The sequence below is a fragment of the Sphingosinicella soli genome (assembly GCF_014199685.1).
Lineage (GTDB): Bacteria > Pseudomonadota > Alphaproteobacteria > Sphingomonadales > Sphingomonadaceae > Sphingosinicella > Sphingosinicella soli.
The window spans coordinates 1-57,671 of sequence record NZ_JACHNZ010000015.1 but is presented as its reverse complement, the minus strand read 5'-3'; the positions used below and the strand labels follow the sequence as shown (position 1 = coordinate 57,671).

Here is a 57,671-nt window from a genome sequence, read left to right as displayed (position 1 = left end):
CCAAGCAGCAGCGGTCGGCGATCGGGAATCATGAATCGTGATCTCCCAACGGTGGCCGCCTGCCGGAGCATCTAGTCATCGAACCTGATGATGCTGTCGCCGAACGGCTCGTCGCGGATCCGCAAAGCCTCCTTGAGCCCCAGTGACTTCACATTACCGAAAAACTCCGAGAAGGCGGGCGACTGATGTGCACGCGCATCGTTTTCGGCAGCGAGGCGCTGGAGCGTCCCACGCCCCATCAACTCGACGCCCAGATTGACAATACGCTTGTGCGTCGCCTGCAGCCCCGGCTCGACCAGCGCGAGCCGGGCCGCCAAGGCATCGACTTCCTCATCGAGCTTGTCGCGCGGAACCGACTTGAGAACCAGTCCGAGGCGCTCGGCATCCTTGCCAAGCAGCATGTCGCCCGTCATCAACATGCGCTTCGTCCATTGTGGGCCGAGATGATAAAGCCACATATGGTTGGCTGGCGACCCGAGACCGCGCGTCGCCGGGAAGCCGATGCGGGCGTCGTCCGCGGCGATCAGGAAGTCGCAGTTGAGCGCAATATCGGTCCCCACCGCCAGGCAATGGCCGTGGATCTTGGCGATGACCGGCTTGTGAATCTCTTGGATGATCAGCCGCAGGGTCGAGCTACGCTCGGTGCCCCAGGCGTCGTCGTCGAAATTATCGCGGCCACGGTAATCGACCGGATCGAAAGTCCGACCCTCGCCCGAATCCATGCCCTGTTCGAGGTCGCCGCCTGCGCAAAAATCCTTGCCCGCACCCTGCAGGACGATGACGCGCACCTCCTTGAGATCGTCGGCTTCGAGCATCGCGCCGTGCAGATCCATCAATGCACGCATGTTCTGGGCATTGCGTCGCTCAGGACGGTTCAAAGTGATATAAGCTACTGAATTGCGGACCTCGAACGCAATCGTCATCGGAACGTCATCTATCCACTTTCCCACCTATCACCTCCTAATGCTATGATGTTGTAATCGAAGGTCGTCAGTCCAGCGCGCCGGACAATATGACGTTCCGGAGCGAAGGCTTGTTGATTTTGTTACTGTCGGTACGCGGCACGTCCGCGTCCTTCACGACCCAGATTTTTTTCGGAACCTTGTAAGACGAAAGCTGCTTGCGCAGGCCGTCCAGAAGTTCTTGTTCGGTCGAATTCTGGTTGGCCCGCAACACTGCAACCGCAACGACGATCTCGCCAAGATCCTTATGGGGCAAGCCAAGCACGGCGGCCTCGCCTACCATCGGATTTTGCATAAGCGCCAATTCGACCTCGCGCGGCGCGACATTCGCGCCACCCGTTTTGACAAGCTCGGTACTGCGCCCATCGAAGAACAGGTGGCCATCCGGGCAAATCCGGCATAAGTCGCCGCTATGATAGAAGCCATCGGCGTCGAACACCTCGTCGCGCTCGCGCTTGTAGAAGCCGTTCATCAGGCCCGGCCCGCGTACCAGCAACTCCCCCGGTTCTCCGTTCGCTAGCGTCTCGCCGGTCTCAGGATCGATGATCTTGCGTTCGACGCCAGGCACCGCACGACCAAATGATCCCACCTTGTCCGGCGGCAGAAAGCAATCGAGATGCTCCTTGCTGTGCGGGCCGAAGGTTTCCGTCATGCCGAGAGAGTTCGGCGTCTGCTCGGGCGTGGCAAGCCCGACCATCGCATATTGCTGCATGGCAAAAGGCTTGAGGTTAGTCAGATATTCTTCGCGGAATTCTGGCAGCGAACGGAGATTGGCAATCTGCGCCGGCCATAGCGCCAAATGCGTCACCCCGTCGCGTTGCAGCGAGACCATCATAGACGCCGGGGACGGCATATCCGGACAGACGACGGCCGCCCCGCTGTGATTGGCCGCCAGCAATGACGTCGATAGCCCGCCAACCCAGAAAAAGGGTTGCGTGGTGAGCAGCCGGTCACCCCGGACGAACGTCATATAGGTGCTGAGTACATAGGATTGGCGGACGACCGAGCCATGGGTGTGCACCACGCCCTTGGGCCGAGAAGTACTGCCGGACGTATAGATGATCAACGCAAGATCCGCCGGCGTGATTTCCTGCTCGACTTCGTTCAGCAGCGCGTCGGTGAATCCCTCACTATCGCCAAGCCTGGCAAGTTCCGTCCTGCCGCCTCGCGCAAAAGACGGGGCCTGATCCGCCCAGAACCAGATCGACCGCAGCATCGGCGCATTGGGCAAACGGAGCTGGCGTCCGCCATCGGTGGTACCCAAAGACGGCAGCGCCTCGGCCAGGCGTTCGACGTAATCATATTGCAGGAACTTGTCGGCGGTTATCAGCGTATCGATATCGGAGTGCCGGATCACATAGGCCAGCTCCGCGCCCCGTGCGAAGGTGCTGATCAGCACCGCGACCGCGCCGATCCGCGTGATCGCAAAGAATATTACGGCCCAATCGGGTTCGTTAGGCATCAGCAGCCCGACGCGCGTGCCTTTTCCTACCCCTGCAGCGAGCAGCCCACGAGCGACTTCGGCGGACCGCCGCTCGACGTCGTCGAAGGTCAGTATGTTCGCGCCCTGGATTACCTGCGCTGTCGTGCCAAAATATTTCGTTCCCCGACGCAACATGGCGACCGTTGTCGGAGCGGCGTCTGGAAATATCTCAGTCATTAGCCCTCGGCTCTCATCCAGCCCTGGTCGAATGACGGGCGTGACGGTCCCGCTATGGGTTGCGGGCTGTCGTTGATTTCCTGTGCAGCGGCCACCCTCCGAGGTCAAGTATGAATCGCTTCAAAAATGATTACGCGTCAAGATTCGTACGGTGCTGCCTGTTGGCAACGTCGGTCGAGTCATATATGCCGAATGCGGTAGGTTAGGAGATACGGAGTGGGTGCGAGCGACAACTCGGAAGAGGCGCCAAGCAAATCGAAAGTAGTAACGCGTTCGCGTCGTCCGCGCCTGGTCGACGTAGCCCGGCTCGCCGGCGTATCCTTGGGCAGCGCATCGCGCGCCCTCAGCGCGCCCGAGCTGGTCAAGCCGAAAACGCGCGAAGCCGTACGACTCGCGGCAGCGCATCTCTCCTATGTCGTCGATGGCGCGGCTCGGTCGCTAGCGCTCCGTCGCAGTCTGTCGGTCGGCGTGATATTGCCGACGATCAACAATCCCATTTTCGCCGATTTCGTCCATGCGCTGCAACAGCGGCTGAGCGAAGACAACTACTCGCTATTTGTGTCGGCGCACGAATATAGCCGCGACGCCGAAACGCTGATTGTCGAGCGATTGCTACAGCGTAGTGTCGACGGCCTGGTCCTGCTCGGAACCGATCAGGATCGCAAGGCGATGGGCCAGATAGCGCGCGCCGAAGTGCCGCATATCTTCGCGTGGTCGTCCGAAGAAAACAGCCGGATATCCGTCGGTTTTTCGAACCGCCGCGCGATGCAACAGGTTACCCAGCACTTAATCCAACTGGGCCACAGGCGCATCACGCTGCTGTCGGGGCACACCGAATATAACGAGCGCGCCCGGGCGCGGCTTGATGGCGTGCTGGACACTACATCGCTTGCCGGGCTGGACGCGCCAACCACAATATTCAGCGAGTTTTCCGTCGAGGCTGGACGACACGGGCTACGCGAGGCAATGGCCAAGACGCCTCGGCCCACAGCGCTCATTTGTTCGACCGACCTGATGGCGGCAGGCGCACTTTCCGAAGCCGCGATCATGGGCATCAAGGTGCCCGAAGAACTGTCGATAACTGGGTTCGACAACATCGAATTTTCTGCGCTGCTCACGCCACAGCTGACCACCGTCGACGTACCTACGGTCGAGATCGGCACCGCCGCCGGCGATGCGATCCTCGCGGCGATGGCGGGCAAGAGCATCGAACGGGCACCCTTCCCCACCCGCCTTGTTGTCCGCGGCAGCACCGGCCCTGCGCCAAAATAGCACGACGGCGCTGCGGCAACGCTACTATGAAACGCTACTATGACGCGAACTCGAAAGTTAATCGAAGCGCTTCAATTCTAGATGTGTCGGGTTGTAGCCGGCGAATTCGAGCTGTGGAGAGACTATGACGTCGCAGGGTATCATCAAAACGGAGCGCCACGGCGGCGTTGCCATCGTGACCCTATCCAATCCCGAAAAGCGCAATGCCTTTACTCCCGACATGCGCCGATCCCTGACGGGTACTTTAACCGAGCTGAACCGGACTGTGGAGGTAAGGGCCGTGGTGCTGACTGGCGAGGAGAAACATTTTTGCGCGGGGGCCGATGTCTCTGCGATGGGCGCGGGAGCTGCCCCGCGCACAACCGTCCAAATCCGCGAAAACACCAAGGAGGTGAACCACCTTCTCCAGGCGATCGTGACCGCGCCCAAGCCCTATGTCGCGTCGGTCGACGGCGATGCCTTCGGTGCCGGCATGTCGCTTGCCATCGCCTGCGACTTCCTCGTGGCCGGGCCCGGCGCACGTTTTGGAACCGCCTTCGCCAAGATCGGCCTGTTGCCCGACCTGGGCATGCTGCATTATCTGCCGCTGCGGGTGGGCATGACGGCGGCCAAGCGGATGATGATGCTATGCGAGCCGGTATTGGCCGAACGTGCCTTTGCCCTCGGCCTAGCAGACGAACTCAATAGCGAAAGCGCTATGGTTGGCGCCCGAGCGTTGGCGGAAAAGCTCGCCGACGGGTCGCCGCTGGCTATCGGCTATATCAAGTCGGTGCTCGCCGACGGCATCTCGACCTGGCAGGACGCGATGCGCGCCGAACTGGATATTGGCTCGGCGCTGGCCGGCACCGAAGATTTCAAAGAAGGCATCGCAGCGTTGCGCGAAAAGCGCCCGCCGGTCTATCAGGGGCGCTGATAGGGCACCTGCCGCGCCGAACAAGTATAACCATCCCCGCCAATATCCGCAGGACAATTCGCAATGCCATCCTTGGCCGTGCGCTCCGGTCCCCAGTTAGGTGCCTGGCTCCAGCCATTTGGAAGTAGCCCGATAAGGTCGAACGGCCGCCGCATTAGACGAAGGCCGAGGTAACCCGGACAGCAAACTATTGGAGACGCCGCTTGGACATCTCAGACAGTCACACTTCGTCTTAATGCTCAGGCGGCGTCGACGTACGGCATCAGCCAGCGGCCGTTATCGACGAAGAAGTCCTGCGCATAATCTTCGGGCAGGCTCGCCAAGCGCTGGCGGAACTTGCGGATTGGATCCTTACTCCCTTCCAGATGCGGGAAGTCGGTGTTGTAGCAATAGAGCTCTTTCATGCCGTAATGATTGATCATATCGGCGAGAGGTTCGTGGAAAAACGGCCCGACGCGGACATTCTTGCGCAGATATTCGCTTGGCTTCATGTCGAAGTGCCGGCCGACAACGCGAACCTGGAAATCCGCCCACTGGTCCATGCGGCGCGCGCACTCGCCGAGCCAGGTCGTGCCGAATTCGAGCACGCCGAAACGCAGGTTGGGGAAGCGCTCGAACACGCGGCCCATCACCATCGTCTGCAGATAAAGTTCGGCCGGCATATGCGCGACCAGAAGGAAATAGGGGCTGATCGCCTCTTCGCCGCCGCCGCGTTCAGCGGGCGCACCTTTCAGCGATTCCGCATTGCCCCACGCCCGCTCGGGGAACATCGGGTCCGGATCGGGCTGCGAGATGAGTCCGCCACCACCTAGGTGGATCAGCGCCGGCACATTGGCTTCCTCGAGCCGGGCCCAGAAGGGATCCCACTGCGAATGGGCCGGCGAGGTGCCGCCGGGAGGAGCTGCGCATGGCATGTTGATGCCGCCGACGTTGCCGATCTTGAGGACGCGATCGAGTTCTTCTATCGCCCAGTCGACTTCAGTCATATTGAGGTTGATCGCCGGCCACACACGGCCGCTGGCCCCCTTCGCCCACTGTAGATAATAGTCATTGATGCCACGGTTGGTGGCACGCGCTACATGCGAATTGACGCGCATCTCGTTACCGATCGCCTGCGAGAAGGCGAGCTGAGCCTTGACTCCCATAAGGTCGAGCGCCTCGAGTCGGCCCTCGACATCGGTAGCGCCGAGCGCCGCCATGCCCTTGACACCGAAGATATCCGTCTTGTTGCGGGCGAGGCCGTCCTTATACTCGTCCGACTGCAAATGCCGTTTGTAGAAATCGAGAGAGGGATTTGGACCCATTCCTTTGGTGAGGTCTTCATAGACCTCGACCGGAAGGTAGATGTGGCCGTCGATGTCGAGCATCTTGCCGAAGAGAGGGTCGGCCCGCGATGCTTCCTGGGCACTCAATTCCGCGACCTGCGTGGCCATGACGATTTCTCCTGAATATCTTCCGGGTCCATGCGCATTCGCAGCGGCCCACTACAGGAACACATAGCCGAAAACACCGATTTTGCAACCTACTGAATCTCATGAAGCGCTTCATTTTTTGGCAAAGAGCATGCTGTGCCAAGAGTAAGTACAGGCAAGCAGAATTTTCCGACACATACGTGACGGGCGCCTACCTGACCCGGAATGGCTGGGGTTTGTTCATGATCGCCCCGCGATCGACCTGGCTCATTGCGCCCGCATTGCCGATTTGCGTGTAGCTGAGCGCATTTTGGAGCGCTATCGATCTCGGCATGTCGAGCGACTCCCAAATCGCCCTGACCGATCCCTGGATCGCCGCCGGCGGCTTGGCTGCGATCAGGGCTGCCAGACTCCTGCCGTGCGCCCAAAGCTGCTCCTCGGCCACGATTTCCGTAACGAGACCGAGGCGCAGCGCGGTCTCCGCCGAGATGCGTTCGTCGTTCCCGAGCAAGGTCATCCGCAGCACGTCTCCGAGAGGCATCCGGTATACCGCCCCCACCGGCTCCACCGCCGCGGTCATGCCATAAGTGACGTGCGGATCGAAGAAGGTCGCCTCGGGCGAACAGATGATGATGTCGCTCTCGTTCAGCCAGTAAAAGGCGCCACCGGCCGCCATGCCGTGAACCGCGGTGACAACTGGCTTCCAGCAGCGGTTATATTTGGGTCCAAGGCTCTCGCCAGGGTCGGCGGCATGCCAAGCATCGTTCGAGCCGGTGATGTCACCCGGCTCCTTTACATCGACGCCGGTACAGAATGCCCGGCCTGCCGCCGCCCGCAGGAACACCGCGTTAACCTTGGGATCGTGCGCGAGATCGGCCCAAAGATCCCGAAACTCATCCATCATCAGCTTGTTGAAGCTATTCAACGCCTTCGGCCGATTGATGGTTACGGTAGCAACGAGATCCTCGGCCTTTTCCACCAGGATTGTCTCATATTCATAGGTTGGTGCCATGCCCCGCTCCCGATGCTGATGACTGGTTATGTGCTTACCGTAGCTGATCGGGCGACGCCAGCAGACGGCGATACCCGCTGCCGAGCACCCTGTCCCGTCGCGAGGCCGCCGCTATTCGGCGACTGCCGGAGCCGAGTGCGGATGAACTAAAGTCCATTCGCGGCTCGGGCTGCGCGACCATCCCGATGCCGCAAATGTACCGCCATCCACGCTGAGCGTGACGCCCGTTATGTAGCTCGCCATCTTGGAACATAGAAAAATCGCCGCCGAGGCAAACTCTTCCGGCGTACCAACGCGCTTCAACGGAATGTAGCGCTCAAAGGCTTCGTTGGTTGTGAACCCTTGCTGGCCCTCGGAAAAGAAATTGATGCCGGGCGTGTCTATGATGTCCGGCGCTAGGCAATTTACGCGGATATCGTGATCCGATAGTTCGATCGCGAGCGTCCGAGTCAGGCTGACCATGCCGGCCTTGCAGGCGGCATAGGCCGCGAACAGCGGTGCTGCACGAAGCCCTTCGATGCTGGTGATGTTCAGGATGTTACCGCCCCGCCCCGCCCTGACCATTTCGCGCGAAATAACTTCGGTGGGCGTGAAGAGGGCGCCGAAATTCGTCTCGATCTGACGACGCCACTTGTCCGTGTCGAGTTTGATGAACGGCGTCTGCCGTACGCCCGCCGCGTTGTTTACTAGGATGTCGACCTGACCAAAGCGATCCAATGTCGCCTGGAGCGCCTGCTCAACCTGCGGCGTATCGCGAACGTCGGTTTCGAGGCCCAGCGCTTCATAACCTTCGTCTTCAAGCGACTTGGCAACCGCCGCCGCCTTCCCCTGCTTGCGATCGAGCAGCACGACTTTCGCTCCGAAACGCGCGAAGGCGCGCCCCATGGCTTCGCCGAGGCCCTGCCCACCGCCGGTGATCATAGCGACATGGCCGGTAAGCAGGATATCGTTCGGATGCGGCATGTCTTCGCTCCCTATTAGAAATTAGTGCCTCCATCGACGTTGATGTCCGCGCCGGTCATATAACCGTTGGCGCGCGACGCCACGAACAACAGCACGGCGACATATTCCTCAATCTTGCCGTGGCGGCCGAGGCGCGAAGGCTCGTTGCCGAACAACGACTCCATCACCTGGGTCGCGTGATAGGGGTTCGCGCTGTCGAGCCCGGCGTCTTCGAAGCCCTTGTTGATCAACGGCCCCCAATTGCCGCCTGAGACCATGATTCCACCGGGCGACAACGTGTTCACCAATATGCCTTCGGGCGCGAGATCGAGCGCAAGATGCTTGCTGAGCGCAGTCACGGCGGATTTCGTGACATTATAGACCCCGACCTTGGACATGAAGAGCCGGGTCGATGCTGTCGCCAGGTTGACCACGCGCGCCCAATCGGCCTTGCGCATCCACGGCAGACCGGCACGGATCGTGCGCGCATACCCAATGGTGATACGGTTGAAGGCCTCCTGCCAGACCTCGTCGGTAATGGTCTCAAACTGTCCCTGGGTGCCGAAGGAATTGGCGGCGTTGTTAATGATGACGTTGATATGACCCCATCTCTCACCGATCTCGCGAAATGCGGCATCGATGCCTTCATTTTCCGACATGTCAACGACCAGGCTGAAGGCATCGACTCCTTCGGCGCGGCACGCCTCGACCGTCTTGTCGAGCCCATTGGCGTTTCGCCCAAACACAACGACATCGCTGCCCTCGCGTGCCAATGCGATTGCGATCGCGCGCCCCAGGCCGCGCGATCCACCGACGACGACCGATTTGGCACCCGCATATCCTAAGTCCATTTCAACTCTCCAACTGTCTTCCCGCGCCGGGCATCCTGCCGCGCCGATTCGGCTCACTTATGGGCAGAAGACTGCAGTTCGCCGAGCGGGGCGAGTGCCGATGCGACGCCCTGCACGCCGACTGCCCCATCATATCCGCGCGCCGCGTCCTCCAAAATCATGTCTGCGCCCTTTTCACCGATCATCACGATGGCGGCATGGGTGTTGCCCGATACGACGTGCGGCATGATCGAGCCGTCGACCACTCTCAGCCGGTCTATGCCGCGAACGCGCAGCCGCGAGTCGACCACCGAATTCACGTCGGCACCCATTCGCATCGTGCCGCATGAATGGTACAGCGACCCGCCCGTGGCGCGAATATACTCGGCTATGCTGGCATCATCGGACACGCTCCGCCCCGGCGACACCTCGTCCACGATGAAGTTGCTCAATGGCCGGGCGCCGGTGATCTGGCGAATGAGCTTGAAGCCCCTTACCATCACCTGCATGTCTTCGTCTGCCGCCAGGAAATTCGGGTCGATCGCCGGTGCCGCAAAAGGATCGGCGCTCGTCGCCTTTACCGAACCGCGGCTCTCGGGCCGCAACTGGGAAGCGCTGATCGTGAAACCGGAGAAGTCGTGCAAGCTGTTGCCCATCCGATCCGTGCTGAAGTTGATGCACAAAAGCTGGATGTCGGGCGTTGGGAGCGAGGGAAGGCTCTTCAGAAATGCGCCAGCATATCCCGCGCTGACGGTCAGCGGCCCTTTCGACAACAGCAGATAGCGAAGACTGATCCCCGCCATTCTGACGATATTGCTCATGTCGTCGTTTAGGGTGAACCGCTTCGAGGACTTGAGTACATTGCGGACCTGGAAGTGATCCTGAAGATTTTCCCCGATTTCCTTCCGGTCGGCTAGTACCGGGATTCCGAGCGATTTGAGCAGTTCGAGTGGCCCAAATCCCGACAGCTGCATGATCTGTGGGGTATTGATCGCGCCGGCCGACAGAATGATCTCGCCATTGGCCGTGGCCGAATAATCCCGGCCGCCCTTGTGCCATTCGACCGCGACCGCGCGGCCAGCTTCGGCCACGACTCTGGTGACATGCGCCTTGACGATGACTTGCAGGTTTCGCCGACCTCTTGCCGGACGCAGATATCCGGCGGCGGCGCTGACCCTCCGGCCTCGCTCTGCCGTCATCTGATAATAGCCGACGCCTTCCTGGCTGGGACCATTGAAATCCTCATTCTCGGGATAACCCAGGCTCGTCGTCGCCCCGATAAAAGCATCGCACAGCTCGTGTGGCTCCGTTGCGTCTGAAACCGGGATGGGGCCGTCCGCGCCATGCAGCGCATCGGCGCCACGCACCTGCCGTTCGCTCTTACGGAAATAGGGAAGGACATCGTCCCATCCCCATCCCTCTCCACCCAAATCCCGCCAGGAATCGTAATCTTCGCGCTGGCCGCGTACGTAGACCAGGCCGTTAATCGAGCTCGAGCCGCCAAGCACCTTGCCCCGCGGCTGGGGCACCTTGCGGTCGGCCAGGAAGGATTGTGGTGTCGTCTGGTAACGCCAGTTCAGCGTCGCATGATCGAACAATTTTCCGTAGCCGAGAGGAATGCGGATCCAGGGCGATGAGTCTTCCCCGCCGGCCTCGAGCAGCAGAACTGAATATTTACCGGAAGCCGACAACCTATTTGCGAGCACGCAGCCTGCCGACCCTGCCCCCACGATAATGAAGTCAAATGCCCCGGCGGCGATACGCGCCGGTCCAACCAGCTTATGGGTCATTCAGCATCCTCATTTTCGCAGACCTCTCGACGCCAAGCCATCGCGGTCGAGCAACCCACCACGCGTGCCGTATTATATAAAGCGCTTCATTAATATGCTGCAATGCCGTTTGCAACGATTCTGAAAGTCGCGAAAAACACTAATTCCCCCCTAACGGCAACTACATTCCGGTTCAAAGCACCATCCGACCGATCAGGACGTACAGGAATTGCTCCAGTTTGCGTTGGAACAGCACGCTGCACACCGGTAATCCGGCCATAATGAGCTCAATAACTCGGGATTCTGCCGAGCGCCCACCGCAGAATGCAGAGTGAAAATTAGGCCGCATACGCCAGAAAAAACAGGGCCGAATGGCCAAATTTTGTTCGTCTCACGTAATTTTTGGCTTGCCTCTCACTGAGGTTGGTTTAACTGTACCTCAGATTTGAAGCGATAACAAAAAAGCGCAAATATTGTTCGCCGTGAGCTTGGTGGGTGAGTCACCGGCCGCATTCATACTGGGGGAGGGGAATCCATATGTCCTACAACAATAATACCAACGTCGGCCGTATCGTTCTGATGGCTGGTGCGAGCCTACTAAGCTCCGCCGCGTGGGCGCAGCAGGAGGCACCCGTAGCCCTGCCGCAGGCCGAAGAGGCGCTTGGGTTGGACGAAATTTTAGTGACCGCGCGCCGTAGAACGGAATCGCTTCAAAGCGTTCCGGTATCCGTGACCGCGCTGAGCAACGAAAGTCTGCGCGCGCAGAGCATCCAGCGCGTCACCGATCTGACGACCACGACGCCCAATCTCACCGTCAGCAACCCGAACGGCAGCGCCACCTCGACGATCATCGCGATCCGCGGCCAGGTCCAGACCGACATCATCTCGACGCTCGATCCCTCGGTAGGCACCTATGTCGATGGTATCTATCTGGCACGGCCTTATGGCGCCAATATCGATCTGGTCGACGTCGAGCGGGTGGAAGTACTCAAGGGACCGCAGGGCACCTTGTTCGGCCGCAACACGACCGGCGGCGCGCTCAACATCATCACCGCGGACCCCAAGATGGGCGAGTTCTCCGGACTGGTTCGCGCAACCTATGGCAATTACGAGCAGACCAATGGCGAAGTCGTGCTCAACGTCCCGCTCAGCGATAAGATCTCGTTCCGCGGCGCGGGGCAATATGCCCATAATAAGGGTTTCGCCAAGAACCTCTTCGACGGCAAGCGCCTCGGCTCGGACAATAGCTTCAGCGTACGCGGCAAGCTGCGCGCACAGCCGGCCGACGCCCTCGACATGGTGCTTTCGGTCAGCCATTTCCGCGTCAACCAGGCAACCAACCCGCAGCGCCTCATCGAGTTCGAGCCCGGCGGCATCGCCGAAATCTATGTCGGCCTGGTAAGCGGCGGCACCGATGACATCGCCAACTACGTCAACCTGCCTTTCTATCAGACCAGCCTGGGTTTTCCGCATAAGTCCTATGCGCGGGCGACCAACGCCCAGTTGACGTCGACGCTCGATACCGGCATCGGCACGTTCAAGAGCATCGTCGGCTATCGTGCTACCGATGCCCATTCGAGCATCGATCTCGACGCCACGCCCTATCAGATCCTAGATACGAGGACTCGCATCAAGGGTTTCGAGCAATATTCTGGTGAGCTGAATCTGACGTCCGCGGCGTTTAACGACAAGCTGGTCTTCACCACTGGCCTCTTCGCCTTCTACGAAAGCGGCAATGACGGTTCATCAACCATCGCCCTGCCGTTGTTCTCGCCAGGTACCAGCGACACCTACGTCGATGTCACCGCGACCTCCTATGCAGCTTACTTCCAGGGCACGTTCAGCTTCACCGACCAATTCTCCTTCACGGGCGGCATCCGCTATTCGACCGATCACAAGACGATGTCCCCCACCGTCAGGAACAATGTCGGCACCCCGCTTGAAGCCTGCGTCCTGCCGATCGGCTTTCAGGGCGATAATTGCCGCACCACCTTCAAGCGCAGGGACAATGGCGTCTCTTACACCGCCGGTCTCGAATATAAGCCCGTCGCCGGCATCCTCATCTACGGCAAGACCAGCCGGGGTTTCCGCTCGGGCGGCTTCAACCAGCGTGGTTCGACTTTCATCGAAACCTTCGCCGGGTTCGAGCCCGAGGAGGTCACCGACTATGAACTCGGCTTCAAGTCCGACCTGTTCGATCGCCGCGTCCGCCTGAACCTCGCAGCCTTCTACTCGGACTATAAGAACATCCAGCGTTCGACCCCGGTGGCGCTCGCCGGCGGCGCGATCGGCACGATCGTCGGCAACGCCGCCAGCGGCCATGTCAGTGGCGGCGAAGCGGAACTCACCGTGCTGGTCGCCGACGAACTGCGCCTTTCCGGCCGCGCCGGATACACCAACGCCAAATATGACGAATATCCCTACAACCAGATCGACCCGTTGGGTGTCATCACCGTCCTCGATCGCTCCAACGAGCCCTTCCAGAACATTCCCAAATGGACGCTCGGTGGCAGCATCAACTATAACCGCACAATCGGTTCCGGAACCTTCAACGCCTTCATCGACTATTCCTACATCTCGAAACGCTACGGACTGTTCGGCGTCCGCGCCGATGATCCCGATGCAACGGCGATCTCCGCCAGCAAGGTAGTCATGGCAGGCTATGGCCTGATCTCGACCCGGGTGTCCTATGCGATGGACAGTGGCCTGGAGCTCGCAGTGTTCGCCCGCAACCTCGCCAACAAGAAATATGACGATTATAAGGAAGATCTGGTCCCGTTCGGGTTGGGCTTGGTCAACCAGCAGTCCGCACCGCCACGCCGCTACGGCATCGAGGCAACATATCGTTTTTGATCAACCAAAGGAGTGGGACGAGCGTGGCCACAGTCAACGAGCCTAGAGCAGGAACGGGCGGAGCGCGCCCAACCGACGAAATTCTTCTCAAAATTTACAAGAAGGTCACGCTGATCCGCCAAAATGACAACCGCTCGGTCGCTGTGCTCAAGGCAGGTCGGCTGTCGATGCCCTATTATAGCCCGCGCGGGCAGGAAGTGATTCCCTCCTCGGTATCAACCGCGCTGCGGGATGACGACTATATCTGCACCATTTATCGCGGCATCCACGACATGCTCGCGAAGGGCATGCCGCTTCGCGATCTGTGGGCGGAAATTGCGGGTCGCGTCACCGGCATCTGCAAAGGCAAGGGCGGCCCGATGCACCTAACCTATCCGGACAAGGGCATCATGGTCACCACCGGCATCGTAGGCAGCTCGATGCCTATCGCCAATGGCCTCGCCTGGGCATCGCAGATGGACGGTAACGACAAGGTGACGGTCGCCTATTTCGGCGATGGCGCCTCAAACATCGGCGCGTTTCACGAGGCGCTCAACCTCGCAGGTCTTTGGAAGCTTCCGGTGGTGTTCGTATGCCAAAACAACCGTTTCGCCGAGCATACCGCCTATAACAAGAGCACCGCCGCCGACCGGATCGCGGATCGCGCGATCGGCTACAACATGCCCGGCGTGCGGGTCGACGGCAATTCGCCGGTCGAGATGTACCAGGCCGCGAAGGAAGCGATCGACCGTGCCCGCGCCGGCGGAGGCCCGACGCTGATCGAAGCGATGACCTTCCGCTTCTCCGGCCATGTCTATGGCGATGACGACGCCTATATGGACCCTGTCGTGAAAGCCGAATATGTCGCCGCCGATCCGGTGCCGCGTTTCCGGTCCTGGCTGATTTCAGAAGGAATTGCCACGGACGAGCATCTCGGCGCGATCGAGAGGGCGATCGAGGCCGATCTGGACGACGCCGTATCATTTGCCGAGACATCGGCCTTCCCCGGACTCGAGGAACTGGAGCGAGATGTCTTCGCTGGGGAGATCGCAGCATGAGCGCCGCTGAAAAAATCAATATTCTGCAGGCGGTTAACTTAGCCCTTGCCGACGCCATGGCCGACGACGTCAAGGTCGTCGTGCTTGGCGAAGATGTCGGGGATCCCGAAGGCGGCGGCGTTATCGGAATTACCCGGGGCCTGTCGACGCGGTTCGGCGAGGCGCGCTGCCGCTCGACGCCGATCGCGGAACAGGCAATCATCGGTGCGGCGATCGGCGCCTCGCTCGTGGGCTACAAGCCCGTTGCCGAGATCATGCTGATGAACTTTACGGCCGTGGCGATGGACATGATCGTTAATCATGCCGCCAAGCTTCGTTACATGTCGGGTGGACAGACGAGCGTCCCGATCGTCATCCGCACGATGACCGGCGCGGGCTTCTCCAGCGGCGGACAGCACAGCGACTATGTTGAAGGCTGGTTCGCGCACACCGCCGGCATGAAGGTGGTCGCGCCGTCGACCGCCGCCGATGCTTATGGCCTGATGCGTTCGTGCATCGACGATCCCGATCCCTGCCTGTTCATCGAGAACATCCCGACCTACTGGCTGCCTGATACGCCACCCGAGTCCGGTAGCCGCACACTGCTAGGCCAAGCGAAGGTGACACGCGAAGGGACCGATGTCACGATCGTTTCCTATTCACGCGTCGCCAGGGAAGCGCTGGCTGCGGCCGAGGCCCTCTCCGGGGAGGGAATCTCGGCGGAAGTCATCGATCTGCGGACCATCTCGCCCTGGGACAAGAAGACCGTGCTGGCTTCGGTCGCGAAGACCAAGCGGGCCATCGTAGCGCACGAAGCGCTGCGTTATTTCGGTCCCGGCGGCGAAATCGCCTCGACGATCAACGAGGAACTGTTTTCGAGCCTCAAGGCCCCGGTGAGCCGGCTTGGCGCCCCTACCACTCCCGTTCCCTTTTCCAAGCCTCTCGAAGACGCGTTTATGGTGGGAAGCAAGGAAATCGTCGCGGCGGCAAAGGCCCTTGTCGCTTATAAATGAATTAGGACGGTGGCGCGTCACGGCACCCGTCCTCCCCGTGACGTATGCGGAACAACGGGCGCCAGTGCCAGGCAGACGACTGAGAGGAGCATCATGAACCCCCCGGCCAATTTCGACCTCGGCTATGATGCTATCGCTCCGCGGATTACCGATGCGGCAGACCAGGAACGGTGGGATGAAGCCTGCGATGTCCTAGTCGTCGGCATGGGCATCGCCGGCGTCTCTGCCGCTCTCGCGACCTCCGAAACCGGCGGCGGAAGGTCGGTTCTGGTGATCGACAGGTTCAATGGCGGCGGGTCGAGTAGCCTGAGTGGTGGCGTAGTTTATGCCGGCGGTGGCACCAAGGTGCAGCGCGAAGCCGGCGTCGACGATCCGACCGAGGCGATGCTGGCTTATCTGGTCGAGGAAACCGGCGGTGCTGTCAGCACGGAGACACTGCGCCGCTTCTGCACCACTTCGCCCGAAATGATCGAATGGCTCGAAGGCCATGGCGTGCGCTTTTCCTCAAAGGTCGCGCCGCGCAAGGCATCCTATCCGACGCGCGACGGCTATCTTTACCTGTCGGGCAATGAAACTGTGCAAGTTTATGCCGATCATATCCCCGCTGCCCCCCGCGGCCATCGCGTCGTTGCTGCCCCCAATCTGTCAGAGCGCTTCCTGTACCGGGGCGGCGCCAGCCTGATGATGACGCTCATCCGCGCTTTGCGCGCAGCGCCGGGCGTCCGCGAGATACTCCATTGCCGGGTCGACCGCCTGGTCGTTGACAAGGCCGGGCGTGTCGTCGGCGTCGATGTCTATCAGATCCCGGTCGGCTTCAACGCCTGGCGCCATGGCAAGCTGCAACGTATCAGTTCGCATATCGCGCTGGGCGACAGCAAGCTCGCGAAATGGGCGTGGCGCAAAGCGGCTTCGATAGAGAAGCGTCACGCGCGCCGCCGTACGATCACTGTCAGAGAGCGCACGATCCTGGCCGCCGGCGGCTTCATGCGCAACCGCGCAATGGTGCAGCACCATGCCGCAACTTATCTCGACGCAACGCCGCTCGGCGCACAAGGCGATGTAGGATCGGGCATCAGGCTTGGTCAGGGCGTCGGTGGTGTTACCGCCTATATGGATAGCGTGTCGGCATGGCGCTTCATCAATCCACCCTATGTCTGGATGCGCGGAATTATGATTTCTCGCCGTGGCGAGCGGCTGACCAATGAAGAGCAATATGGCGCTCGGCTCGGCGCCGCATTGTTCGAAAAGGCCGAAGGTCGCGGCTGGCTGATTCTCGACAGCAAGATCGTCGAAGACGGCGAGCGTGAACTAAAGCTACCCGAGACTTGGATATTCCAGCGAATGATCGCCCGCGCGATGCTGAAAAACGGAAAGAAGGCCGTGACTGTGGCCGATCTCGAGAAGCAGCTCGAGATCACCGATGGTGGGCTGCAGAAGGCTGTCGAGCGCTACAATCAGGATATCGCCGCGTCTGCGCCCGACGAATTCGGAAAATCGCGGGACCTATGTGCTCCATTGTTGACCGGGCCATTTTATGCCGTCGATGTTTCATCAGATGTCGCCGGCTCGCCGATCCTGGCGATCAGCCTCGGCGGACTGGCAATCGACGAAAACACCGGTGCCGTGCTCGGGACCGACAACAAGCCCATTGCCGGCCTTTTTGCTGCCGGGAGGTCGGCCGTCGGATTATGCTCGAAGAGCTACATCAGCGGGCTGTCGCTCGCCGATGGGATTTTCTCCGGCCGGCGCGCCGGCTCTTTTATTTGCCAATAATGCTCTTGAAGCGATTCAAGTTTCGCGCAAACTTGGTTTCCAAGGACTGGAAGGCACTTTGCTCCCAAAGAGCACGACGCTTGCCGCTACGACCCACTTGTGGAAGATATGAGGATATAGAGATGGCCACTCTCCGTCAGGATCACATCACGCCGCTGCCTAGCGAATCCTTCCTGCCCAAGGAAGCCTATCTCAGCCGCGAATTCGCAAAGCGCGAGCGCAAGCATATGTGGGGCAAGGTCTGGCAGATCGTCGGCCGCGAGGAAGAGCTTAGCCGCGTTGGCGACTATCTGACCTACAATATCGCCGATGAGTCCATCATCGTCGTCCGCAGCGCCGAAGACAATATCAAGGCCTATTACAATGTCTGTCTGCATCGTGGACGGCGCCTGACCAACGGTTGCGGCCGGACCAAAAAGTTTTTCTGCCGCTATCATGGCTGGCAATGGAATCTCGACGGAACCAACGATGAAGTGGTCGATCGCGCGGATTGGGGCACCATCCTCAACGACGAAAATCTGCGCCTCGGCGAGGTGCAGATCGACAGTTGGGGCGGTTGGCTTTTCATCAATATGGATCCGGACGCAAAGCCGCTTCTCGAATGGCTCGGCCCACTGCCCGATGTTTTCCGCAAGCATGATCTCGAGAATTTTCGCTATGGATGGTATCGGACGGTATCGCTTCCCTGCAATTGGAAGGTCGCCCTCGAAGCCTTCATCGAAGGCTATCACGCCACGACCACGCACCGGCAGACGCTCAACTATTCGGGCGACGATCGATTCTTGTGCGAATCCTTCGGCCCCCATTCGCTATTCCGCTTCCGCTCTGCGGATCGCCTGCCGGGTCACCCGTCGCCGCGGCTGAAGATGGCAGCGCCGACCGACATGCGTGAAGCGCTTCTAGGCAATCTCGAGCAGCTCAATGTCGAGCTGGACGCACTAGTCACCAAGCGCGCGGTGGAGGCGGCCCGGAGGATGAAGGAAAAGCTCACCGAGTCGGCGACAATCATGGAGGCGATGGTCACCTATATCGAGATCCATCGCGAGCTGGCCGAAGCCGATGGCGTCGCATGGCCCGATCTGAACTTCGACGACATCAATATGATCGGGGCAGCCTGGCACATTTTCCCGAACATCTCCCTGCTCGCTACCCATGACGGCCTATTGATGTATCGCGCACGCCCCGACAGCGACGATCCGGATACCTGCGTCCTTGATATCTGGTCGATCGAGTCTTTCGCCCCAGGCAAGGAGCCCAAGGCGAAGCAGGAGATTTACGAAAAGTGGCAGGACGGCCCGTGGCCGCGTATCTACACACAGGACTTCATCAACCTGCCCGACGTGCAGAAGGGCATGAAGTCCGACTATTTCAAGGGTGGCCGTCCCAACCCGCTCGCGGAAGCGACGCTGACCAACTTTCACAGTCACCTTTACGACATGCTAAAGGCGTGAGGGCATGATGCCGGATATCGCTGCGCCGCTTTTCCAGCCCTATCGACTGGGCACTTGCGAACTGCCTAACCGTATCGTCATGTCGGCCATGACACGGATGTTCGCCAAGGACGGGGTCCTCGAAGACCGCGTCGTCGATTATTATCGGCGACGCGTCGAAGGCGGCGTCGGGTTGATCATCTCCGAAGGCGCGGCGATCAACGGAATCGGTGCCTATTCCGCTGCGGTGCCGCATTTTTATGGCGATGCCGCGCTTTCCAAGTGGAAGACGATCATCGACGCGGTCCATGCGGCCGGAGGCCGGATGATGCCACAGCTATGGCATGCGGGCCTAGCGAGAATTCGCAATCAGAGCGCCGATCAGGACCTGCCGTCCGTTGGTCCGTCGATGGTTCATCCTACCGTCGGAGATGTCTCCGGACAGCCTGCCCCGCCCTTTCGCGCGCTGAGCGAAGCGGAAATCGGCGAAACGATCGACCAATATGTCGCTGCGGCTCTTTCCGCCCAACGCCTCGGCTTCGATGGCGTGGAGCTCCACGGCGGTCACGGCTATCTGATCGATCAGTTCCTGTGGAACGAAACGAACAAACGCACCGACGGATTCGGTGGTCAAAATCTCGCCGAGCGTGCGCGCTTCGGTATCGACCTGATCAAGGCCATCCGCGACAACGTCGGCCCGGACTTCCCGATCGGGCTGCGCTTTTCGCAATGGAAATCACCCGATTTCTATGACACCCGCCTCGCCGAGACGCCTGCCGAGTTGGAAACCCTGCTTACGCCGCTCTCGGATGCAGGGCTGAGCTTCTTCGACTGTTCCACCAGGCGTTTCTGGGAGGCAGAGTTTCCCCAATCGGGTTCCGATATGAATCTGGCGGGATGGACGAAGAAGATCACCGGCAAAACGGCGATCACCGTCGGTTCGGTCGGTTTGAGCGATGCGTTGGACGTCACATCGCATCATGCATATGGCCAGGACGGCGCGGCCCGCACCGGATCATCCGCCTCGGCGGAGCAGTTCGCGAAGTTGATGCACATGTTCAATCGCGGCGATTTCGACCTGATTGCCGTCGGGCGGGCGCTCATTGCCAATCCCGATTTCGCGAACAAGGTGCGCGATGGCCAGTTAGCCGAGCTCAAACCCTATCGCATGGAAACTTTAACCGAACTCATCTGATCTGGCTCGCAGTGCGAACTGCACCTCGTCTGCGGTAGCCCGACGCGCCGAGCGCCTTCGCCAATCTCATCTTGTCGCCAAGGGACCGCATCATGGTCGTTACATGGTTGTCACCGATCGACACCATATAGGCAGTTCGATACCGAAGCGGCATTGGGATCCAGTGTGGATTGTATTGGAGGCGGTCGTGGTTCGCCGATAGGCTGCTGGCAACAGCGTCGCGAGCGCAGCAGATCAAGCGGGCATCGACAACGCTCCGGCTACGCATAACGCATGCGGCCGCTCGTCGGAACTCTGTGTCGACACATAGTGGCGGCTGGCAAAAAATGGATGACAGGAGATCAGCATGTCGACAGTAGCGGAAACCCTCGCGCGGCTAGCCCCGTTACCTCCCAGCGAATTTTCAGAGTTCGGCGATGTCGAGGTCGTGCCGTTGACGCGCTATCAGCAGCTCTCCGGGGCTTTTCTCGGCAGGAACTGGGTGACCATCCCGCACGTCACTCACCATGACGATATCGACATCGATGGGATCGGTGCACGCAAGGTCGCGTGGGAGCAAGCTCATCCGGGAGCGAAGCTCACGCCGGTCGTCGTGCTGATCAAGGCGCTGGCCGAAGCTTTACGAGGCTATCCGCATTTCAACGCGTCGCTCGGTGACGACGGCAAAACGCTGATCCTCAAACGGTATTTCAACATCGGTGTCGCGGTCGATACGCCCAAGGGTCTGTTGGTGCCGGTGATACGCGGCTGCGACGCCAAGTCGCTTGGGGAGATTGCAACCGAACTGACCGCCTTGTCGGACAAGGCACGCACGAAGGGTCTGTCCATGTCGGACATGTCCGGCAGTTCGATCGCGCTCTCGTCGCTCGGCCATATCGGTGGCACCGCGTTCACGCCGATCATCAACGCGCCCGACGTCGCCATATTGGGTGTATCGCGCAACCGGAGCACGCCGTTTCCGGGAGACGGCGGCGCGATCGCATGGCAGACGATGCTGCCGCTCTCGCTGAGCTATGATCACCGCGTCATCAACGGGGCCGATGCCGCCCGGTTCGTCCGGCTGCTGGGCGAACTGGTGAACGACGACACGCTCTATCAATGAACATGCGATCATTGGCGCTCTCGATGGCTGACGCCGGTCACTTCAGCGGAGAAGCGATATGAAGCTATTCGGCGGTGAACTGGCGTCGCTTGAAGCGGTGGAGCTCGCCGAGACGACGGCGGCGATTCCTCTTGCAGAGTTGCTGAGCGTCAGCGAAGCAATGACCATCGAGGCGCATGGCCCGCTGGTGACCTATTCGCGGAAGATATTCGTACCGCTAACCCAGCTATGCCGGAACGTCTGCCACTATTGCACCTTCGCAACCACGCCGCGCCGCAACGCAAAGAGCTTTCTGACGCGGGAAGAAGTTCTGGCGATCGCGCGGGCGGGCCAGGCGGCCGGCTGCCGCGAGGCGCTGTTCACTCTCGGCGACCGGCCGGAGGACCGCTACGCGGCAGCGCGGGCGGCACTGGACGCGCTGGGACATCTGAGCACGCTGTCCTATCTTCGCGAGATCGCCGGCGAGGTGCTCGCCGAGACCGGGTTGCTACCGCACCTCAACGCCGGGTTGATCGGCGATGCCGATTATGCGGCGCTGCGTCCGGTATCGGCATCGATGGGACTGATGCTGGAAACGGCTTCCGACCGATTGTCGCACCCTGGCGGCCCGCATTTCGGATCTCCCGATAAAGAACCCGCGCGGCGGATGGAGGCCATTGCTGCAGCCGGACGAGCCGCAGTTCCGTTCACCACCGGGCTGCTGATCGGGATCGGCGAAACCCGGCTCGAGCGGATCGAGGCGCTGATCGCGATCCGCGATCTCCATGCGCGCTACGGGCACATTCAGGAAGTCATTGTCCAGAACTTCCGTGCCAAGAGCGGTACGCGGATGGCGCAGCATCCCGAACCGTCCCTCGCCGAGCATCTCTGGACGATCGCGATGGCGCGGTTGGTGCTGGGCCCGGAAATGACGATACAGGCGCCGCCCAATCTTCGCGCGCCCGATGAACTGGCAGCCATATTGCGCGCCGGGGTGAACGACTGGGGCGGCGTCTCCCCGGTAACGCCGGATCATGTCAATCCCGAGGCCCCCTGGCCGAACCTAGAGACGCTCGACCGCGCCACATTGGCGGCGGGACGCGTCCTCCGCGAGCGGCTGGCGATTGGTCCGCGTCATGCTGTTGAGCCCGATCGGTGGCTCGACCCCTCATTGCGATCGGTCGTCCGGCGAACCATCGATGGGCGGGGCCTGCCGGTAACCGATGTATGGCACCCGGGGAACGCAGTGCCGATGGCGGTGCCGTTACCTTCGGGCCGGACGATCGCGACGAAGCTGCTCAAGGATATCGTCGCGGCGGCACGCGCCGGCGAGCGGCTGACGGTCCCAGCGATCGTCAGGCTGTTCGAAGCCGAGGGCGCCGATGTCTCGCTAATCGCGGGGGCGGCAGACGAGTTGCGCCGATCGGTGGTCGGCGACGACGTGACCTTCGTCGTCAACCGGAACATCAACTATACCAATATCTGCGTATACAAGTGCGGCTTCTGCGGCTTTTCGAAGGGAAGCACGCGCAGCCAGCGCGGCACTGCCTATCGGCTCGATCTCGATGAAGTGGCGCGGCGCGTCACAGAAGCGGTGGAAAAAGGTGCGACCGAAATCTGCCTTCAGGGCGGGATCCATCCGAGCTATGACGGCAACACCTATATCGACGTACTGCGCGCCGTCCGAGGTGTGGCGCCCGACATACATATCCATGCCTTTTCGCCGCTGGAGATAAGCCACGGCGCGAGGACGCTCGGCATACCCCTGGAAGACTTTCTCAACCGCGCGAAACAGGCAGGGCTTTCGACCCTACCGGGTACGGCAGCCGAAATCCTCGACGATGATGTCCGAGCCATCGTCTGTCCGGACAAGCTGAGCGTCGCGGAATGGCTCGAGGTGATGCGAACCGCGCATTGTATAGGCCTGCGTTCGACTGCCACAATTATGTTTGGCCATGTCGACAGCTATGCGCATTGGGCCCGCCATCTGCTCGCCATCCGCGATCTCCAGCAGGAAACCGGCGGTTTCACCGAATTCGTGCCGTTGCCCTTCGTGCACATGAACACTCCGATATGGCAAAAGGGTCTGGCCCGATCTGGGCCCAGCGCACGCGAAACGTTACTGATGCATGCCGTCGCGCGACTCGTGTTGCATCCGCTCATACCGAACATCCAGGTCAGCTGGGTTAAGCTCGGCCGCGAGGGCGTTATCGCGGGATTGCAAGCTGGTGCCAACGACATGGGCGGCACTTTGATGAACGAGTCGATCACTCGCGCTGCGGGCGGCGTGAACGGTCAGGAGTGCGATCCCACCTGGATGACTGAGGTCGCGCTATTGGCCGGACGGATAGCCCACCAGCGAACGACATCATATGGTCGCGTCAATCGAGGCGCAGCCTCGCCGACCTTCGCCATGCACAGTTCACGATAGGAAAAGTTCATTGGAAAAGCGCGAAATCATCGCCATCGTGGGCGGCACTGGAAAGCTCGGCGCAGCGATCGCCGGACGCCTTGCAAAAGCTGGGCGTGAGGTCATCATTGGCTCAAGGTCGGCGGAAGCCGCCGAGCAGATGGCTTCGAAGCTAGGCCTCGGGCTAGCGGGCCGCACTAATCGCGATGCCGCCGCCGCCGCGGAGATCGTGATTGTAGCAGTACCTTTCGCGGCGCAGAAGGATACGCTCGCCGAGATCGCGGCGGATGTCGTCGGCAAGATCGTCGTCGACACGACAGTGCCGTTGATGCCGCCCAAAGTGATGCGCGTTCAGTTACCGCCCGAAGGCAGCGCCGCGGTGCGGGCGCAGACATTGCTCGGTGATCAGGTAACGGTCGTATCAGCGTTTCACAATGTCGCGGCCCACAAGCTCATCACCAACGCCGAGATCCAATGCGACGTATTGGTGTTTGGGGACGACAAGGAAGCACGGGAGAAGGTCGTGGCGCTCGCCACCGAGATGGGCCTTCGCGGGCTGCACGGCGGCGCCTTGGTCAATTCGGCCGCAGCCGAGGCGATGACGTCGGTTCTAATCTTCCTCAACAAAACCTATCAGATCGATGGAGGCGGGATCCAAATTACCGGCATCTGAGACGGTCGCTCAATCGAGGCCCGCATAGCCGTTGTCAATCACGATCCGGGCTCAGAAAAGGCAGCGGTAGCTCCCCTTGTTCGGTCCTAGCCGCCATATCGATGTGCTGATTCGCTCGCTCGGCAATACTGACGCCGAAAACCGCGCGTCAAGGCGACGCAGCCTGTTACCGTCCGTCGCAGAGAGCATCGACGATGGCCGCACCCGCTGTCCCATATGTGCACAGGCCGTGATCCAACGGCTCGTGGCGATCTTGCGCGTCACACGCGCAAAGTTCCCTTAGGATCGTCGGGTGCGAGAACGGACCAGGCATCGTCCACCGCGGCGAGCAGCCGCGCAGTCGCTTCGCCGCACCGGCTCCCCTCAGAGGTTAGCTCCATCGAGCGCGATGAGCGGTCGAATAGGCGGCGGCCGAGCACTCCCTCGAGCCGAGAAATAGCCTTGCTGACGGTGGAGGGCTTTAACGACAATGCCCGCGCAGCGGACGAAAAATCTCCTTCAGCTACGACCTGAGTTCAGCTACGACCTGAGCAAAGATGGCAACATCCCTCCATGGCGGCGCCATTTGTGACCGATCATCATAGCAGCTTCGCGTGGTGCGGGGTGGTCACCGCGCACCGTAGCTGCAACACCCGGCTCATGGCACAAGACATCAGCAAAGTGGCATATCAGCTGCCACAACCGGGCGGTATGATCGCCGATATCTTCACGTCCGGCGGGTTGGACCTGGAGCCGGGACTGGGTTCCACAGTCGGACGACGTTTCGTTCAAACCGCTGATCCTGAACCTCAGTCAGAGCTATTATCTCAGCATTCTGCGCGCGCGCCGCTCGGGCGTACCTTCCCATCACCGGTAGAGCGGCCCAGTCCATGCTTTCACGTTGCGCGGTGGCTGGCGCTATCTTGAGCATGATTGGGTCGCGTCGGCCGGCGACTATACGTTCGAACCCGCAGGCGAGACTCACACGCTGATCGTCCCCGAGGATATCGCGAAAATGGCAACCCTGTTCCACGTCACGGGCGGCTATACCTATATCGACCCCTGGGGAAACGCATTGGGCGGGGCGCCGACTACGCCCACCGCTTCGTGCGTTAGCGGCACAGTCCAGAAACGGGCTCCGCGACGATCATCTGGCAGGCCGGGCGGCTGTCCTCCTGTCCGCGTCTACGGTGTTGCAAAAAATGTAGGACATTTTATAACATTCGACAATGGCGAAGATTCGAAAGAGCGATCACGGATGATGACTTCGGATCCGGCCGACGCGCCTCTGTCGCCCGCTGCTGAGGCCTGGTTGGAACGGCATGTCGACGGATATAGCGGCCCGGGCGTCCTAACCAAATTCGGCTTCGGCCAGTCCAATCCGACGTTCCGGCTATCGACGGCCTCGGGTGACTATGTGCTTCGCCGCAAGCCCTTGGGCAGGTTACTGGCCAAGGCCCATGCGATCGAGCGTGAATTTCGCGTATTGAGAGCGCTCGACGGCGGAACCGTCCCGGTACCGCGGGCACATGCACTGTGCGAAGATCCCTCGCTACTCGGCGCCCCCTTCTTCGTGATGGATTTTGCAGAGGGGCGGATCTTCTACGATCAGCGACTGCCGGGCGTCGCACCCGACGAACGCGTAGCGATTTTTGACGGTATGAATGCGGCGGTTGCCGGTCTCCACAGCATCGATCCCTTTGCGATCGGACTGGAAGGCTATGGTCGGCCCGACAATTTCGTCGAGCGTCAGGTGTCGATCTGGACGCGCCAATATCGGGCAAGCGAGGGGGAGGCCATCCCCGCGATGGAGAGGCTCATCGACTGGCTGCCCCGCCATCTGCCCCGCGAGCAGCCCGTCCGCATCTTCCACGGCGATTTGCGCCTCGACAATATGATCTTCCACCCGACCGAACCGCGGGTAGTAGCATTGCTAGATTGGGAACTATCGACGCTCGGCGATCCGGTCGCCGACTTCGCCTATCACATGATGGTCTGGCGGATCGGCGCAGATCTGTTTCGCGGCTTTGCTGATCTCGATCGAGCATCGCTCGGCATTCCCGAAGAGGCGGATTATTTAAGGCGCTACTGCGAACGTACCAGCCGTTCTGAACTCCCGCACTGGAAATTCTACTTGGCGTTCAGCCTGTTCCGGGTCGCGGCCATTTTGCAGGGGGTATCGCGTCGGGCGCAGAACGGCAATGCAAGCTCAGACGACGCAGCTGAAGTGGGCGGGAAGGCGGCGCCGCTGGCCGCGATCGGTTGGGAAATCGCCGGGAGTTAAGCATAGTTATGAGCTTTGTGTCGCCGGATCGGTCACGATCCTTTTAGATGGCTGCCCGCAGTGCAGCGATCGCCCGCGCGATATGGGCCTTGGCGGCATTTTCTGCAGCGGCCGGTTTGCCTGCCATCACCCCCTTGGTGATCCGACGATAATCATCATGACGATGGCGGTGCGTCACCGCCATCTCAGCGCGGAACTGCGTACGGATCAGGTGGATCTGCACCGTCGGAAGAATTCGCTTGAGTTCAGCATTGCCAGACACATCGGTCAGCGTTGCATAGAAATGGTCGCGCGCCAGCGCATGTTCGGGGGCGTTGCTGGCCGGATCGAAATGCACCAGCCGATTGAGCGCGGCGTTAAGTCGCTCCGAATCCTCCACGCCCGCGCGCTCGGCAGCGAACCGTGCCGCTATCCCGACCAGCGACTGAACGATCACCAATATTCCGATCGCCTCGTCCCGGGACAATCGGCGGACCTGGGCACCGCGTTGAAGCGTCAGCGAGACGATACCGCTTGCGGCGAGGCGATTGAGCGCCTCACGCACGGGGCCCCGGCTCACGTGCATACTCTTGGTCAGGTCGATTTCTTTCAATCGTTGTCCTGGTGTGTAGCGCCCGTCGTACAGCCCGCAGATGATACTGCGGACGACCTGCTCGCGCGGGCTGCGACTGTCATCATCCACCCGGTGCGGTGCGCCAGCCTGGCTTTCCCTTGCCACCGGCAAAGCCGGCGCGGACTCGTTACTTGAGAAGCGCGGGGGGACGGAATCGCTCGCCATAAGCTTCCTGCATGATCTCTTGCGCCTGAACGCACAAGCTCAAGGTGACCGCGTCCATCAGCGCGAACGGGCCCATCGGATGGCCCAGCCCCAATCGGCATGCGGTATCGATATCCTCTGGAGTCGCGACGCCTTCCTCCACCAAACGGACCGCCTCAATGATAAACATGTGCAGCATACGATTGACAGCAAAGCCCGCAACATCCTTGACGCGGATCGGCGTCTTGCCCACGGCTGCCATCAACCGCATCGCAATGCTTATCGTTGCCGGCGCGGTCTCGAAGCCCGGAATCACTTCGACCAGCTTCATGCGAGATACCGGCGAAAAATAATGGGTGCCGACGAAATAGGGCCGCCGCGCTTGCGGCAAGAGGCCGGCGAGTGTCGATATCGGAATCGTCGACGTGTTGCTCGCGATGAGGCAATCGGGGCGGCACACGCAATCGAGCTCGGCGAGTATGGCGGCCTTGACGTCCTGTGCCTCGAACACCGCCTCGGTCACCATGTCGACCCCGGCATAGTCGTCGAGCCTGGTGGTGGTGCGGATACGCTGCAGCGCCCGCGCGATTGTGTCGGCGGTATAGAACCCCCGCTCCACGCCTTTTTGCAGCAGTATCGCCAGCCTCGCCGTCGCGCGCTCGAGGCTGGCTTCGTTGCGATCGTTGTGCAGCACGTCATGGCCGGCGAGCGCGAAGACGAGTGCGATTTCCGCACCCATCAGTCCTGCTCCGACGACGCCTATCTTTTCCATGGCTCCGAATCCGAATCCGCTATTGATGGGTGGGGTTCGGCCACAGGCCTTCGGCGGCCATCCTTTCGGCCTGCACGAGCGACAGCACGTCGGCATCGCCACCGGTGCGCGCCGGATCGATGTTCTGGTGGCGGCGGATCTCGAGGCGGCCGATCTGATTGCGGTGCACCTCGTCGGGCCCGTCGGCGAGGCGCAGCAGCCGGGCGTTGGCCGCGGCGGCCCCGAGCAGATGATCGTTGCCAGTGCCGCCGCCGCCGAACATCTGGATCGCCCAGTCGATGATCTCCTGCGCCATCATCGGTGCCGCAACCTTAATCATCGCGATTTCCTGACGGGCGGCCTTGTTGCCGACGGTATCCATCATCCACGCCGCTTTCATAGTCAGCAGCCGCGCCTGCTCGATCATGATCCGCGCCTCGGCGATCCGCTCGAGCGTCACGGTCTGCTCCGACAGCAGGCGGCCGAAGGCGGTGCGCTCTGCCGACCGGCGGCACATCCGCTCCAGGACCCGCTCGCTCAGCCCGATCAGGCGCATGCAGTGGTGGATACGGCCCGGCCCGAGCCGGCCCTGTGCGATCTCGAAGCCGCAGCCCTCGCCGAGCAGCATGTTCGTCGCGGGCACACGCACATTGTCGAAGGTCACTTCGGCAGCGCGATCGGGCACGCCGTAATAGCCGAACACCGGCAGCGCGCGGACGACGCGGACGCCGGGCGCGTCCTTGGGCACAAGGATCATAGACTGACGGCGATAGCTGTCCGCATTGTAGGGATCGCTCTTGCCCATGAAGATTATGACGCGACAACGCGGATCGGTTGCGCCAGTCGTGTACCATTTGCGACCGTTGAGGACATACGAGTCGCCGTCGCGGACGATCGAGCTGCCGATGTTGGTGGCATCGGACGACGCCACCTCGGGCTCTGTCATCGCGAAGGAGGAACGCGCTTCGCCAGCCAATAGCGGCTCCAGCCAGCGGGCCTTCTGCTCGTCAGTGCCGTAGCGCAGGATGGTTTCCATATTGCCCGTGTCAGGCGCCGCGCAGTTGAAGATTTCGGGGGCGAACAGCGAGCGGCCCATGATCTCGCATAGCGGCGCATAATCGACATTGCTCAGCCCGTCGCGCGATTCGGCAATCGGCACGAACAGGTTCCACAGCCCCGCCGCCTTTGCGAGCGGCTTCAGCTCCTCGACGACCGGATAGATCGCCCAGGGGCCGAGTCGCTCGGCCTCCAGATAATAGCGGCGTTCGTTGGGATAGATGTGCTCCGCCATGAAGGCCTCGAGCTTGTCGGCAAGTTCGAGGCTTCGTGCGCTGCGGCTGATATCCATTTCAAAATCCTCTGGAGATGATAAAACGTCCTACATTTTTTGTCCTAGTCCAACAAGCCGCTTCTGTTGAAAGGTGCGTGACGCACGCATGACGGTAATGCTTTTCGGGCATCGAATGCGGCAAATATTGCTATTGGAGTGTTCAGTCTTATTGCTCGATGAAGGTTAAAAGCGCGGCAGTGCCAAGAGGTCCGCTGCTATTCGGAGGGGCATATGGATTTCGACGCGGAGCTGGCGGATCGGCTTGCGATCCAAAGCGTACTGAGCAGCTATTGTCGCGGTATCGATCGGCTCGAAGGAGACAGGATAGCCGATGCCTATTGGCCGGACGCGATCGACGACCATGGCATCTTCGCCGGCACCGCCACCGATTTCGTGCCGTTCATATTGCGCTACATGGCCGATGCCTATTCGAGAACGGCGCACAGGCTCGGCCAGTCCTATATCGAATTCTCCGGGGACGAGGCCGTCGCCGAAACTTATTTTGCCTCACAGCATCGCCTGCGCGACGATGAAGCCCGGATCGAGGCGGTGGACGGGCGATATGTCGATCGGCTGCAGCGCCGCGATGGCGTCTGGAAGATATTCCGACGGCTGGTGGTGATCGATTTCCTGCGGGAGCATGGGGATGGCGCATCGCGGCTCGCCGATATCGAGAGGTTGACCGTCGGGCGTCATGGCGACGACGATCCCTCCTATGCGATCTTCGCCAATCTGAGGGAGAGCCGGTCGTGAAGGCGCTGCTCAGCAGCGTGCCGGGAGGGCCTGAAAGTCTTGCCATCGGCGAACGTCCCGATCCGGTGCCGGGAGTCGGTGAAGTGCGCCTGGCGGTGCGGGCCTGCGCGATCAATTATCCAGACGTGCTGATCATCGAGGATCGCTACCAGTTCAAACCCGAGCGGCCCTTCTCGCCGGGCGTCGAGGTGTCGGGCATCGTCGAGGCGCTGGGTCCCGATGTCGATGGTCTGACGGTCGGGCAGCGGGTGATCGCGAGCGTGGGCTGGGGCGGACTGGCCGAAAAGGTCAATGCCGAAGTCGGCAAATGCGTGTCGATGCCCGACGACGTGCCGTTCGACGTCGGGGCATCGCTGCTTGTCACCTATGGTACGAGCTATCACGCGCTCGTCGACAAGGCGGCCATCGCGCCAGGCGAGACGCTGTTCGTGCTCGGGGCTTCCGGCGGCGTCGGTCTCGCCGCGGTCGAAATCGGGCGTGCGCTCGGCGCGCGCGTCGTCGCCGGGGTCTCGACCCCCGAAAAGGCGGAGATCGCACGTGCAGCTGGCGCGTCGGACGTCGTGATCTATCCGACGACTCCCGACGATCCGCGAGCGCTTGCAGCGCTGTTCAAGTCAGCGCTACCGTCCGGCGCGGACGTGATCTACGACGCCGTCGGTGGAGGCTATGCCGAGCCCGCGCTGCGCAGCATCGCCTGGGAAGGACGCTATCTGGTGATTGGGTTCGCGGCTGGCATTCCGGCACCGCCGTTCAACCTGGCCTTGCTCAAGGGCTGTTCGATCATCGGTATCTTCTGGGGTGCCTGGCTGGAGCGCAATGCGGGCCAGCACCAGCACAACAATCAGGCCCTGTTGCAGATGTATCGCGATGGCCTGATCAAACCGCTGATCTCGGAGCGTTTTCCGCTCGAACGTGGCGGCGAGGCCATTCGCCGGCTCGCCGATCGCAAGGCGGTCGGCAAGCTGATCGTCATTCCCTGACCGGTTGCGGTCCTGTCAAGAACGCCTGCACATGAAAACCGATGCCATTCGGATCAAGAACCCGGCCACGCTCGACAGCCTCCGTCTCGCCACCTTCGAGGTTCCGGAGCCGGGCCCGCGCGACGTGCTGATACGGGTGCGGGCCAGTTCGCTCAACCATCACGACTATCTGGTCGTCACTGGCGGCCTGCGCAGCGAGGACGGCCGCATCCCGATGTCTGACGGCGCCGGCGAGGTCGTGGCAGTCGGCAGCGCGGTAGACGAATTCGCGGTCGGCGATCATGTGCTGGGGACCTTCTTCACCAACTGGCAGGACGGCACGCTGCTGGACGGCGGCTTCCGGCCGGTCCCCGGCGATGGCTGCGACGGTTTCGCGGCGCGTCATGTGCTGATGCCGGCATGCGCCCTCACCCGCATGCCCGCCGGCTATGATTTCGTGCAGTCCGCGACCCTGCCCTGCGCTGGCGTCACCGCCTGGCGCGCGCTCATGGTCAATGACCGGATGAAGGCTGGCGAGACGGTGCTGGTGCAGGGCACGGGCGGCGTGTCGATCTTCGCGTTGCAACTGGCCAAAGCCGGCGGTGCGACGGTGATCGCCACCTCGTCGTCCGACGAGAAGCTCGCCCGGCTGAAAGCGCTCGGGGCAGACCATCTGATCAACTATCGCACAACCCCCGAATGGGGCACGACCGCTGCAGCGCTGACCGGGAAAGGCGGTGTCGATCACGTCGTCGAGGTGGGCGGCGTCGGCACCTTGAGCCAATCGATCGTCGCCGCGCGCAACGGCGGGCACATCGCCCTGATCGGCGCGCTCACCGGGCGCGAGGGTGCGGTGCCGACCGCGCTGATCATGCGCAAGCAGATCCGCCTGGTCGGCCTGACCGTCGGCAGCCGCGCGCACCAGCTCGAACTTATTCAGGCCGTTGAGGCGACCGGCATCCTGCCCGTCATCGATCGCAGCTTCCCGCTCGAGGAGCTGGCCGATGCGTTCCGCTATCAGGAAACGGGCCGCCATTTCGGCAAGATCTGCATCACGATCTGAGCCGCGTCGCCGCGCGCGGGGCGCTCAGCTGGCCGGCTCGATCCGGTAGAAGCGCTCCGCGGTGCGACGAAACAGCCAGCTCTTCTCGTCGGCGGAGGCGCCCCCGGCTATGCGCTTGAGGGCGTTCCAGAGCATCGGGTAGCTGCAGGTGAAGCTATCGACCGGATAATTGCTCTCGAACATGCTGCGCTCGACGCCGAACGCCTCGATCGCGGTTTCGATATAGGGCCGCCAGGCGTCGGCCAGGATTTCGGACGACAGTGGCGCATCGCCATATTCGAAGCCGAAGATGCTCATGCCGAGCCCGCCCAGCTTGATCGAGACATTGGGGCAGGTCGCGAGCTCGCGGATCGACTGCCGCCATATCTCGAACACCTCGGCGCGCTTGCCAGCATAGGTACCGAGGCCGATCGGCGTGCCAACATGGTCGAGGACGATCGGCTGGTCCGGGAAGTTGCGGGCGAGCGCGATCAGGTCGGGTATCTGCGGATGATAGAGCCAAGCGTCGAACGACAGGTCGAACTCGCGCAGGCGGGCGAAACCCCGCTGGAAGGCCGGCAAGGTGTAAAGATGCTCGGGCGGCTCGACCGCCAGCCTGGGCACGGAACCGGTCGGATCGAGCGAAGCGCTCAGGCGGATACCCCGGAAGCGACCGCCGCCGGCCGCGACATGCGCGGCCAGCGTTTCCGTCACGGCGTCGCCATCGGCGAGATAGGCGCGCCCGACGATGCCGGCGCAGATTCGCCGGTCGCCATAGCGACCGCTGGCAGCCATGGCCGCCACGCCGTTGACGACCTCGGTTTCGCCAACCGGCGCCAGCGCCGCCGTGCCCGAGGCCCGATAGAAAGCGCGGGCGTCCAGGAAGACCGTGCTGACGATATTGTGGCCGGCCTCCAGATCTTCGAGCAGTTCGGGCAACAGATAGCGGCGCACCTTGATCGACCGCAGCAGCTCCGAACTGCCATGCTCGTCGAGATGCCAGAGATGATGGTGGGGGTCGCAGATTTCGAGAGCGGGGTCGAGAATCTCTTCCTGATGCTCGGAAACCTGTTCCACCGTCACTTCTCGATCATCTCGCCGAACATGCGCGGTAGGGTGCCGCCGATCGGGACGGGAACCCAGCTATCGCCATAAGGCCAGTTGTTGAAGCCCATCGACGCGTGACAACCGCCGTCGACGTGCAGGGTCGTGCCTGTCACGAAGGCCGCGAGATCGCCGGCAAGAAAGAGTACCGCATTGCCGAGCTCCTCGGGGGGCGGCGGTGCGCCCATTGGTATATACATTTTTCACGCTGCCTCGAAATAGCCCGGTGGAAGCGACTCGATCGCATCCAGCCCCATTTCGCGCATGGCGTTCCAATTGCCCATGCTGGGGGTCTGGTCTGGCGCGATGGTGTTGACCCGGATCCTTTCGGGGCCGAGCTCGACCGCCAGGGCGCGGGAGAAATTCTCGAGCCCGGCCTTGGCGCCGGCATAGACCGCGAAGGTGCCGGCGCCGCGATGCGCCTCGATCGTCGTGAAGTTAATGATGCTGCCGCCGCGCCCACTCTTGCGGATCAGCGGCACGGCGCGCTGGCACGATTGCAGCACATAGCGATAATTGCGCTGGATATCATGCTCCCAATGGTCGGGGCGCGTATCCATGAAGGGGCGGCGCGTCGTCCCCCCGGCGAGATTGACGAGGATATCGACATGGTCGAACGCAGCTTCGACCTCGACGTAGAAGGCCTCGATCGACGCCGGATCGAGTACGTCGGCGGTGGCATGATGGACGCGACCGCCTAGTGCCCGCGCCTTGACGGCGGTCGCGGCGACCGCCTCAGCGTCCCGGTCGCAGATCGCCAGCTCGACTCCCGCTGACGCCAGCGCGAGACTGACCGCCTCGCCGATGCCGGCCCCGCCGCCGATCACGACCGCGATCCTGCCGGCCAGCGCGCAGCGTTCGTCGAGAAAGCCCACGACGTTTGCTCCCCTTAGCTCAGCCCTCGGGCTACTCGCCATAAGCGAGATATTTGTCGAGGAAAGGCTCGAAATCGTCGGGCCCGCTGCAGAAGGCCGAGATGAACACCGACACGTCGGTGCAGCCGATCTTGGCCAGGTCCGGAATGCCGGCGAGGGTCGCGTCGACGTCGAGTCTGCCGTCGCGGATCACCGGATCGGGGTTGAGGCGCAGGCGGAATTTGGTCGGATCCCGACCGAGCTCCTCCATGCGGCGCTTGATGCGGTCGAGCGCCTGGCCGACGGCCGCCGGCGGCATGCCCAGCGGCGTCCAGCCATCGGCCCATTTCGCCATGCGCTCAATGTTGAGATCCGACGGGGCGAGGCCGAACATCAGCGGCGGCCCGCCGGGCTGGACCGGAAAGGGCATGCAATAGATGTCGTCGAAGGCGACATGCTTGCCCTGGAAACTCGCGGGCGCCTGGGTCCACAGCACGCGGCAGGCCTCAGCGGTTTCGAACAGGCGGCCGAAGCGGCCTTCCCAGGGTATGCCCTCGGCATCATATTCGATCTTCTGCCAGCCGGTGCCGATCGACATCTCGACACGACCGTTGGTGAGTACGTCGAGCGTCGCCAGTTGCTTGGCGAGGAGCGCCGCGGGCCGCAGCGCGGCGAGCAGCACGCCTGTCGACAGGCGCAGATTTTTCGTCATCGCGCCGATCACCGACAGCAGCACGATCGGTTCGGGAAAATCGGTGCGGGCGGTGAACATCGCATCGCGCGCCTTGGCGCTTGGCGCATAGGGATAATCGTCGAGGTCGCGGGTGCCCATCACAACATGCTCGGGCAGGTCCACGCCATAGATACCCTTGCGATCGGCGATCTGGATGAGGTCAAGGACCGGTAGCAGCTTTTCGCCATACCATGCCTCCGTCCGGAACGGATTGATCAGAAGCCGCAAATCTCTCTCCCCTCTTTCTGGTGCAGGATAGGGAAACACCGGCTGCGCAACCAATATAATAAAAGGTGGCGGCCGATAACCGATGTGAAGGGCTCAGCTGGCGTCGAGCGCTGGATAGTCGACATAGCCGCGTTCATCGCCGCCGAAGAGCGTGGCCATCTCATATTCGGCCAGCGGAGCGCCGATCGACAGCCGGTGCGGCAGATCGGGATTGGCGATGAATGGCCGTCCGAAAGCGACCAGATCGGCATGACCGTTGGCGACCACGGCCTCGGCGCTGTCGACGGTATAGCGGCCCGCGACGATCAGCCGGTTGCGGAAGCGCCGGCGATAGTCGATGCGCGCGGAGTCCGGGATCGTGGGCGCATCGTCCCAGTCGGCTTCGCCGAGATGGACATAAGCGATGCCGATCGCATCGAGGCGATCGAGCGCCAGCCCGATCGTGCCCAATATTTCGGGATCGTCCATGTCCTTGAAGGTGATAAACGGCGACAGTCGCACGCCAACCCGATCGGCGCCTATCTCGGACGCCACGGCCGAGGCTACCTCGTCGAGAAAGCGCACGCGCCGTTCGGGCGAGCCGCCATAGTCATCGTCGCGATGGTTGGAGTTGCTGCGTAGAAACTGCTCGATAAGATAGCCGTTCGCGGCGTGTATCTCGACGCCGTCGAAGCCAGCTTCGATCGCCAGCGCCGCGGCCCGGCGATAGTCGGCGACGACGCGCGCGATCTCAGCAAGGCCGAGCATGCGGGGCGCGCTGCACAGCACGAAGCCGGCGACGCCCTGCTCGTCGACGATATAAACACTGGTATCCTGCGCGGCGATGGCCGACGCCGATACCGGCGGCTGGCCGTCGGGCTGGAGCGAGACGTGCGAGACGCGCCCGACATGCCATATCTGCAGGAAGATGTGCCCTCCTGCGGCATGAACTGCGTCGGTCGTCAGTATCCAGCCTTCACGCTGGGCGGCGCTGTAGATTCCCGGCGTGCCAGTGTAGCCCTTGCCCTCGGGCGATATCTGGCTCGCCTCGGTGACGATGAGCCCCGCGCCGGCGCGCTGCGCATAATGCGTGGCCATCACCGACGTCGGCACGTCGCCGGGCTGAGAAGCGCGCGCCCGGGTCATCGGCGCCATAACGATCCGGTTGGGAAGGGTCAGCCGTCCCAGGCTGATCGGTGTGAAGAGATGCCGCTGGTCAGTGGCCATGGTCGTCCCTTTCTAATATGCCGCGATGCTCGGCGGGGACGAGATCCAGACCCGCCTTGCGTCCAGCGATTACCGCCGGTCGGTCGCCGACACTCGCGTACCAGCGGGCGACGTTCGGATGAGCCGAGAGGTCCTGCGCATGCATGTCGTAGAACCAGACCCATCCCCAGCAGGCGATGTCGGCGATGCTGTATGTGTCCGCCAGATAGTCACGGCCATCGAGACGGCTGTCCATCACGCGGTAAAGGCGGGTCGTTTCGCTAGTGAAACGCTCTACGGCCTGTATATTCTCGGGCGCGTTTCTGCGAAAATAATGGGTCTGTCCCGCCATCGGTCCAAGCCCGCCGATCTGCCAGAAAAGCCATTCGAGCGCGCGAGCGCGTGCAGATCCCGCGGGGGGAAGCAGCTTGCCGGTCTTTTCGGCGAGATAGAGCAGGATCGCCCCGGATTCGAACAGACTCACCTCGCCGCTGTCGCCGTCATGATCGATGATGGCGGGCACCTTGTTGTTCGGACTTATCCTGAGGAATTCGGCTTTGAACTGGTCGCCGGCCAGCGTGTCGATCGGGACGATGCGATAGGGTAGCCCGCATTCCTCGAGCATGATCGACACCTTCCAGGTGTTCGGACTGGGAAAGTAGTAGAGGTCGATCACGCGCGTCTCCAATCGACGTCAGAAATCCAACGGCAGTCGCACATATGTTTCGAAAACATGGTCGCGATGCTCGATCAGCAGGTCGTCGAGGGCGTCGTCGACCTCGGGCGGCAGTTGGGCGTAAAGATCGTGGACGAAATCGGGAATTGCGGCCCAGTCGCGGCGCACCGGCCGCACCATCAGCGAAAAGCAAGCCCAGTAGAGATCACAGGCGGTAATGCCGTCGCCGACGAACGCTCGTCGTCCCGCCGCATATTGGCGGTGCAGCGTTTCAGCCAGTAGGCGCAATATCGTTGCCGTGCGGGCCGGAGCCTGCGCGGCGGTCTCGGGTTCCAGTCCGTATGAGCGCTGGAGATCATTGGCGCCGCCGCCGCTTGCCACGAACAACGTCAACCGGCGGTTCCAACCGAAGCCGTCGTGGCCGCAGATCGCTTCGGACAGCGCGAGCACGTCGGCGCACGCCTTGGCATCGGCCGGCAAAAGCGCGGGCTCTGGAGCCAGCTGCTCGGCGAGCGCCAGTATCTCGCGCCAACCTGTCTTCGGAACCTCGCCGGGATAGATCGCGACCGGCGCATTGCGGGCGCCTACCCAGTCCAGCAGCTCGGCATTCTCGCCGAACAGCTGCTGCGCGACCGGCAGAAAGGCAATGCGCTTATAAGCGAATATCTGCTTTGCGGATTCGCTCCACGGCCCCGGCACGCCCGCTGTCAGAACAAGCCGCAGGCCATCGGCCTCGCGCGCCTGATCAACGGTCAGATAGTCCATCTAGATGCCATTGGTGGAGATCGTCAGGCCACCGTCGATGACAATGGTTTCGCCGTTCACATAACGTCCCGCAGCCGATGCCAGGAACACCGCCGCGCCCGCGATATCGTCCGCCTCGCCGAGCCGTTTCATCGGCATGGCTTGCATGGCCCGCGCGTGATTGTCGGGATCTTCCCACAGCGCCTTCGAGAAATCGGTACGGATAAGGCCCGGAGCGATGCAATTGGTACGGATGTTGTGGCGGCCATGTTCGACCGCCAGGTTTCGCGCCAGCTGCATGTCCGCCGCCTTGGTGACGTTGTACGCGCCTAGCACCTCCGAACCGCGAAGGCCGCCGATCGACGAGACCAGGATGATGGCACCGTCCCTGCGTTCGATCATTTCGGGCAACACCATCTGTGCGAGCCAGTGATTGGCCATCACGTTGTTCTCGAAAATCTTGCGGATCATCTCGTCGCTGATGTCCGACATCGAACCGAAATGGATATTGCTGGCGGCGTTGCAGACCAAGATGCTGATCGGGCCAAAGGCCGCGCGCGTCTCGCTGACCAGCCGTTCGAGATCCGGCTTGGAGGAGATACTGGCTGGAATGGCGACGGCATGACCAGGGTGCGCAGCATTAATCTTCTCGACCACCGCGTCACACGCGGCCGCCTTGCGCGAGGAGACGGCAACCCGCGCGCCTTGTTCGGCAAGGCGGATCGCGATGGCGCGACCGATGCCGCGCGAAGAGCCAGTGACGATCGCCACTTGGCCCGAAAGATCGAATAGTCCAGCCATGTCAATTCCCAATTATCAGAGCGCGCGCGCGGGTTGCAGCTCGATCAATCGCCGTAATCTGGTCAGTTTGAGTGTGGCGATCAGCCATTGTTCGCCGTGCCGTTCATAGGTTTCATGATAATGGCCCCACCCCTGCATTTGATACAAGCCGTAGGGATTGCGCGAACCCTCCGGCCAAAAGACACGGTCCTCCATCGCCCAAATGGCTCTGGCGGTGTCCGAAGTGAGTATCTCGATCTCGGGCATGTGGCCATGATGGATCGTGGCCGCATCGGCCAGAGTCTCGCCGATGAATACCATGGCCTGATCGACGGGCTGGGGACCCGTGTCGGGATTGGAATCGGTATAATGGAGCGTCGCATGGTCGCAAAACAAGCCGCGCAATCCGGCCCAATCTTTTGTGTCGACGAACCGGAAATAGCGAGCCTTCAGTTCTTTGATATGCTCCGCTGCGACCAGCCGGGCCATGTCGTCCATGTCGTGGTCCCTTTCCGCCCGGCCCGCCTAGCTGCCTCTCAGCGCGTGGTCGGCCGCGATATAGGAAAACACCATCGACGCCCCGATGCTCGCGCCGGCACCAGGATAGGATGGGCCCATCACCGACGCGGTGATGTTACCGGCGGCGTAAAGCCCGGGGATCGGCTGGCCAGCCTTGTCGAGAACGCGGGCATATTCATCTGCGACCAGGCCGCCGCAGGTTCCGACATCGGCAGGGAAGACCTTCACCGCGTAAAACGGGCCGATCTCGATCTTGCCGAGGCTGGGGTTCGGCTTATTGGTTGGATCTCCCCAGACGCGGTTATAGGCGCTCTCTCCCTTCCCGAAATCGGCATCGTGCCCGGCCTCGGCAAAGCCGTTGAAGCGGTCGACGGTCTTGCGCAGTTGCTCGGGCGGAATATCGCACTGCCGGGCCAGATCGTCGATCGTGTCGGCGCGCTTCATATAGCCGCTGGTAATCCAGTCTTCGGGGGTCTTGCCCGCCGGCGCGATCCCCATCCGGTAACGATCGCGATGCCGGCTCTCGACGATGAACCAGCTCGGCACGGCAGGGACGGTCTTGTCGCGCTCGAACATCGCAAGCCCGACCGTCACATAGGAGGTGGATTCGTTGACATAGCGTGAGCCGCCCTGATCGACGACAATTGCATGGGGTTTGCCCATATCGATAGGATTATGCCACGAAATCGATCCATCGGGCAGGAAAGACGCGGGAATCCACCAGGCTTCCTGCGTCATAGCGGTATCGGCGCCGAGACCGGTCGCCATCTGCATGACTTCGCCGGTGTCGCCTTCGTTCGCCACGGTCCATCGGCTGTGCGGGACACGAGACATATTCGCGCGCATGTCGGGATTGCGGGCGAATCCTCCGGCGTCGAGCAGCACGCCGTAGCGGGCTCGCACACGGACGTCGCGGCCATTCTGCCGCACGACCACGCCGACGACCCTGCCATCCTCGCGGATCAAGTCGGTCAACGGCGAACCAAGCCAGATTTCCTGGCCAGCATTTTTGGCGAGCAGGAAAAGCCGACCCTGCAACGACGCGCCGGCTGCCACCAACAGCCGTCCGAGCTTGCGCTGGATCATGCGCCAGCCGACCTTGACGAAGGTGATGCGGCTTTTCCAGGTCCGTCCGCTCAGCACGAGCTGGCCGATTTCGGGAACCGTGGCCGGGATTTCCTGTATGCCCGAGGCGCGGCGCATCTTGGGAAGCCAGTCCCCGAGCCGGTTCAACGCGAACAGCTTGCCGCCCAGAGATCGTCCGCGTGCCAGACCACCGGGATATTCACCTTCATGATAGTCCGAAAAGCCGTCGAGATAGGCGAATTCCATTCCCTCGGATTCGAGGAAGCTGATCATTTCGGGGCCTTTGCTCAGATAGGCTTCACGGCGCTCACGCGTGGTGCCAGCAGCGTAGGGGCCCGCGCAGGCGTCCAGATAGGCACGGCCCTTTTCGATGCTGTCATCCGCACCAGCTCGCAATAGAGGGGCTGCATTGGGGATCCATGTCACGCCGCCCGATAGTGCGGTCGATCCTCCAAAGAACTCGGCCTTTTCGACGATCAGCGCCGTCTTGCCCCATTTTCTCGCGCGCAACGCCGCGGTCACGGCGCCCGCGCCGCTGCCGACGATCACCAGATCGACCTCGTGATCCCAAGGCAGGCTTGCTTTCGTCACTCACTTCCTCCCGTCAGACCGAATCCGAGGTCCAGAACATCCTCCGTCGGGACGGACAAGACCGGCGGCGCTCTCGCGCCGCCCGCCCCTATTAAAACTCGTAGCCGACGCTGAGACCGATTTCGAGCGGGGCCTGATAGACCACATTGAAACCGGTCGCGTTGACAAGATAATTGTTGATCGTGGTCTTGTTCGTCAGGTTCTTGCCCCAGACACTGACCTTCAGGCCGCTATTCTCGGGCGACCAGTAGACTTGGCCGTTGACGAGAGCATAGCGGTCCTGATGCACGAAGCGCGAGAGCTCGTAGAAGAAGTAGGACGAATAGCTGACGTTTGCCGAGGCGCCAATCGTGCCGAAGGAGACGCTGGTCTCATAGGCGGCCAACGCGTTGAGCTGCCATTTCGGCGTTTTGGCGATGCGGGTTCCTGCAAGGTTGGGAACGATCGTGTCGACACCCCCGCCGCCGGCGACCGGTGCCACGAACGCAGCATTCTCATAGTCGAGATATTTGGCCGTAGGGATATAGGAACCGCTGCCGCTGACCCGGAATTCGGGGGTGATGCGGTAGTTGATCTCGAGTTCGCCGCCCTCGATCCGCGCCTTGCCGGCGTTGGCCAGAACGGCTAGACCCTGTTCGTTGTTCGTCTGGGTCTGCAGATCACTGACGGTATAGCGGAAGAGCGCACCGTTGATCTGGAGACCAGCGAATGGCGACGTCTTGAAGCCCGCCTCCCAGGCATTGAGCGTTTCGGGCTCAACGGGCACACCTGGCAGGCCCGAAGTGTCGAACAGGCCGCTCTTGAAGCCTTCGCCATAGCTTACATAGAAGTTGTAATCGCGATCGGGCGAGTAGCGGATCGAGACACGCGGGGTCCAGTCGCGGAACGTTGCCGAAGCGCGCTGTTCCGGCACGACCGGTACGACCAAGCGGCCCCGAGCTTCACGGTTTTCGTAGCTATAGCGAACGCCGCCGGTCACGGTGATCGTCGGCGTCACCTTGGCGGTGGTCTCGACGAAGCCCGCGAAGGCATCGGTCCGCGAGGACGAAACGATCTCGTAAAACGTGGGACCGGGGAGCGCGGCACGCACGGCGAGGGGGGTGAACTCTTCCTTGCCATGATAGGCGGTGGCACCGACCAGGAAGCTGAAGATGCCGAAGTCTCGGGACGCGAAGCTCAGATCCTGGGAAATCGTCTCGGCCGGCTGATTGAGATCGTAGATGTTACCGGCCGTGGGAGAACCATCGGCATCCGCAACCGCCTGCGGCTTCACGCGGCCATAGCCGGTGATGCTGGTGAAGGTACCGGCATCGGTCTCGATGCTGGCCCTGAGATTGACGCCGTACTGTTCCGTCTTGAGGAAACCTTCGGTGTCGTTCGCGATGTCATATTTCTTGGTCGGCGTGTTCGGGAACGGCGAGTTACGGTTCTGGGTCGCGAACACGCTGTAATCGTTCTTTTTGCTGTAAAAACCGTTCAGCAGGAAGCTCACGCCGTCACTGGGTTCGAAAAGCATCTTGGCGCGAAAATTCTTGGACGTGATTTTGCCGGCGCGCTTGTTGCGCAGCACATCGCGGAAATAACCGTCATTATGGGCGTATTGGCCTGAAACACTAAGAGCCAGTTGCTCCGAGAGCGGCGTGGTAAAGAAACCCTTCACGCGGAAATCATTTCCCCCACCATCGAATCGGCCGTTTGAGATCTCGACATTCCCGGTCGTTGTGAACTCGGGATTGCGCGTGTACACCAGAATAGCGCCGCCGGTGGCGTTGCGGCCGTACAGAGTTCCCTGAGGACCCTTCAGCACTTCAACGCGATCGACGTCCGGAAGATCGAACGAGTTGCCGTAGATGTTCGACTGATAGAGGCCGTCGACATAGATCGCGACGTTGTTCTCGGCGCCAGCAGCGGTGCTCTGGCTGGAAATGCCCCGCATCGTGGGCTGCGCCGCGCCGCCGATGAAAGTGAAATTGAGGCCGGGAGTAACCTGACCCAGTTCCTTGAACGAGACGACGCCCGACGAGGCGAGCCGCTCACGCGACTGCACGTTGACCGTCAGCGGCACCTCGCTCAGTCGTTCGGAGCGCCGCTGCGCGGTAACGACGATTTCCTCGACCGAGTTGGAGGTTTCGGCGTCCATGTCGGCAGCCGTCGTCTGGCCTAGTGCGACCGCCGGCACCAGCGCGAGTGCGCTGGCGCCAGTCAGCACCGAAAGTCGCAGCAAAGAAATAGAGTTCATGTTCCTCTCCCCGATGTATTTTCTATTTGCCAGCGTTGTAGCGCGGGTTGGTTTTCTGTCTGCTATCCGGCACAGCAACCGTCAAATATAATTGATATGCCTTTTTGATGCCGAATTGATATCAGTTGGTGATGAACGTGACTGGCTAGAGCATTTAGCCATTAATCTGCAAAAGTATCCGGCGTGTTTGAGGTAATTCCAGCATTCGTCTGGCGAGTAGAGTTCGCAGATCGATCCGATGACCTGCCACAGGGCATTGGCCTTTCGCAGGTGCGCTTTGAGCTTGGCGAAGGCCATTTTGATGGGATTGAGATCTGGGCTGTAGGGCGGCAGGAATAGGAACCATGCGCCGCGCTCTTTGAGGTTGGCGGCCGCTTTTTCGCTTCTGTGGCTGGAGAGGTTGTCGAGGATGACGATGTCGCCGGGCTTCAGCGTCGGAGCGAGCTGGGTCTCGACATAGGTTTCGAATATCTGGCGGTTCATCGGGCGGTCGATCACCCAGGGTGCGGTCAAGGCGTCATGACGCAGGGCGGCAATAAAGGTCTGGGGGCCGCAGTGGCCGAAGGGCACCTTCATCTTGAGCCGCTGCCCCCGGCGTGCCCGCCCCCCGGCAGCCGGGTCATCTTGGTGGTTGTGCCGGTCTCGTCGATGAACACCGGCCGCTGCGGGCGTTTCTTCATCCACGGCTGGCGGTGAACTGTCCATATCCGACGCCTCCGGACGATGTCACCGCGATCGGTTTCGCTCGCCAGCAGTGTTCATTTTTTTTGACTGTAAGCCGTGCCGGATCAGCAACCGTGACAGCGAGGCTGGGTGCGCCTTCACCCGCGCTCCGCCAGCAGCCGCGCTGCCAGTTCCGGCATAGTGATGTCGCCATCGGCTTCCACCCAGCCCACAAGCGCATCAACATGGGCCGCAAGCAGACCGCTCTCCGCAGGGCGGCCCTGCCGCGCAGGAGCCAGCGACCACGTCTGCGCCTTGCGCTGCGCAATCCGGATCGCCGTGCTCGGCGCACCCCAAAACCGCAGCGCCGCCGCACGGCACGATTGGCCGCTCAATCTCGCCGATAATCCGAACCCGAAGATCAACCGAACTGCTCTTGCCCATAATCCACCTCCAATAAAGCTGAATCATAAATCTTAGCTCACGGGAATCCCCACGATTCAGATTTCAGGCCCGACGCTCTAGATCTGGCCGGATGCTGCGCGGAAGCATCGCTTGACGGGAAGCCGATTCATCGAGACAATCCTGTGGCATCCCGCGTATGCGTGTCGAAGTCATGCTCATTTACCGTCGGAACTATAAAAATGAATTTGCGACGCTTGCGATACTTCGTGGCTGTAGCGGAGGAGGAAAATATCCACCGCGCATCGGCACGCCTTCACATCGCGCAGCCCGCCCTGTCCCGCCAGATAAGGCTGCTCGAGGAGGAGCTCGGCACAACGTTGTTCGTGCGTCTGCCGCGCGGCATCGCGCTTTCTCCGGCGGGCATATCCTATCTGGAGGACGCGCGCCAGATATTGCGGCTGTCCGATCAAGCGCGCAGCCGGGCGATCGCGGTCGAAAGCGGCCAGATGGGGACGCTGCGGGTCGGCTTCCACGATGCTGCGCACCATTATCCGGTGGTCAAGTCCGCCTTCAGGAGCTTTCGTACCGAATTTCCCAATGTCCATTTCCGGTTCATTTCATCATCCTCACAAAATCAGTTCGAGGCGCTGATCATCAACGATCTCGATCTCGGCTTCGCCTATGGCTGGGAGCAGCCGATGGCCGGCCTGCAGCATATCAAGCTGGCCGACGACGATTTGGGGGTTGCGCTAAGTCCGGACCACCCGTTGGCGAACAAGCCGAAAATCTATGTCGACGACATACGGAACGAGCCGTTTCTGTGGGCCGACACCATTGCCTTCCGGTCGCACAGCGACGCGATCATGAGCGCATGTGCGGCCATCGGTTTCATCCCAAAAATCTGGCATCAGGGGCTGACCAGTCTTGAAGCGATGATCAGCCTGGTTGCGGCAGGCATGGGCCTCGCGATCATCCCAAAGGCGGCCGGTTCCGGAGATGTCGTCGTTCGCACGATCGAAGGCATGTCCCACCCGGTCGAACTGATGTTGGTCTGGCAGGGTGAACGCAGTTCGTCGGCGGTGTCCAATTTCATCGGCCATACCCGTCGGGAAGTAGAGAAACGACAGGCGTGACGCGGCTTGGCGGCGGGCGGCGAGGGGTCGGTCGGGAAAGAGCACACGGCGGCCTGGACGCCGGCAGCCGGCGGTCGAAACCGCCTGTTATCGGATCGTCAGCCCGCCATCGACCACCATGGCATGTCCGACCATGAAGGCGGAATCCTCCGACGCCAGGAACAGCGCCGCGCCGGCCATCTCCTCGGGCGATGCCAGCCGGCCGATTGGCTGCGCCGACATCACCTTTGCGGCGATCTCGGGATTCTGCATCCATTCGGCGAGCATCTCGGTATTAGTCCCGCCCGGACAGAGGACGTTGATGCGGATACCCTGCCCGATATAATCGAGCGCCGCCGACTTACTCATGCCGATGACGCCGTGTTTGCTGGCGGAATAGGACGCGGCGCCGGGCTCACCGAACAGGCCGGCGACCGACGAGGTGTTGACGATTACGCCGCCGCCGTTGTTCAGCATCGCCGCGATCTCATATTTCATGGAGAGATAGACGCTCTTCATGTTGATGCCGACGATTCGGTCCCAGGTCTCCTCCGGTTCGTCAGCAGCGAGCATGCCAGCGCCAGCGATCGCGCCGTTGTTGAACGCGATATCAAGCCCGCCGAAGCTGTCGATCGCGCGACGCACCATCGTCTCGCAGTCGGCGGCGCTCGCCAGATCGACCGGCTGGAACACCGCCACGCCGCCTGCGGCGCAGATTTTGTGCGCAACATCCTCGCCTTTATATTGGCGATCGGCGATGACGACCTTCGCACCTTCGGATGCGAACCGGCGCGCGGCTGCGGCGCCTATGCCGGAAGCGCCTCCGGTTACGATTACGCGTTTGCCGGCGAAGCGTTCGGTCATCCTGTTTGCCTTCTAGCTATGTTGTTGTCGACGTGGCTGTCGCAATGGCCACCGGCGGGCGGTGGCGATGCGCAGCTCAGCCCTTCTGCAGGTCCGGTTGCGGCCCGGCCGGGCCGAGCACCAGTTGCAGTCTGCTGATCTGCCAGCGGCCATCAACTCTCATCAACTCGTCGACATAGCGGCCGTACATCGTATCTGGACGGGTCGCGCCCCGGGCGATGGTCATGCCCTGCAGGGTCCAGCGTCCCAACGCCCTATCACCGTCGATATCCACGATCGGGCTGTGGAAGCTGTGCCACAACCAGGACAAGCTCTCCTGCATCTGGCCGCCATAAAGATCCACTATGCCCTGACGGCCCGACAATTGCATCGAGGCGAAGTCGATCTCGGCATCGACGGTGAACAGCGCGCACAGTGCGTCAAGATCGTTCTGGTCTATCCGGTCGGCAAGCCGGTCGACCAGCTCGCCATAACGATGCTTCACCTTGAGGATCGCCTCGACCGCTTCGAGACGGTCAAGGCGCGCGGCCAGCTGTTCGGTACCGCCGATGCCTGCATCTCCTGTCATTGCGGCGGCCGTCATTCGGCCGCGTGCGCGGTCGGCACTTGCGAACGCGCACCATCCGGATCGGGCGAGACGAACTCGTAAAGAGCCCGGTGGAAGTTGGACACTGCCTGTTCCTGAACTGGATTGGTGCGCAATCCCTTAAAGCCCATGGACTTCATCCCGCGCTGCATCTTCTCAAGATTGATGAAATCCTGCCTCAGGATCTGCCCCCAGCTGCAGTCGTGCCAATCCTTGTAGAACTCGCGCTTGAGCTGCGGCTCGGCACCCGGCGCATAGCGTACGAGGGACCAGATATCGAAGATGCAGCTTTCCGGATTGTCACCATTGGGACGCGCGCGGTACCAGAGCACGCCATCGACGCTCGAGTGCAAAAAAACGGTGTTGGGAAACACGTGCCAGTCGACATGCGACCGTTCGATGTCTTCCATCGTGATTGGCGGCCATCCAGCACCGTCCGCGATCGCTGCTTCCTGTTGGAACTGAATCCACTTCGCGACCACCTCGTCGGGCGATGCGTCCGCGGACACCTCGGTCCTTAGCCGCTGGGTTGCCTCGTAAGCACGCGGCGTGATCATAGCCGCAAGCTCCTTATGGAAATGCTCGACGAAACCCAGGATATATTGGCGAGCGTCAGGCTGGGGCTCGCGCCCGAGCCGGGACGATCCGGTCATCTGATGCGGGCCATTTTCCACCATTGGATACCAAAAGGCGGAATGTCGGCCATAGCCCCCGCTATTGGAATAATCCTCCAGCCAGTTCAGCACCTGCCGGTGGGTGGTCTGGACATGGTAGGACTCATTGAAGGCTTCGACCGCCAGCTTCCAGTTGCAAGGCAGGACGACGGTCCGGTACCAGCGGAAGCGCAACTTATCGAATTCGTAATTCTTGCAGCGCTCGTTGACCGGATCGAGGAATCGCTCGAGCGGTTCGGCATTCCGGTCCATGTTGATGAACACGAACCCGCCCCAGATGCTGACCAGCGCTTCGCTGAGCCTGACATCTTCGTCGGTCAGGTGATCGCCCCAGTCCTTGCGATCGACGACGAGCGTGTTATCGCCCTGCAGGTTCCAGCTCCAGCCGTGGAAGCCGCACACGATCTTGGTACACCGGCCTTCGCCGTCGATCAGTCGCCGTCCGCGATGCGGGCAGCTGTTGTGATAGGCCTTGATCGTGTCGGGCGCAGTGCGGATGACGATCAGCGACTCATCGGCGACATCGTAGGTGATATAATCGCCGACCTTAGGAATCTCCTCCTCGCGGCAGGCAACCTGCCAGACCTTCGGCCATAATTCTCGCGCCTCGATCTTCACGAACTCGGGGTGGAGATAACTGTCCTTCGGAACGAAATCGGGCCGTACCTTCATGTCAAAAAAAAACGAGTCCTGATGGTATGCCGGCATGCCCTGCTCCTTGGTGATGAAATCTCGCCGTCCCCCTTTGTCGAGGCTATCGGCATGGCTGAAGTCGTTTCAGTCGATATACCCCAAGACGGTGCCAACCGGATAGGGGCCGCCGGGTACGACCGCGATACGCAACTTTCCGCTCGCGGGCGCCTCGACCTCCTGGGTCGACTTGTCCGATTCCAGCGCATAGAGCGGCATGCCCTCCGTTACATCGCCGCCATCGGCGACCAGCCATTCGGCGAGCATGCCTTCGCCCATTGAGAAGCCGAGTTTCGGCAGTAATATTTCGGTGCTCATACTTGTAACTACTTTCCAGTCAATGTTGATCGAACCGCGGACTCCAAGTTCGCCTCGCTCCACATGAACGCCTTTTCCAGCGTAGAAGAATAAGGCACCGGGGTATTCTTGGAAGCGACACGTCTAACCGGCGCGGCAAGTTGGCCGAACAAATCCTCATTGATATGAGCGGCGATTTCCGCCCCCACCCCGAAACTGCGAACCGCCTCATGGACGATTACGGCGCGCTTTGTCTTCGCGACCGATGCGAGGACGGTCTTCATGTCGAGCGGCGCGATCGTGCGCAGATCAATGACCTCGACGCTGATGCCTTCCCTGCCCAGCCGTTCGGCGAGCGAATGCACATCGGCGATGGGGCGGCCATAGCCGATTACGCTGACATCGGTGCCCACGCGGGCGACATTCGCCTTGCCCAGAGGGATGCTGTAGCCCGGCTCCGGCGCCGGTGTCTTCATGCCGGACATCACCATCATCGTGCTCTCGATGAACACGCAGGGGTTGTCGTCGAAGATGCAGGCCGTGAGCAGGCCCTTCCATTCGGTCGGGTCCGACGGTACCACGACCTTCAGGCCAGGGACATGCGCGAGCCAGGCTTCGAGCATGTCCGAATGCTGGCCGCCAAAGCCGCCGCCCGCACCGCTCATTGTACGGATGGTGAGCGGCACGCCGGTTTGGCCGCCTGACATGAAGCGGATCTTCGCCGCGTGGTTGACCAGCTGGTCCATCCCCACCGTAAGGAAATTCATCAGCATGATCTCGGCCACCGGGCGCATACCCGCAACCGCCGCGCCAACCGCCGCGCCGAGGATCGCCTGTTCGGAGATTGGGGTCGACCGCACACGCAGATCGCCATATTTGGCCGACAGGCCCTTTGTGCCATGAACGATGCCGCCACCCTGACCATCGGCGACATCCTCGCCGAAGACAAGGACGTGGGGATCGGCGGCCAGAGCCTCGTCCAGCGCCATGTTCGTCGCTTCGGGCCCGGTGATCATGCGAACGTTGGTGTCGGTAGCGGCATTCATGGTTCGACCTCTTCGAGCAGGACATCGAGTCGCAATTCACTGTCCTCGGGATAAGGGGAGGCAAGCGCGAATTCGACGGCGTCGGTGATCCGCGCTTCGATATCAGCTTCGATGGCAGCCAATTCCTCCTCGGCGGCCAAGCCGCCTTCTAGCAGCGATTTGCGAAAGGCCGGGACCGGATCATTGGCCAGTGCCTCGGCATATTCCTCCTTGGGTATATAATCGCCTGAGTCACCGAAGACATGGCCGTCGAAGCGGAAGGTCATCGCCTCGATCAGGGTCGGCCCTTCCCCTGCGCGAGCGCGGTCAATCGCGACACGGCAGGCCTTCCACATCTCTACCGGATCGTTGCCGTTCACGCGCACACCAGGCATGCTATAGGACGTGGAGCGGCCAGCGATTGTCGGGCTCGCCGTGCCCAACTCGTAGCTGGTATGTTCGGCATAGCGATTGTTCTGGCAGAGAAATATCACCGGAAGTTTCCAGAGCGAAGCAAGGTTGAGCCCTTCATGGAAGGCGCCGATGTTCGACGCGCCGTCGCCAAAGGATGTCACGGTGACCTTGCCGTCTTCCCTAACCAGCGAGGCCCAGCCGAGGCCGTTGGCGATCGGGATCCCGGAACCGACGATGCCCGTCGTGACCACAACACCGCTGGCAGGATGGGTTATGTGCATCGGGCCGCCCTTGCCCTTGCACGAACCCGTCGCCCGGCCGGCATATTCCGCCCACAACTCGCGAAGCGGCACGCCCTTGGCTAGGTGGTCATGCAGACCACGATAGATGGTGATCATATAATCGTCGGAATTCAGCGCGACACCCATAGCTGCAGACACGATTTCCTGTCCGCGTGGCGAATAATAAGGCGCCGCGATACGACCGGACCGGATCACCGAAGCGAAGCGGTTGCCGCAGAGCCGAATCAAAGTAGCACGCGTGAATATATCGACCAGCGTTGCGCGATCGGGCTCGCCGACGGCAGTTGTATAATGGGATACGCCAGACGAGGTCGGGCCTTCAGCTATAGATTGACCAGTCTGCATCACCTCTCCTTAATTGCGACTTTTGCCGTCCAATAGCGCGCAGAGATCCAATACGCGACCGGCGCGCGCCGGCCCCATTACCAACCACGAATTTCGCACTGCCTAGCGTCACGGTCCAATATAATTCTAACGGCTGCGCGATGCCGTTATCATATCAATCTCCCGAAATTCGCTAAAATCGGTAGGGCATTCATCGGGTACCGTACATATGTAGTGGAGTATACGTATATTAGTCCACTCGCCGGCCGGCCATCCCTTCGGCCTTGGCCTAGTGCCATTGCTGTAGGCTAAGCAGGTAATTGATACCAAAGGAGCATCATCGGGCCGTCCAAATTGTATTGGAGGACGAGGTCTTCGACCGATAATTTGGATTCGCCTGCTGCTCAGCAGGGATTTGGGATGAACAATTATGAGCAGCGCAATGGCTTCATCGGTCAAAACGCCTCCCCACACACCGGTTTCACCGCAGACGACGAACATTTCGCACGAGGGGTGGATAGCACGTGCGCGACAGATCGCGCCCCTGATAAGGGCCGAGGCGCTCAACACCGAGCAGGGCAATACATTATCGCCGGCGTCCATCGCGGCGATGCGTGACACCGAATTGTTTTGGGCTGTCGTACCGGTCGAGGTGGGCGGCCATGGCTGCCGTCTCATCACTGCTATCGAGATCATGGAAGAGGTCGCCTTCGCCGACGGATCAAGCGGCTGGTCGCTGATGGCCAATAAGTTGGCCACGGCGGTGGCCGGCGCCTTTGTCGGCGATGATGCCGCGCATGAGATATTCGGCGGGAGCGAACGCCCGATCTTGGCAGGCATGTTCGGCCCCGGCGGAAAGGCCGAGGCGGTCAACGGCGGTTATCGTGGTTCAGGGAAATACAGCTTCGGCAGCGGATGTGGCCATGCGAACTGGATGGGTGGCGGCATGTTCCTTATGGAGGATGGCGCGAACAAGCTCCTGCCGAACGGCGCCCCGCAAGTCCGGATCTGCTTCGTGCCGCGCGACAAGGTCGTCTTCACTGGCAACTGGAATGTGACGGGCCTATCGGGTACCGGCAGCTTCGATTACGAAATCTCCGACCAGTTCGTGCCCGAAGCCTTCACGATGGAACGCGCCGAGCTAACGCCGCAGCGCGGCGGTGCGATGTTCGATCTCGGCCTGCAAGCATTTGGATGTGCCGGACATTCTGCAATAGCGCTGGGTATCGCTCGTCGCGCGCTGCAGGAAATCGCGCTGATCTCGACGTCCAAGAAGCGCGTGGCATCGTCGTCCCTGATTTCGGAATCGCCAATCTTCCGGCATGGATTTTCGGTGCAGGAGGCCAATTATCAGGCCATGCGGGCCTATGTCCTCAAGGCGTTCGACGACGCCGAGCGCCTTGCGGAGAGCGGCCAGCCGGTGCCGGCTGAGGTGCGGCAGCGGCTTCGCCAGGCGACGGCCTGGTCGCATAACATGGCGGTCGGCATCGTCGACTTCTGCCATCTGTGGGGTGGCTCGGCGTCGATCCGCAAGCCAACTGCGTTGGGGCGGTGCATGCAGGACATGCATGTTGCCACCCAGCATATTTTCGTCGATCAGCATATTCTGGCCGATGTCGCGCCGACGCTGCTCGAACATTGGACGGGGCCCGACGTATAGCTGCCGGGCATATGTCGGCTTTCCACACGGGAAAGATTGCTCGATTTCGAAAATGAAGCGCTTCGGTACCGTGGATTTGACCGCAACGTGGAATGACTCTCGGCCGGAATAGAGAGTGGGGATGAGCGATGGATCACAAAGCGCTGCGGCTGCAGCCATTGTCTTATACATGCCTGGACGAGCCGTTTACCGGCCTGCTGGCGTTCGACGAGACGGTGGACGGGCCGCGACCGGGCATCCTCATCGTCCATGATGCCTGGGGCATCGCCGACAATGTGAAGATGCGCGCGCAAACGCTGGCCGGGCTCGGCTATGTCGCTCTGTGCGCGGATATCTATGGAGACGGCCAGCGGCCGGCCGACATTAGCCAGGCGCAGCAGCAGGTTGACAGATTCCGCGTCGATCCAGAATTGTTGCGCGATCGCGCGCGTGCCGCCCTGGACGCGCTGGCGGCCCTGCCGCAGGTCGACGCCTCAAAGCTTCTCGCGATCGGTTATTGCTTCGGAGGAATGACCGTTCTCGAGATGGCGCGTGCCGGCGCCCCTTGCCTCGGCATCGTCAGCTTCCATGGCTTGCTGAAGACCAGCCTTCCTGCCGCCGCCGGCGGCATCATGGCGAAGCTGCTCGTCTGCACGGGCAGCGAGGATCCGCTCGTGCCGATCGAGGACGTCGTCGCATTCCAGCAGGAAATGCGGGAGGCGGACGCCGACTGCCAGATCATCCTCTATAGCGGGGCAAAGCATTCCTTCGCCAATCCTTTCGCCAGCAACAATCCAGGCATCGGCTATCATCCGGACGCGGACCGTCGATCCTGGGCGGCGATGCTCGAACTGTTCGCCGAAGTGCTCGGCTCCTCCAAATGATTCCGCCCGTGGCCAGCGACCGCCCGGACACGATGCGCGATGCGGGACCCGTGGAGGCTATTCTCGACATCTATGACGCCGCGTTGGCGCGCGCCGGGGATGGGCCGGCAATCATCTACCTCGACACGGCCATCAGCTATGCCGAACTTGACCGGATGAGCGACGCGCTGGCGTCCTTGCTGATCGAACGCGGCTTTGCCCCCGGCGACAGGTTGGCGCTGTTCCTGCAGAATTCGCCGCACTTCGTGATCGGTATGATCGCCGCCTGGAAGGCAGGCGGTATCTGCGTGCCCATCAATCCAATGAACCTCTCGCGCGAGGTCAGCCTGATCTTCGCGGACTCGACGCCGGCGGCGTTGCTGGCGATGCAAGAGCTGTTCGACGATGTGATCGTCAATGTCGACGCCGCGCTCGTGCCGGCTATCCAGCTGAAGATATCGGCGCTCGAGTTCCAGACCGGCGACGATCCTCGGATCTTTGCCGGCATCGCCGCGCCCGCGTCCGATGTGACCCGCTTCGACGCCCTGCTCGAAGGCCGCGATGTCCCTCGGCCCGCCGTACCGCGTCCTCGTCCCGATGATCTGGCCATGATCGTCTATACGTCGGGTACCACCGGCCTGCCCAAGGGCGCGATGATTTCACACGGCGCGTTCGGTTTCAATGCCGGCGCATTTTGCACCACGGCCGCATTGCAGGATGGCGATGCGGTTCTGGGCATCGCGCCGCTCTTCCATATTACCGGAGCTGTCGCGTGCCTTGGCGCTGCCTTGAGGCTCGCCGCGCCGCTGATCCTGACGTTCCGCTTCGAACCGGGCGTCGTGCTCGATGTGATCGCACGCTGGCAGCCACGGTTTGTGGTCGCGGCGATCACTGCCTTCATCGCTCTCTACAATCACCCCGCCGCTACCCGCGAGGGACTGGCGAAGCTGGGCAAGCTATTTTCCGGGGGGGCTCCAGTGCCACCCGCCTTCGTAGAGCAGTTCGAGGCGAAGTTCGGTCATTATATTCACAATTGCTATGGTCTTACCGAAACCTCCTCAGCCACGCACATCACACCGTTCGGCGAACGTGCGCGGGTCAGCGACGATGGGATATTGTCGATTGGCAAGGTCGGGCCCGGCGTCTCGGCGCATGTCGTCGGCGAGGACGGCAGGCGCCTGCCACCGGGAGAGGTCGGCGAACTGATGATCGAAGGCCCGATGGTGGCGAAAGGTTATTGGCGCAATCCCGCCGAAACCAGCACCGCGATGGGCGAAGATGGTTTCATAACCGGCGACATGGCCTTTTACGATGGCGACGGCTGGTATTATCTCATTGATCGCAAGAAGGACGTGATCATCAGTTCGGGCTACAAAGTCTGGCCGCGTGAGGTGGAGGATGTCCTCTACGGGCATACTGCCGTTCGCGAAGCGGCGGTGGTGGGCATCGCCGACGCTTATCGCGGCGAGACGGTTAAAGCCTTCGTCAGCCTCAAACCTGGTAGCGATGTCGATGCTGAACAGATCATCAGCTACAGCAAGGCGCGCATGGCGGCCTATAAATATCCCAGGCAGGTCGAGATTCTTCCCGACCTGCCGAAAACGCCCACCGGCAAGATACTGCGCCGTGCGCTGCGCCGCTGATCGGCTCTGAAGCGCTGGGTATTGGTGGTGGATCCGGACGCCATGATGGTAGGCCCATAGATCGACGAGCCGGCCCGTAAATTCGCTGCCATAGCACATTGGGAAGCGGCCTATTGAAGGGCCACATTGCCTTGATGGAGACAAGGGTGCTTAGCCGCCCGCCGACTTCATCAAGGCAGTCATGATCGGCCAGCAGGTCTCTAAAGTGAAGTTGTCGATACAACCTTTGGAGGCTGACCGCTTATGACCAAGCGTAATTCTAGCCGATGATCTGCTCTTCCGAAAACTGCTTCCGCTTCGTCTGTCCGTCCCCTCTGCAGGGTCGCACTCTAGCTCCAACTGAAGGAAAAAAACGGGGGTCACGTCACTGCCCTCGCCTGATCCACGCAGCCAGTCAGAGCGTGCTTCCCTTGCGGTTCCGGGACCACGGGGCGCCAGCTTTGCGGAGGAAGCGTAGATCGGCAGGGCGATCCATGTCCGTCGCCAGCCCCTCTCGGCAGCAGGTAGTGAAGTGAAGTCCGCGCGCGAGAGCTGCGGACCGATGTTTCTCGAGACTAGCGCCGCCGAACACATAGGGCATCAGCCGTGGCTGGCGGAAGAGAAGAGCGTTCGTTCCTGTATGGGTACGATCCGGCGCCGCGACCACGTCGACGTCGTCCAGAAGGGCAAGCATCGCGCGCAAGTCGTCTGCCGCTAACAACGGAAGGTCGGCACTAATCGTCAGGATGGGCTTCTCTCTGTCCAGCTCCGCCGCGGCCTGCTCAAGAGCCGGGTTGAGGCCATACGCCGTCTCCGCGATCGTACGGGCGCTAAGCGCCAATATGGCGGGGCAGCGCGTCACCACGTAGGTGTCGCCTACGGCCTGCGCGCAGGCGAACACATGACGGAACATCGATTCCCCGAACTGTGCCCGTTGTTCGGGAGACATCGCGGGAGAGAGCCGTGTCTTGCCTTCCGCGAAAGGGCGCACCGGGATGACGATACTGACGGTCACGTGCGAGAACCGATGCTCAGGGCAAGGTTCAGAACGTCGTGTGCAAGGCGTTCCTGCTCAAGGAGGTCGCGCATCAGCGTATCGCTGGCTACAAACGATAAACCGTGCACACGCCGTCCGGCTGCGGGATCATCAAGGTCGCAGAGGATGATATCGACCAATCCGGCATAAGCCGACGCCAGACTCGCGGCCCCTGGGACAAGTCCCAACTCTCGCATGATCTTGGCCGCGGGCCCCTTTACCGTTTCGCCGGCAATGAACGGCGAAACCGCGATGCATGGCACCCGGCGGCTGATGAGAGCGCCATGAATCGCCTCTACCGCGAGAAACGGCCCGATGCTGAGGATAGGATTGGACGGGCAGATGACGATCGCTTCGAGGGAGGGATCGGCAAATGCCTCGGCCAGGCCCGGTGCCATCCGGGCGCTGTCGGCCCCGTCGAATCGTATTCCCCTATATCGCGGTTCGCAGCGTCGACGCACGAAATAGTCCTGGAAGGAAAGCTCGCCCTCATCGGTTTCCAGCACACTGCGCACGGGATCGTCGCTCATGGGTACGATATGCTGCCTAATGCCGTAGCATTCGGCAAAATCGGCCGTGACCTGCGAGAGGGTGGCACCTTGGCGGAGTCGTTCCGTGCGGAGGACATGCTTTGCCAGATCTCGGTCGCCGAGGTTGAACCATCCCGGACCGCCGAGCGCGTTTAGCGCGTCCATGAACGCCCATGTCTCACCATCCACGCCCCACCCGACGTCTCGGTTGTTGCAGCCGGCAAGGGTATAGATGACCGTGTCTATGTCCGGGCAGATTGCTAGCCCGAGATGGGTGAAATCGTCGCCGACGTTCACGGCCACCGTTAACCGACCGGGGGCAACCGCATGCGCGAGACCGTTGGCAAGCCGCGCGCCGCCGACGCCGCCCGCGAGGGCGAGAATCATTGGAACAAGTCCATTTGCAACGGCCGGATCAAGTCGGCCGCCGCTCCTTTCGCCAGCAGGATGGGGAGGCCCCGCACGAGGACGACGGGGTATCCCTCGTTGGCCTGGCCCATCGCGAGAGATGCCGCGGCAGCGATCTCGTCGGCCCAGGCCAGTTCACTGGACTGAAGCGCACGGCCATTCAGGTCTTTCCTGCCGCGCAGATCGACGAGGGCAGGCATTCCGGCAACGCCGATTGCAGTGCCGATCGTACCCATCCGCCACGCCCGGCCGATACTGTCGATGATAAGAACGGCCACCGACCTTCCAGTGGCGGCATATATACCCTCATGTAGAGTGGCTGCACTGGAGTCCGGGTCGACAGGCAGAAGGATAACTTGGTCTTCGCTGCCATATCCCTCACCAATGCCCACGTTCGACTGGTCTATACCTGCGTTGGCAAGCGTGAGCCCAAGCCTGTGACGCACGATGATTAGATCCTGGCGGACACGCACCACTTGCTGCGCCTCGGAAAGGATGAGTTCGACGATGCGGGGATCCTTGCCTGTTTCCCGCGCCAGCTCTTTGGCGCGGGCAGACGGGGAAATACTGGTCAAGGCAATTTGCCGCCCTTCGGACTTCGACACGATCTTCTGCGCAAGCACCAGAACGTCGCCGTCTTTGAAGCTGCCAATGGAACGGCTCATGGCGCCGATTATGATTCCGATCAGATCGTCGCCTGGACGAATAGCCGGCACGCCCGGCAAAGCGGTCACGCTAAACATATTGTCAGTCATAGGATTGCGCTAGCTCATTCGGGCAAAGGATGCCGCCACACCTCATCAAAGCGATTCTGTTCACTCTTCGGCATTTCTTTGTCACGAGCAACGTTGGCCGTGACAAGGATCATTAAAACGGCGTGACACCGAACCAACGTAGCTGACGCCTTGAGCATACCCTAACTGAATATGAACGCCACTAAGTTTCTTCTAGTTTCGATCCTGCGTAGATGCCGTAATCGGCCGGCGTCTCAAGAGTAGCCAGCTTGGGTGGCTGTCCCTTCAGAACCATGGTGTTGAAACGTGGTCCGAGCAATCGGCCTGAACCGCGCCGGGTCTACCGGAGGCGTTGGGTTGTGAGTCATGCTGCCATATCGATGTTGTCCGCGGCAGCATAATATTGATTTTCGGCTTCGGCAGGCGGGATGTTGCCGATGGGCTCCAGCAGCCGGCGATGGTTAAACCAGTCGACCCATTCGAGGGTCGCGTATTCCACCGCCTCGAAGGATCGCCAGGGTCCACGGCGATGGATGACCTCGGCCTTGTAGAGGCCGTTGATCGTCTCAGCTAAAGCGTTGAGGCTCCTATATTTGTCAAGCGATGGCCAGGGGTGTTTGTGAGCGACACAGGTGGGCGAAGATTTCGCGGACGATGTATCGCTTGAGGCAGC

Annotated in this window: 49 protein-coding genes and 3 pseudogenes (1 of these 52 running past the window's edge); 19 read left to right on the top strand and 33 right to left on the bottom strand. The window is 61.4% G+C overall.

The window, feature by feature from the left end:
• The 3 genes from GGQ98_RS08005 to GGQ98_RS07995 all read right to left on the bottom strand — a co-directional run.
• Positions 1 to 32 carry the beginning of a glutathione S-transferase family protein gene (locus tag GGQ98_RS08005; RefSeq protein WP_184067701.1) on the bottom strand. The gene continues 718 nt to the left of window position 1, outside the view, so the window shows 32 of its 750 coding nt (coding positions 1-32); the start codon lies at positions 30 to 32; the stop codon falls past the left edge of the window.
• Between the two features lie 39 nt (positions 33 to 71).
• On the bottom strand, positions 72 to 923 hold the full coding sequence (locus GGQ98_RS08000) for a crotonase/enoyl-CoA hydratase family protein (protein ID WP_184067698.1): 852 nt from the start codon (positions 921 to 923) through the stop codon (positions 72 to 74).
• 67 nt (positions 924 to 990) lie between these two features.
• Complete coding sequence (locus GGQ98_RS07995; protein ID WP_184067695.1) at positions 991 to 2,622, bottom strand: class I adenylate-forming enzyme family protein; 1,632 nt, start codon at positions 2,620 to 2,622, stop codon at positions 991 to 993.
• A gap of 216 nt (positions 2,623 to 2,838) precedes the next feature.
• Between GGQ98_RS07995 and GGQ98_RS07990 the strand changes: the two genes are divergently transcribed.
• Together GGQ98_RS07990 and GGQ98_RS07985 are read left to right on the top strand one after the other, a co-directional pair.
• Complete coding sequence (locus GGQ98_RS07990) at positions 2,839 to 3,894, top strand: substrate-binding domain-containing protein (RefSeq protein ID WP_184067691.1); 1,056 nt, start codon at positions 2,839 to 2,841, stop codon at positions 3,892 to 3,894.
• 124 nt (positions 3,895 to 4,018) lie between these two features.
• Complete coding sequence (locus GGQ98_RS07985; protein WP_184067688.1) at positions 4,019 to 4,807, top strand: enoyl-CoA hydratase/isomerase family protein; 789 nt, start codon at positions 4,019 to 4,021, stop codon at positions 4,805 to 4,807.
• A gap of 239 nt (positions 4,808 to 5,046) precedes the next feature.
• Here GGQ98_RS07985 and GGQ98_RS07980 read toward each other — a convergent pair whose 3' ends face one another.
• The 5 genes from GGQ98_RS07980 to GGQ98_RS07960 all read right to left on the bottom strand — a co-directional run bounded on the left by GGQ98_RS07980 (position 5,047) and on the right by GGQ98_RS07960 (position 10,793).
• On the bottom strand, positions 5,047 to 6,240 hold the full coding sequence (locus tag GGQ98_RS07980; RefSeq protein ID WP_184067685.1) for an amidohydrolase family protein: 1,194 nt from the start codon (positions 6,238 to 6,240) through the stop codon (positions 5,047 to 5,049).
• A gap of 190 nt (positions 6,241 to 6,430) precedes the next feature.
• The gene (locus GGQ98_RS07975; protein ID WP_184067682.1) at positions 6,431 to 7,231 is read right to left on the bottom strand and encodes an enoyl-CoA hydratase/isomerase family protein; all 801 of its coding nucleotides are present in this window, start codon (positions 7,229 to 7,231) and stop codon (positions 6,431 to 6,433) included.
• A gap of 111 nt (positions 7,232 to 7,342) precedes the next feature.
• Positions 7,343 to 8,194: an SDR family NAD(P)-dependent oxidoreductase gene (locus GGQ98_RS07970; RefSeq protein WP_184067680.1), complete on the bottom strand. Its 852-nt coding sequence runs from the start codon at positions 8,192 to 8,194 to the stop codon at positions 7,343 to 7,345.
• A 14-nt stretch (positions 8,195 to 8,208) separates the two neighbouring features.
• A complete protein-coding gene (locus tag GGQ98_RS07965; RefSeq protein ID WP_184067677.1) occupies positions 8,209 to 9,024 on the bottom strand; it encodes an SDR family NAD(P)-dependent oxidoreductase in 816 nt (271 codons plus the stop codon).
• 53 nt (positions 9,025 to 9,077) lie between these two features.
• Positions 9,078 to 10,793 (bottom strand): GMC family oxidoreductase, encoded by a 1,716-nt coding sequence (locus GGQ98_RS07960; protein ID WP_184067674.1) that lies wholly within the window; start codon positions 10,791 to 10,793, stop codon positions 9,078 to 9,080.
• A gap of 516 nt (positions 10,794 to 11,309) precedes the next feature.
• Between GGQ98_RS07960 and GGQ98_RS07955 the strand changes: the two genes are divergently transcribed.
• The 9 genes from GGQ98_RS07955 (at position 11,310) to npdG (ending at position 24,216) form a co-directional block, all read left to right on the top strand.
• Positions 11,310 to 13,625 carry a TonB-dependent receptor gene (locus GGQ98_RS07955; protein WP_184067671.1) on the top strand — a complete coding sequence of 772 codons (2,316 nt, stop codon included), beginning with the start codon at positions 11,310 to 11,312 and terminating at the stop codon, positions 13,623 to 13,625.
• Positions 13,626 to 13,705: 80 nt separating this feature from the next.
• Complete coding sequence (locus tag GGQ98_RS07950; RefSeq protein ID WP_341534162.1) at positions 13,706 to 14,662, top strand: thiamine pyrophosphate-dependent dehydrogenase E1 component subunit alpha; 957 nt, start codon at positions 13,706 to 13,708, stop codon at positions 14,660 to 14,662.
• On the top strand, positions 14,659 to 15,654 hold the full coding sequence (locus GGQ98_RS07945) for an alpha-ketoacid dehydrogenase subunit beta (RefSeq protein WP_184067668.1): 996 nt from the start codon (positions 14,659 to 14,661) through the stop codon (positions 15,652 to 15,654). Before GGQ98_RS07950 ends, GGQ98_RS07945 begins: the two co-directional genes overlap by 4 nt.
• Positions 15,655 to 15,747: 93 nt before the next feature.
• Complete coding sequence (locus GGQ98_RS07940; protein ID WP_184067665.1) at positions 15,748 to 17,427, top strand: FAD-binding protein; 1,680 nt, start codon at positions 15,748 to 15,750, stop codon at positions 17,425 to 17,427.
• Positions 17,428 to 17,432: 5 nt separating this feature from the next.
• The gene (locus GGQ98_RS07935; RefSeq protein ID WP_184067662.1) at positions 17,433 to 18,878 is read left to right on the top strand and encodes an aromatic ring-hydroxylating oxygenase subunit alpha; all 1,446 of its coding nucleotides are present in this window, start codon (positions 17,433 to 17,435) and stop codon (positions 18,876 to 18,878) included.
• A gap of 4 nt (positions 18,879 to 18,882) precedes the next feature.
• Entirely contained in the window at positions 18,883 to 20,052 is a 1,170-nt protein-coding gene (locus GGQ98_RS07930) for an oxidoreductase (protein ID WP_184067659.1), read from the top strand.
• A 346-nt stretch (positions 20,053 to 20,398) separates the two neighbouring features.
• Entirely contained in the window at positions 20,399 to 21,154 is a 756-nt protein-coding gene (locus GGQ98_RS07925; RefSeq protein ID WP_184067656.1) for a 2-oxo acid dehydrogenase subunit E2, read from the top strand.
• Positions 21,155 to 21,212: 58 nt separating this feature from the next.
• Positions 21,213 to 23,564, top strand: coding sequence for a 5-amino-6-(D-ribitylamino)uracil--L-tyrosine 4-hydroxyphenyl transferase CofH (gene cofH / locus GGQ98_RS07920; RefSeq protein WP_184067653.1), 2,352 nt, complete (start codon positions 21,213 to 21,215; stop codon positions 23,562 to 23,564).
• A 10-nt stretch (positions 23,565 to 23,574) separates the two neighbouring features.
• On the top strand, positions 23,575 to 24,216 hold the full coding sequence (gene npdG / locus GGQ98_RS07915; protein ID WP_243451766.1) for an NADPH-dependent F420 reductase: 642 nt from the start codon (positions 23,575 to 23,577) through the stop codon (positions 24,214 to 24,216).
• A gap of 260 nt (positions 24,217 to 24,476) precedes the next feature.
• On the opposite strand, the pseudogene GGQ98_RS18930 reads toward npdG, so the two are convergent.
• Positions 24,477 to 24,716, bottom strand: a pseudogene (locus tag GGQ98_RS18930) (LysR family transcriptional regulator); the annotation flags it as partial.
• A gap of 737 nt (positions 24,717 to 25,453) precedes the next feature.
• Here GGQ98_RS18930 and GGQ98_RS07905 point away from each other — a divergent pair.
• Positions 25,454 to 26,479 carry a phosphotransferase gene (locus GGQ98_RS07905; protein WP_184067644.1) on the top strand — a complete coding sequence of 342 codons (1,026 nt, stop codon included), beginning with the start codon at positions 25,454 to 25,456 and terminating at the stop codon, positions 26,477 to 26,479.
• 43 nt (positions 26,480 to 26,522) lie between these two features.
• Here GGQ98_RS07905 and GGQ98_RS07900 read toward each other — a convergent pair whose 3' ends face one another.
• Genes GGQ98_RS07900 through GGQ98_RS07890 form a run of 3 tightly spaced genes read right to left on the bottom strand, consistent with a single transcriptional unit; the run spans position 26,523 to position 29,335 of the window.
• The gene (locus GGQ98_RS07900; protein WP_184067640.1) at positions 26,523 to 27,161 is read right to left on the bottom strand and encodes a GntR family transcriptional regulator; all 639 of its coding nucleotides are present in this window, start codon (positions 27,159 to 27,161) and stop codon (positions 26,523 to 26,525) included.
• A 58-nt stretch (positions 27,162 to 27,219) separates the two neighbouring features.
• A complete protein-coding gene (locus GGQ98_RS07895; RefSeq protein ID WP_184067636.1) occupies positions 27,220 to 28,008 on the bottom strand; it encodes a 3-hydroxyacyl-CoA dehydrogenase family protein in 789 nt (262 codons plus the stop codon).
• Between the two features lie 19 nt (positions 28,009 to 28,027).
• On the bottom strand, positions 28,028 to 29,335 hold the full coding sequence (locus GGQ98_RS07890; protein WP_184067633.1) for an acyl-CoA dehydrogenase family protein: 1,308 nt from the start codon (positions 29,333 to 29,335) through the stop codon (positions 28,028 to 28,030).
• 213 nt (positions 29,336 to 29,548) lie between these two features.
• Here GGQ98_RS07890 and GGQ98_RS07885 point away from each other — a divergent pair, with 213 nt between their 5' ends.
• Genes GGQ98_RS07885 through GGQ98_RS07875 form a run of 3 tightly spaced genes read left to right on the top strand, consistent with a single transcriptional unit; the run spans position 29,549 to position 32,092 of the window.
• The gene (locus GGQ98_RS07885; RefSeq protein WP_184067630.1) at positions 29,549 to 30,070 is read left to right on the top strand and encodes a nuclear transport factor 2 family protein; all 522 of its coding nucleotides are present in this window, start codon (positions 29,549 to 29,551) and stop codon (positions 30,068 to 30,070) included.
• On the top strand, positions 30,067 to 31,050 hold the full coding sequence (locus tag GGQ98_RS07880) for a zinc-binding dehydrogenase (protein ID WP_184067627.1): 984 nt from the start codon (positions 30,067 to 30,069) through the stop codon (positions 31,048 to 31,050). The genes GGQ98_RS07885 and GGQ98_RS07880 overlap by 4 nt, the downstream gene beginning before the upstream one ends.
• A 31-nt stretch (positions 31,051 to 31,081) precedes the next feature.
• On the top strand, positions 31,082 to 32,092 hold the full coding sequence (locus tag GGQ98_RS07875) for a zinc-dependent alcohol dehydrogenase family protein (protein ID WP_184067624.1): 1,011 nt from the start codon (positions 31,082 to 31,084) through the stop codon (positions 32,090 to 32,092).
• 24 nt (positions 32,093 to 32,116) lie between these two features.
• Here the strand turns inward: GGQ98_RS07875 and GGQ98_RS07870 are convergent, their stop codons facing one another.
• From GGQ98_RS07870 to GGQ98_RS18925, 11 genes and pseudogenes are all read right to left on the bottom strand, one after another.
• Complete coding sequence (locus GGQ98_RS07870) at positions 32,117 to 33,148, bottom strand: amidohydrolase family protein (protein WP_184067621.1); 1,032 nt, start codon at positions 33,146 to 33,148, stop codon at positions 32,117 to 32,119.
• 2 nt (positions 33,149 to 33,150) lie between these two features.
• Positions 33,151 to 34,002, bottom strand: a pseudogene (locus GGQ98_RS07865) (SDR family NAD(P)-dependent oxidoreductase).
• Positions 34,003 to 34,081: 79 nt separating this feature from the next.
• On the bottom strand, positions 34,082 to 35,044 hold the full coding sequence (locus GGQ98_RS07860; protein ID WP_184067617.1) for a TIGR03619 family F420-dependent LLM class oxidoreductase: 963 nt from the start codon (positions 35,042 to 35,044) through the stop codon (positions 34,082 to 34,084).
• Between the two features lie 39 nt (positions 35,045 to 35,083).
• The gene (locus tag GGQ98_RS07855) at positions 35,084 to 36,196 is read right to left on the bottom strand and encodes an alkene reductase (protein WP_184067614.1); all 1,113 of its coding nucleotides are present in this window, start codon (positions 36,194 to 36,196) and stop codon (positions 35,084 to 35,086) included.
• Positions 36,186 to 36,851, bottom strand: a complete 666-nt coding sequence (locus tag GGQ98_RS07850; protein WP_184067609.1) for a glutathione S-transferase N-terminal domain-containing protein — start codon at positions 36,849 to 36,851, stop codon at positions 36,186 to 36,188. The genes GGQ98_RS07855 and GGQ98_RS07850 overlap by 11 nt, the downstream gene beginning before the upstream one ends.
• A gap of 18 nt (positions 36,852 to 36,869) precedes the next feature.
• On the bottom strand, positions 36,870 to 37,616 hold the full coding sequence (locus GGQ98_RS07845; protein WP_184067606.1) for a glutathione S-transferase family protein: 747 nt from the start codon (positions 37,614 to 37,616) through the stop codon (positions 36,870 to 36,872).
• On the bottom strand, positions 37,617 to 38,396 hold the full coding sequence (locus tag GGQ98_RS07840) for an SDR family NAD(P)-dependent oxidoreductase (protein ID WP_184067603.1): 780 nt from the start codon (positions 38,394 to 38,396) through the stop codon (positions 37,617 to 37,619).
• Positions 38,397 to 38,411: 15 nt separating this feature from the next.
• On the bottom strand, positions 38,412 to 38,873 hold the full coding sequence (locus GGQ98_RS07835) for a nuclear transport factor 2 family protein (RefSeq protein WP_184067601.1): 462 nt from the start codon (positions 38,871 to 38,873) through the stop codon (positions 38,412 to 38,414).
• Positions 38,874 to 38,900: 27 nt separating this feature from the next.
• Positions 38,901 to 40,571, bottom strand: coding sequence for an FAD-binding protein (locus GGQ98_RS07830; protein ID WP_207791311.1), 1,671 nt, complete (start codon positions 40,569 to 40,571; stop codon positions 38,901 to 38,903).
• A 91-nt stretch (positions 40,572 to 40,662) separates the two neighbouring features.
• Complete coding sequence (locus GGQ98_RS07825; protein WP_184067598.1) at positions 40,663 to 42,810, bottom strand: TonB-dependent receptor; 2,148 nt, start codon at positions 42,808 to 42,810, stop codon at positions 40,663 to 40,665.
• Positions 42,811 to 42,984: 174 nt separating this feature from the next.
• Positions 42,985 to 43,917, bottom strand: a pseudogene (locus tag GGQ98_RS18925) (IS630 family transposase); the annotation flags it as partial.
• Between the two features lie 200 nt (positions 43,918 to 44,117).
• Here GGQ98_RS18925 and GGQ98_RS07815 point away from each other — a divergent pair.
• Positions 44,118 to 45,011 (top strand): LysR family transcriptional regulator, encoded by an 894-nt coding sequence (locus GGQ98_RS07815; RefSeq protein ID WP_184067595.1) that lies wholly within the window; start codon positions 44,118 to 44,120, stop codon positions 45,009 to 45,011.
• 87 nt (positions 45,012 to 45,098) lie between these two features.
• On the opposite strand, the gene GGQ98_RS07810 is transcribed toward GGQ98_RS07815, so the two are convergent.
• The 6 genes from GGQ98_RS07810 to GGQ98_RS07785 form a co-directional block, all read right to left on the bottom strand.
• The gene (locus tag GGQ98_RS07810) at positions 45,099 to 45,854 is read right to left on the bottom strand and encodes an SDR family NAD(P)-dependent oxidoreductase (RefSeq protein ID WP_184067592.1); all 756 of its coding nucleotides are present in this window, start codon (positions 45,852 to 45,854) and stop codon (positions 45,099 to 45,101) included.
• Positions 45,855 to 45,930: 76 nt separating this feature from the next.
• Complete coding sequence (locus tag GGQ98_RS07805; RefSeq protein ID WP_184067589.1) at positions 45,931 to 46,437, bottom strand: nuclear transport factor 2 family protein; 507 nt, start codon at positions 46,435 to 46,437, stop codon at positions 45,931 to 45,933.
• On the bottom strand, positions 46,434 to 47,822 hold the full coding sequence (locus GGQ98_RS07800) for an aromatic ring-hydroxylating oxygenase subunit alpha (RefSeq protein WP_184067586.1): 1,389 nt from the start codon (positions 47,820 to 47,822) through the stop codon (positions 46,434 to 46,436). Before GGQ98_RS07800 ends, GGQ98_RS07805 begins: the two co-directional genes overlap by 4 nt.
• Positions 47,823 to 47,891: 69 nt before the next feature.
• Entirely contained in the window at positions 47,892 to 48,122 is a 231-nt protein-coding gene (locus GGQ98_RS07795) for a biotin/lipoyl-containing protein (RefSeq protein ID WP_184067583.1), read from the bottom strand.
• Positions 48,123 to 48,130: 8 nt separating this feature from the next.
• On the bottom strand, positions 48,131 to 49,147 hold the full coding sequence (locus GGQ98_RS07790; protein ID WP_207791310.1) for an alpha-ketoacid dehydrogenase subunit beta: 1,017 nt from the start codon (positions 49,145 to 49,147) through the stop codon (positions 48,131 to 48,133).
• Positions 49,144 to 50,187 (bottom strand): thiamine pyrophosphate-dependent dehydrogenase E1 component subunit alpha, encoded by a 1,044-nt coding sequence (locus tag GGQ98_RS07785; protein ID WP_184067579.1) that lies wholly within the window; start codon positions 50,185 to 50,187, stop codon positions 49,144 to 49,146. Before GGQ98_RS07785 ends, GGQ98_RS07790 begins: the two co-directional genes overlap by 4 nt.
• Before the next feature lie 409 nt (positions 50,188 to 50,596).
• Here GGQ98_RS07785 and GGQ98_RS07780 point away from each other — a divergent pair, with 409 nt between their 5' ends.
• The 3 genes from GGQ98_RS07780 (at position 50,597) to GGQ98_RS07770 (ending at position 54,311) form a co-directional block, all read left to right on the top strand.
• A complete protein-coding gene (locus tag GGQ98_RS07780; RefSeq protein WP_184067576.1) occupies positions 50,597 to 51,826 on the top strand; it encodes an acyl-CoA dehydrogenase family protein in 1,230 nt (409 codons plus the stop codon).
• Between the two features lie 128 nt (positions 51,827 to 51,954).
• The gene (locus GGQ98_RS07775) at positions 51,955 to 52,689 is read left to right on the top strand and encodes a dienelactone hydrolase family protein (RefSeq protein WP_184067574.1); all 735 of its coding nucleotides are present in this window, start codon (positions 51,955 to 51,957) and stop codon (positions 52,687 to 52,689) included.
• An 8-nt stretch (positions 52,690 to 52,697) separates the two neighbouring features.
• A complete protein-coding gene (locus GGQ98_RS07770) occupies positions 52,698 to 54,311 on the top strand; it encodes an AMP-binding protein (RefSeq protein ID WP_207791309.1) in 1,614 nt (537 codons plus the stop codon).
• Positions 54,312 to 54,705: 394 nt separating this feature from the next.
• Here the strand turns inward: GGQ98_RS07770 and cofC are convergent, their stop codons facing one another.
• The 4 genes from cofC to GGQ98_RS07750 all read right to left on the bottom strand — a co-directional run.
• Positions 54,706 to 55,305 carry a 2-phospho-L-lactate guanylyltransferase gene (gene cofC, locus GGQ98_RS07765; RefSeq protein ID WP_184067568.1) on the bottom strand — a complete coding sequence of 200 codons (600 nt, stop codon included), beginning with the start codon at positions 55,303 to 55,305 and terminating at the stop codon, positions 54,706 to 54,708.
• Positions 55,302 to 56,243 carry a 2-phospho-L-lactate transferase gene (gene cofD, locus GGQ98_RS07760; protein ID WP_184067565.1) on the bottom strand — a complete coding sequence of 314 codons (942 nt, stop codon included), beginning with the start codon at positions 56,241 to 56,243 and terminating at the stop codon, positions 55,302 to 55,304. Before cofD ends, cofC begins: the two co-directional genes overlap by 4 nt.
• Positions 56,240 to 57,019: a coenzyme F420-0:L-glutamate ligase gene (cofE, locus tag GGQ98_RS07755; RefSeq protein WP_184067562.1), complete on the bottom strand. Its 780-nt coding sequence runs from the start codon at positions 57,017 to 57,019 to the stop codon at positions 56,240 to 56,242. The genes cofD and cofE overlap by 4 nt, the downstream gene beginning before the upstream one ends.
• A gap of 343 nt (positions 57,020 to 57,362) precedes the next feature.
• On the bottom strand, positions 57,363 to 57,671 hold a 309-nt coding region (locus GGQ98_RS07750), incomplete at its 5' end, for an integrase core domain-containing protein (protein ID WP_243451764.1).

What these genes read in the sequence shown, in the direction of transcription:
- GGQ98_RS08000 (WP_184067698.1), bottom strand. Translation starts at nt 923, where the DNA reads ATGACGATTGCGTTCGAGGTCCGCAATTCAGTAGCTTATATCACTTTG.
- GGQ98_RS07995 (WP_184067695.1), bottom strand. Translation starts at nt 2,622, where the DNA reads ATGACTGAGATATTTCCAGACGCCGCTCCGACAACGGTCGCCATGTTG.
- GGQ98_RS07985 (WP_184067688.1), top strand. Translation starts at nt 4,019, where the DNA reads ATGACGTCGCAGGGTATCATCAAAACGGAGCGCCACGGCGGCGTTGCC.
- GGQ98_RS07980 (WP_184067685.1), bottom strand. Translation starts at nt 6,240, where the DNA reads ATGGCCACGCAGGTCGCGGAATTGAGTGCCCAGGAAGCATCGCGGGCC.
- GGQ98_RS07975 (WP_184067682.1), bottom strand. Translation starts at nt 7,231, where the DNA reads ATGGCACCAACCTATGAATATGAGACAATCCTGGTGGAAAAGGCCGAG.
- GGQ98_RS07970 (WP_184067680.1), bottom strand. Translation starts at nt 8,194, where the DNA reads ATGCCGCATCCGAACGATATCCTGCTTACCGGCCATGTCGCTATGATC.
- GGQ98_RS07965 (WP_184067677.1), bottom strand. Translation starts at nt 9,024, where the DNA reads ATGGACTTAGGATATGCGGGTGCCAAATCGGTCGTCGTCGGTGGATCG.
- GGQ98_RS07960 (WP_184067674.1), bottom strand. Translation starts at nt 10,793, where the DNA reads ATGACCCATAAGCTGGTTGGACCGGCGCGTATCGCCGCCGGGGCATTT.
- GGQ98_RS07955 (WP_184067671.1), top strand. Translation starts at nt 11,310, where the DNA reads ATGTCCTACAACAATAATACCAACGTCGGCCGTATCGTTCTGATGGCT.
- GGQ98_RS07945 (WP_184067668.1), top strand. Translation starts at nt 14,659, where the DNA reads ATGAGCGCCGCTGAAAAAATCAATATTCTGCAGGCGGTTAACTTAGCC.
- GGQ98_RS07940 (WP_184067665.1), top strand. Translation starts at nt 15,748, where the DNA reads ATGAACCCCCCGGCCAATTTCGACCTCGGCTATGATGCTATCGCTCCG.
- GGQ98_RS07930 (WP_184067659.1), top strand. Translation starts at nt 18,883, where the DNA reads ATGATGCCGGATATCGCTGCGCCGCTTTTCCAGCCCTATCGACTGGGC.
- GGQ98_RS07925 (WP_184067656.1), top strand. Translation starts at nt 20,399, where the DNA reads ATGTCGACAGTAGCGGAAACCCTCGCGCGGCTAGCCCCGTTACCTCCC.
- cofH (WP_184067653.1), top strand. Translation starts at nt 21,213, where the DNA reads ATGAAGCTATTCGGCGGTGAACTGGCGTCGCTTGAAGCGGTGGAGCTC.
- GGQ98_RS07905 (WP_184067644.1), top strand. Translation starts at nt 25,454, where the DNA reads ATGATGACTTCGGATCCGGCCGACGCGCCTCTGTCGCCCGCTGCTGAG.
- GGQ98_RS07895 (WP_184067636.1), bottom strand. Translation starts at nt 28,008, where the DNA reads ATGGAAAAGATAGGCGTCGTCGGAGCAGGACTGATGGGTGCGGAAATC.
- GGQ98_RS07890 (WP_184067633.1), bottom strand. Translation starts at nt 29,335, where the DNA reads ATGGATATCAGCCGCAGCGCACGAAGCCTCGAACTTGCCGACAAGCTC.
- GGQ98_RS07885 (WP_184067630.1), top strand. Translation starts at nt 29,549, where the DNA reads ATGGATTTCGACGCGGAGCTGGCGGATCGGCTTGCGATCCAAAGCGTA.
- GGQ98_RS07875 (WP_184067624.1), top strand. Translation starts at nt 31,082, where the DNA reads ATGAAAACCGATGCCATTCGGATCAAGAACCCGGCCACGCTCGACAGC.
- GGQ98_RS07855 (WP_184067614.1), bottom strand. Translation starts at nt 36,196, where the DNA reads ATGGCCACTGACCAGCGGCATCTCTTCACACCGATCAGCCTGGGACGG.
- GGQ98_RS07845 (WP_184067606.1), bottom strand. Translation starts at nt 37,616, where the DNA reads ATGGACTATCTGACCGTTGATCAGGCGCGCGAGGCCGATGGCCTGCGG.
- GGQ98_RS07840 (WP_184067603.1), bottom strand. Translation starts at nt 38,396, where the DNA reads ATGGCTGGACTATTCGATCTTTCGGGCCAAGTGGCGATCGTCACTGGC.
- GGQ98_RS07835 (WP_184067601.1), bottom strand. Translation starts at nt 38,873, where the DNA reads ATGGACGACATGGCCCGGCTGGTCGCAGCGGAGCATATCAAAGAACTG.
- GGQ98_RS07825 (WP_184067598.1), bottom strand. Translation starts at nt 42,810, where the DNA reads ATGAACTCTATTTCTTTGCTGCGACTTTCGGTGCTGACTGGCGCCAGC.
- GGQ98_RS07815 (WP_184067595.1), top strand. Translation starts at nt 44,118, where the DNA reads ATGAATTTGCGACGCTTGCGATACTTCGTGGCTGTAGCGGAGGAGGAA.
- GGQ98_RS07810 (WP_184067592.1), bottom strand. Translation starts at nt 45,854, where the DNA reads ATGACCGAACGCTTCGCCGGCAAACGCGTAATCGTAACCGGAGGCGCT.
- GGQ98_RS07805 (WP_184067589.1), bottom strand. Translation starts at nt 46,437, where the DNA reads ATGACGGCCGCCGCAATGACAGGAGATGCAGGCATCGGCGGTACCGAA.
- GGQ98_RS07800 (WP_184067586.1), bottom strand. Translation starts at nt 47,822, where the DNA reads ATGCCGGCATACCATCAGGACTCGTTTTTTTTTGACATGAAGGTACGG.
- GGQ98_RS07795 (WP_184067583.1), bottom strand. Translation starts at nt 48,122, where the DNA reads ATGAGCACCGAAATATTACTGCCGAAACTCGGCTTCTCAATGGGCGAA.
- GGQ98_RS07790 (WP_207791310.1), bottom strand. Translation starts at nt 49,147, where the DNA reads ATGAATGCCGCTACCGACACCAACGTTCGCATGATCACCGGGCCCGAA.
- GGQ98_RS07785 (WP_184067579.1), bottom strand. Translation starts at nt 50,187, where the DNA reads ATGCAGACTGGTCAATCTATAGCTGAAGGCCCGACCTCGTCTGGCGTA.
- GGQ98_RS07780 (WP_184067576.1), top strand. Translation starts at nt 50,597, where the DNA reads ATGAGCAGCGCAATGGCTTCATCGGTCAAAACGCCTCCCCACACACCG.
- GGQ98_RS07775 (WP_184067574.1), top strand. Translation starts at nt 51,955, where the DNA reads ATGGATCACAAAGCGCTGCGGCTGCAGCCATTGTCTTATACATGCCTG.
- cofD (WP_184067565.1), bottom strand. Translation starts at nt 56,243, where the DNA reads ATGATTCTCGCCCTCGCGGGCGGCGTCGGCGGCGCGCGGCTTGCCAAC.
- cofE (WP_184067562.1), bottom strand. Translation starts at nt 57,019, where the DNA reads ATGACTGACAATATGTTTAGCGTGACCGCTTTGCCGGGCGTGCCGGCT.